This is a genomic window from Diaminobutyricimonas sp. LJ205 (genome assembly GCF_009755725.1).
GTDB lineage: Bacteria > Actinomycetota > Actinomycetes > Actinomycetales > Microbacteriaceae > Ruicaihuangia.
On the sequence record NZ_CP046619.1, the window covers coordinates 2,727,823 to 2,785,493 of the forward strand.

At 66.0% G+C, this 57,671-nt stretch carries 51 protein-coding genes, 1 pseudogene and 2 riboswitches (2 of these 54 only partly in view); of the genes and pseudogenes, 27 read left to right on the top strand and 25 right to left on the bottom strand.

The annotated features are described in order from the left end of the window. The 5 genes in view from GO591_RS13345 to GO591_RS13365 are tightly spaced (at most 12 nt apart) and all read left to right on the top strand, a layout consistent with a single transcriptional unit that may run on beyond the window. Nucleotides 1-337, top strand: the end of a protein-coding gene (locus tag GO591_RS13345) for an HAD-IIA family hydrolase (protein ID WP_157157269.1). 524 nt of this gene lie to the left of the window's left edge; the window shows 337 of its 861 coding nt (coding positions 525-861); the start codon falls outside the window, past its left edge; the stop codon is at nucleotides 335-337. 12 nt (nucleotides 338-349) lie between these two features. After that, entirely contained in the window at nucleotides 350-2,182 is a 1,833-nt protein-coding gene (locus GO591_RS13350; protein ID WP_157157270.1) for a PEP-utilizing enzyme, read from the top strand. Further along, a complete protein-coding gene (locus GO591_RS13355) occupies nucleotides 2,179-3,303 on the top strand; it encodes a PEP/pyruvate-binding domain-containing protein (protein ID WP_157157271.1) in 1,125 nt (374 codons plus the stop codon). Before GO591_RS13350 ends, GO591_RS13355 begins: the two co-directional genes overlap by 4 nt. Then, nucleotides 3,293-4,642 (top strand): phenylacetate--CoA ligase family protein, encoded by a 1,350-nt coding sequence (locus GO591_RS13360; RefSeq protein WP_157157272.1) that lies wholly within the window; start codon nucleotides 3,293-3,295, stop codon nucleotides 4,640-4,642. Before GO591_RS13355 ends, GO591_RS13360 begins: the two co-directional genes overlap by 11 nt. Then, nucleotides 4,639-5,523, top strand: coding sequence for an amidohydrolase family protein (locus GO591_RS13365; protein WP_157157273.1), 885 nt, complete (start codon nucleotides 4,639-4,641; stop codon nucleotides 5,521-5,523). Before GO591_RS13360 ends, GO591_RS13365 begins: the two co-directional genes overlap by 4 nt. 17 nt (nucleotides 5,524-5,540) lie before the next feature. On the opposite strand, the gene GO591_RS13370 is transcribed toward GO591_RS13365, so the two are convergent. Continuing rightward, nucleotides 5,541-6,005 (bottom strand): lipocalin-like domain-containing protein, encoded by a 465-nt coding sequence (locus GO591_RS13370; protein WP_198295477.1) that lies wholly within the window; start codon nucleotides 6,003-6,005, stop codon nucleotides 5,541-5,543. Between the two features lie 113 nt (nucleotides 6,006-6,118). On the opposite strand from GO591_RS13370, the gene GO591_RS13375 reads away from it, so the two are divergent. Further along, nucleotides 6,119-7,036 carry a LysR family transcriptional regulator gene (locus tag GO591_RS13375; RefSeq protein WP_157157274.1) on the top strand — a complete coding sequence of 306 codons (918 nt, stop codon included), beginning with the start codon at nucleotides 6,119-6,121 and terminating at the stop codon, nucleotides 7,034-7,036. Between the two features lie 51 nt (nucleotides 7,037-7,087). Here the strand turns inward: GO591_RS13375 and GO591_RS13380 are convergent, their stop codons facing one another. After that, nucleotides 7,088-8,260, bottom strand: a complete 1,173-nt coding sequence (locus tag GO591_RS13380; RefSeq protein ID WP_157157275.1) for a Fic family protein — start codon at nucleotides 8,258-8,260, stop codon at nucleotides 7,088-7,090. A 205-nt stretch (nucleotides 8,261-8,465) separates the two neighbouring features. Here GO591_RS13380 and GO591_RS13385 point away from each other — a divergent pair, with 205 nt between their 5' ends. Genes GO591_RS13385 through GO591_RS13395 form a run of 3 tightly spaced genes read left to right on the top strand, consistent with a single transcriptional unit; the run spans nucleotide 8,466 to nucleotide 11,403 of the window. Further along, nucleotides 8,466-8,948: a transporter substrate-binding domain-containing protein gene (locus GO591_RS13385; RefSeq protein ID WP_157157276.1), complete on the top strand. Its 483-nt coding sequence runs from the start codon at nucleotides 8,466-8,468 to the stop codon at nucleotides 8,946-8,948. Continuing rightward, a complete protein-coding gene (locus GO591_RS13390; protein WP_157157277.1) occupies nucleotides 8,945-9,943 on the top strand; it encodes a cation efflux transmembrane domain-containing protein in 999 nt (332 codons plus the stop codon). The genes GO591_RS13385 and GO591_RS13390 overlap by 4 nt, the downstream gene beginning before the upstream one ends. A gap of 41 nt (nucleotides 9,944-9,984) precedes the next feature. Continuing rightward, complete coding sequence (locus tag GO591_RS13395; protein WP_157157278.1) at nucleotides 9,985-11,403, top strand: hypothetical protein; 1,419 nt, start codon at nucleotides 9,985-9,987, stop codon at nucleotides 11,401-11,403. A gap of 106 nt (nucleotides 11,404-11,509) precedes the next feature. Here the strand turns inward: GO591_RS13395 and GO591_RS13400 are convergent, their stop codons facing one another. Beyond that, nucleotides 11,510-12,982 carry a glucose/sorbosone family PQQ-dependent dehydrogenase gene (locus tag GO591_RS13400; protein WP_157157279.1) on the bottom strand — a complete coding sequence of 491 codons (1,473 nt, stop codon included), beginning with the start codon at nucleotides 12,980-12,982 and terminating at the stop codon, nucleotides 11,510-11,512. A 306-nt stretch (nucleotides 12,983-13,288) separates the two neighbouring features. On the opposite strand from GO591_RS13400, the gene GO591_RS15810 reads away from it, so the two are divergent. From GO591_RS15810 to GO591_RS13470, 15 genes are all read left to right on the top strand, one after another. Next, nucleotides 13,289-13,849 carry a hypothetical protein gene (locus GO591_RS15810; RefSeq protein ID WP_198295478.1) on the top strand — a complete coding sequence of 187 codons (561 nt, stop codon included), beginning with the start codon at nucleotides 13,289-13,291 and terminating at the stop codon, nucleotides 13,847-13,849. 32 nt (nucleotides 13,850-13,881) lie between these two features. Continuing rightward, a complete protein-coding gene (locus GO591_RS13405) occupies nucleotides 13,882-15,921 on the top strand; it encodes a sensor histidine kinase (RefSeq protein ID WP_198295479.1) in 2,040 nt (679 codons plus the stop codon). Then, nucleotides 15,918-16,577: a response regulator gene (locus GO591_RS13410; protein WP_198295480.1), complete on the top strand. Its 660-nt coding sequence runs from the start codon at nucleotides 15,918-15,920 to the stop codon at nucleotides 16,575-16,577. Before GO591_RS13405 ends, GO591_RS13410 begins: the two co-directional genes overlap by 4 nt. 37 nt (nucleotides 16,578-16,614) lie before the next feature. Then, nucleotides 16,615-17,382 (top strand): IclR family transcriptional regulator, encoded by a 768-nt coding sequence (locus tag GO591_RS13415; protein ID WP_157157281.1) that lies wholly within the window; start codon nucleotides 16,615-16,617, stop codon nucleotides 17,380-17,382. A 94-nt stretch (nucleotides 17,383-17,476) separates the two neighbouring features. Continuing rightward, a complete protein-coding gene (locus GO591_RS13420; RefSeq protein WP_255446911.1) occupies nucleotides 17,477-18,670 on the top strand; it encodes a 4-hydroxybenzoate 3-monooxygenase in 1,194 nt (397 codons plus the stop codon). 32 nt (nucleotides 18,671-18,702) lie between these two features. Further along, the gene (locus GO591_RS13425; protein WP_157157283.1) at nucleotides 18,703-19,497 is read left to right on the top strand and encodes an IclR family transcriptional regulator; all 795 of its coding nucleotides are present in this window, start codon (nucleotides 18,703-18,705) and stop codon (nucleotides 19,495-19,497) included. A 107-nt stretch (nucleotides 19,498-19,604) separates the two neighbouring features. After that, complete coding sequence (locus tag GO591_RS13430) at nucleotides 19,605-20,885, top strand: cytochrome P450 (RefSeq protein WP_157157284.1); 1,281 nt, start codon at nucleotides 19,605-19,607, stop codon at nucleotides 20,883-20,885. Continuing rightward, on the top strand, nucleotides 20,885-21,970 hold the full coding sequence (locus tag GO591_RS13435; protein WP_157157938.1) for a PEP/pyruvate-binding domain-containing protein: 1,086 nt from the start codon (nucleotides 20,885-20,887) through the stop codon (nucleotides 21,968-21,970). The genes GO591_RS13430 and GO591_RS13435 overlap by 1 nt, the downstream gene beginning before the upstream one ends. Nucleotides 21,971-22,029: 59 nt before the next feature. Continuing rightward, on the top strand, nucleotides 22,030-23,901 hold the full coding sequence (locus GO591_RS13440) for a PEP-utilizing enzyme (protein WP_157157285.1): 1,872 nt from the start codon (nucleotides 22,030-22,032) through the stop codon (nucleotides 23,899-23,901). Further along, a complete protein-coding gene (locus GO591_RS13445; protein WP_157157286.1) occupies nucleotides 23,894-24,646 on the top strand; it encodes an SDR family NAD(P)-dependent oxidoreductase in 753 nt (250 codons plus the stop codon). Before GO591_RS13440 ends, GO591_RS13445 begins: the two co-directional genes overlap by 8 nt. A gap of 34 nt (nucleotides 24,647-24,680) precedes the next feature. Continuing rightward, nucleotides 24,681-24,998 carry a 2Fe-2S iron-sulfur cluster-binding protein gene (locus GO591_RS13450; RefSeq protein ID WP_157157287.1) on the top strand — a complete coding sequence of 106 codons (318 nt, stop codon included), beginning with the start codon at nucleotides 24,681-24,683 and terminating at the stop codon, nucleotides 24,996-24,998. A 2-nt stretch (nucleotides 24,999-25,000) separates the two neighbouring features. Further along, nucleotides 25,001-26,344: an NAD(P)/FAD-dependent oxidoreductase gene (locus GO591_RS13455; protein WP_198295481.1), complete on the top strand. Its 1,344-nt coding sequence runs from the start codon at nucleotides 25,001-25,003 to the stop codon at nucleotides 26,342-26,344. Next, complete coding sequence (locus GO591_RS13460) at nucleotides 26,344-27,081, top strand: HD domain-containing protein (protein WP_157157288.1); 738 nt, start codon at nucleotides 26,344-26,346, stop codon at nucleotides 27,079-27,081. The genes GO591_RS13455 and GO591_RS13460 overlap by 1 nt, the downstream gene beginning before the upstream one ends. Beyond that, a complete protein-coding gene (locus GO591_RS13465) occupies nucleotides 27,078-28,610 on the top strand; it encodes an aldehyde dehydrogenase family protein (protein ID WP_157157289.1) in 1,533 nt (510 codons plus the stop codon). The genes GO591_RS13460 and GO591_RS13465 overlap by 4 nt, the downstream gene beginning before the upstream one ends. 6 nt (nucleotides 28,611-28,616) lie before the next feature. Next, nucleotides 28,617-29,294, top strand: coding sequence for an HD domain-containing protein (locus tag GO591_RS13470; RefSeq protein WP_157157290.1), 678 nt, complete (start codon nucleotides 28,617-28,619; stop codon nucleotides 29,292-29,294). 3 nt (nucleotides 29,295-29,297) lie between these two features. Here GO591_RS13470 and GO591_RS13475 read toward each other — a convergent pair whose 3' ends face one another. From GO591_RS13475 to GO591_RS13540, 14 genes are all read right to left on the bottom strand, one after another. Then, entirely contained in the window at nucleotides 29,298-29,918 is a 621-nt protein-coding gene (locus GO591_RS13475; protein ID WP_157157291.1) for a class II aldolase/adducin family protein, read from the bottom strand. Further along, nucleotides 29,915-31,192 (bottom strand): 3-oxo-tetronate kinase, encoded by a 1,278-nt coding sequence (otnK, locus tag GO591_RS13480; RefSeq protein ID WP_157157292.1) that lies wholly within the window; start codon nucleotides 31,190-31,192, stop codon nucleotides 29,915-29,917. The genes GO591_RS13475 and otnK overlap by 4 nt, the downstream gene beginning before the upstream one ends. A gap of 19 nt (nucleotides 31,193-31,211) precedes the next feature. After that, a complete protein-coding gene (locus tag GO591_RS13485; protein WP_157157293.1) occupies nucleotides 31,212-31,928 on the bottom strand; it encodes a FadR/GntR family transcriptional regulator in 717 nt (238 codons plus the stop codon). After that, the gene (locus tag GO591_RS13490; RefSeq protein ID WP_157157294.1) at nucleotides 31,928-32,767 is read right to left on the bottom strand and encodes a sugar phosphate isomerase/epimerase family protein; all 840 of its coding nucleotides are present in this window, start codon (nucleotides 32,765-32,767) and stop codon (nucleotides 31,928-31,930) included. The genes GO591_RS13485 and GO591_RS13490 overlap by 1 nt, the downstream gene beginning before the upstream one ends. Then, nucleotides 32,764-33,810 (bottom strand): isocitrate/isopropylmalate dehydrogenase family protein, encoded by a 1,047-nt coding sequence (locus GO591_RS13495; protein ID WP_157157295.1) that lies wholly within the window; start codon nucleotides 33,808-33,810, stop codon nucleotides 32,764-32,766. The genes GO591_RS13490 and GO591_RS13495 overlap by 4 nt, the downstream gene beginning before the upstream one ends. Continuing rightward, nucleotides 33,807-34,445, bottom strand: a complete 639-nt coding sequence (locus tag GO591_RS13500; RefSeq protein WP_157157296.1) for an aspartate/glutamate racemase family protein — start codon at nucleotides 34,443-34,445, stop codon at nucleotides 33,807-33,809. Before GO591_RS13500 ends, GO591_RS13495 begins: the two co-directional genes overlap by 4 nt. Then, the gene (locus GO591_RS13505; protein WP_157157297.1) at nucleotides 34,442-35,515 is read right to left on the bottom strand and encodes a Gfo/Idh/MocA family protein; all 1,074 of its coding nucleotides are present in this window, start codon (nucleotides 35,513-35,515) and stop codon (nucleotides 34,442-34,444) included. Before GO591_RS13505 ends, GO591_RS13500 begins: the two co-directional genes overlap by 4 nt. Continuing rightward, entirely contained in the window at nucleotides 35,512-36,306 is a 795-nt protein-coding gene (locus tag GO591_RS13510; RefSeq protein WP_157157298.1) for a DUF6282 family protein, read from the bottom strand. The genes GO591_RS13505 and GO591_RS13510 overlap by 4 nt, the downstream gene beginning before the upstream one ends. Then, nucleotides 36,306-37,199, bottom strand: coding sequence for a carbohydrate ABC transporter permease (locus GO591_RS13515; protein ID WP_157157299.1), 894 nt, complete (start codon nucleotides 37,197-37,199; stop codon nucleotides 36,306-36,308). Before GO591_RS13515 ends, GO591_RS13510 begins: the two co-directional genes overlap by 1 nt. Then, entirely contained in the window at nucleotides 37,196-38,200 is a 1,005-nt protein-coding gene (locus GO591_RS13520; RefSeq protein WP_157157300.1) for a carbohydrate ABC transporter permease, read from the bottom strand. Before GO591_RS13520 ends, GO591_RS13515 begins: the two co-directional genes overlap by 4 nt. Further along, nucleotides 38,169-39,431, bottom strand: coding sequence for a purple acid phosphatase family protein (locus tag GO591_RS13525; RefSeq protein WP_157157301.1), 1,263 nt, complete (start codon nucleotides 39,429-39,431; stop codon nucleotides 38,169-38,171). Before GO591_RS13525 ends, GO591_RS13520 begins: the two co-directional genes overlap by 32 nt. 26 nt (nucleotides 39,432-39,457) lie before the next feature. Further along, complete coding sequence (locus GO591_RS13530; RefSeq protein ID WP_157157302.1) at nucleotides 39,458-40,525, bottom strand: glycoside hydrolase family 5 protein; 1,068 nt, start codon at nucleotides 40,523-40,525, stop codon at nucleotides 39,458-39,460. 44 nt (nucleotides 40,526-40,569) lie between these two features. Continuing rightward, complete coding sequence (locus GO591_RS13535) at nucleotides 40,570-41,874, bottom strand: ABC transporter substrate-binding protein (RefSeq protein ID WP_157157303.1); 1,305 nt, start codon at nucleotides 41,872-41,874, stop codon at nucleotides 40,570-40,572. Between the two features lie 220 nt (nucleotides 41,875-42,094). Continuing rightward, complete coding sequence (locus tag GO591_RS13540; RefSeq protein ID WP_304506158.1) at nucleotides 42,095-43,516, bottom strand: NAD-dependent succinate-semialdehyde dehydrogenase; 1,422 nt, start codon at nucleotides 43,514-43,516, stop codon at nucleotides 42,095-42,097. On the opposite strand from GO591_RS13540, the gene GO591_RS13545 reads away from it, so the two are divergent. Then, nucleotides 43,466-44,011, top strand: a complete 546-nt coding sequence (locus GO591_RS13545; RefSeq protein ID WP_157157304.1) for a PucR family transcriptional regulator — start codon at nucleotides 43,466-43,468, stop codon at nucleotides 44,009-44,011. The two genes, GO591_RS13540 and GO591_RS13545, sit on opposite strands and share 51 nt — an antisense overlap. A 37-nt stretch (nucleotides 44,012-44,048) precedes the next feature. Here GO591_RS13545 and GO591_RS13550 read toward each other — a convergent pair whose 3' ends face one another. The 5 genes and pseudogenes from GO591_RS13550 to GO591_RS13570 form a co-directional block, all read right to left on the bottom strand. Continuing rightward, nucleotides 44,049-45,413, bottom strand: a complete 1,365-nt coding sequence (locus GO591_RS13550) for an NAD-dependent succinate-semialdehyde dehydrogenase (RefSeq protein ID WP_157157305.1) — start codon at nucleotides 45,411-45,413, stop codon at nucleotides 44,049-44,051. Nucleotides 45,414-45,490: 77 nt separating this feature from the next. After that, a pseudogene (locus GO591_RS13555) lies at nucleotides 45,491-46,871 on the bottom strand (L-serine ammonia-lyase). Nucleotides 46,872-47,018: 147 nt separating this feature from the next. Then, nucleotides 47,019-47,106: riboswitch (glycine riboswitch) on the bottom strand. Between the two features lie 102 nt (nucleotides 47,107-47,208). Then, nucleotides 47,209-47,589, bottom strand: coding sequence for a DUF2255 family protein (locus tag GO591_RS13560; RefSeq protein WP_157157306.1), 381 nt, complete (start codon nucleotides 47,587-47,589; stop codon nucleotides 47,209-47,211). 281 nt (nucleotides 47,590-47,870) lie between these two features. Then, complete coding sequence (locus GO591_RS13565) at nucleotides 47,871-49,103, bottom strand: AI-2E family transporter (RefSeq protein ID WP_232466182.1); 1,233 nt, start codon at nucleotides 49,101-49,103, stop codon at nucleotides 47,871-47,873. Between the two features lie 237 nt (nucleotides 49,104-49,340). Then, the gene (locus tag GO591_RS13570; protein WP_157157308.1) at nucleotides 49,341-49,934 is read right to left on the bottom strand and encodes an NADPH-dependent FMN reductase; all 594 of its coding nucleotides are present in this window, start codon (nucleotides 49,932-49,934) and stop codon (nucleotides 49,341-49,343) included. A 236-nt stretch (nucleotides 49,935-50,170) separates the two neighbouring features. Between GO591_RS13570 and GO591_RS13575 the strand changes: the two genes are divergently transcribed. Continuing rightward, nucleotides 50,171-50,896, top strand: a complete 726-nt coding sequence (locus tag GO591_RS13575; RefSeq protein ID WP_157157309.1) for a DUF4386 domain-containing protein — start codon at nucleotides 50,171-50,173, stop codon at nucleotides 50,894-50,896. Here GO591_RS13575 and GO591_RS13580 read toward each other — a convergent pair. From GO591_RS13580 to GO591_RS13590, 3 genes are all read right to left on the bottom strand, one after another. Then, nucleotides 50,874-54,275 (bottom strand): pyruvate carboxylase, encoded by a 3,402-nt coding sequence (locus GO591_RS13580; RefSeq protein ID WP_157157310.1) that lies wholly within the window; start codon nucleotides 54,273-54,275, stop codon nucleotides 50,874-50,876. The genes GO591_RS13575 and GO591_RS13580 overlap by 23 nt on opposite strands. Nucleotides 54,276-54,313: 38 nt before the next feature. Further along, on the bottom strand, nucleotides 54,314-55,648 hold the full coding sequence (glyA, locus tag GO591_RS13585; RefSeq protein WP_157157311.1) for a serine hydroxymethyltransferase: 1,335 nt from the start codon (nucleotides 55,646-55,648) through the stop codon (nucleotides 54,314-54,316). A 144-nt stretch (nucleotides 55,649-55,792) separates the two neighbouring features. Then, nucleotides 55,793-55,880: riboswitch (glycine riboswitch) on the bottom strand. Nucleotides 55,881-55,947: 67 nt separating this feature from the next. Then, a complete protein-coding gene (locus tag GO591_RS13590; RefSeq protein ID WP_157157312.1) occupies nucleotides 55,948-56,769 on the bottom strand; it encodes a fumarylacetoacetate hydrolase family protein in 822 nt (273 codons plus the stop codon). Nucleotides 56,770-57,020: 251 nt separating this feature from the next. Here GO591_RS13590 and GO591_RS13595 point away from each other — a divergent pair, with 251 nt between their 5' ends. Next, nucleotides 57,021-57,671: the 5' portion of a FadR/GntR family transcriptional regulator gene (locus GO591_RS13595; protein WP_157157313.1), read on the top strand. It continues 78 nt past the right edge of the window; the window shows 651 of its 729 coding nt (coding positions 1-651); it begins with the start codon at nucleotides 57,021-57,023; its stop codon lies beyond the right edge, outside the window.

Sequence of the window (57,671 nt, forward strand, 5' to 3'; positions counted from 1 at the left end):
CCACGGCGGACGCGGCCGGTCGATCTGCGTCTCGGCCGCGATCGCGCACGCGATCACCTGGGTGACCGGCGTGCAGCCGACCGTGCTCGGCAAGCCGTCACCCGCCCTGGCCGAAACCCTGCGCCACCAGCTCGGCGGCCCAGACAAGACTCTCGCGGTGGTTGGAGACGCTCCGGCGGAACTCCGGCTGGCGCAGGAAATGGACGCCTTCGGGCTCCTGGTGCTGACCGGTGCCACCCGCGACAGTGACGTCGCGGGCCTCGGCCCCGAGCTGCGCCCGCACCTCGTGGCGGACAGCGTCCGCCACATCAACTCACTGCTGTCTCCCTATCTCTGAAGGAGTACCACCATGAGCACCTCCGACCACTTCCCCTTTATCCGTGAGTTCCAGCCGCCCGCCGGGGCCGAAGGCTGGGAGCGGATGTACCCGTACTTCCTGACCTCGCAGCCCGAGGGCGAACAGCTCGAAGACGAGCGCCTCTGGTTCGCCGACACCATGCACTGGTCGCGCGCGGTGTACCCGCTCGACAGCATCGGCGCCGAAGCGGTTTACCTGGGCGCCGGGCAGAACAGCGCACGCATCTTCGCGCTGCCCACCTCGCTCGGCCTGGACATGCGCGTGGTCAACGGGTACGTCTACATCTCCCCCACCGGCATCACGGACCCGGACGTGATCAACGAGCGGCTCGTGCACTTCCAGGAGCGCGCCGGCTACTACTTCGCCAACTGGGAGGAGCTGTACGAGCAGTGGAAGAACAAAATGACCTCGGTGGTCGAAGCCATGCGCGGCATCGATTTCCCGGCCCTCGCCGAGTACGAACCGATTGAGGTGGTCACCGAGGCCCGCGGCCGCTCGACCGCGTGGGACCTGATCGCCAGCTACCACAAGCTGATCGACGACTTCTTCGTTGCCTGGCAGTACCACTTCGAGTTCCTCAACCTCGGCTACGGCGGTTACATCACCTTCTTCCAGACCTGCAAGCAGTTCTTCCCCGAGATCTCGGACCAGTCGGTAGCCCGGATGGTCGCCGGTGTCGACGTGCTCGCTTTCCGTCCGGATGACGAGTTGCGCGGCCTCGCGCGTAAGGCAGTTGAACTCGGCGTCGACAGCATCGTCAGCAGCGGTGATGACCCGGCGGCGATTATCGCGAGCCTGCGTGACAGCGAGAACGGCCGGGCGTGGATCGACGCGCTCGAGACCGCGAAGGATCCGTGGTTCAACTACTTCGCCGAGTACGGCTTCCTGCATGACCAGGACACCTGGCTGTCGAACCCGTCCATCCCCTTCGCCGGCATCGCTCGGTATATCGAGATGCTGCAGGGCGGCGAGGAGATCGCCCGGGATGTCGCCAAGCTACGCACCGAGCGTGACGCCATCGTCGCCGAATACCGCGGGCTGCTCGCGGAGGACGAAGCGGCGCAGTTCGACGGCATGCTGCAGCTTGCGCGCACGGTGTTCCCGTTCATCGAGGAGCACAACATCTACGTCGAGCACTGGACCCACTCGGTGTTCTTCCAAAAGCTGCGCGAACTCTCCGCGCGGCTGGTCGAGGTCGGATTCTTCGCCGACGCCGAGGACATGTACCTGCTGAACCGGATCGAACTCGACGAGGTGCTGGCCGACGTGGTCCAGTCGCATGTGATCGGCGTTCCCGCCCGGGGCGTGCAGAAGTGGCGCGCGGAAGTCGCCGAGCGTAAGGGCATGATGACCGCCCTGCGCTCGCAGGCCGCGGCACCCGCCCTCGGCACCCCGCCTGCGGAGATCACCGACCCGTTCGCGATTATGAACTACGGGGTCACCACCGAGCGCATCCGCGACTGGCTCGGCCAGTCGAGCGGCGAAGGCGCGCTCACCGGGGCGGCAGCATCCCCCGGCGTCGTCGAGGGTATGGCCCGGGTGATCCTGACCGAGAAGGACCTGCCGCAGCTGCAGCCGGGCGAGATCCTGGTCGCCCCGATCACCGCCCCATCGTGGGGTGCGGCGTTCTCGGTGGCATCCGCAGTGGTCACCGACATCGGCGGCATGATGTGCCACGCCGCGATCGTCTGCCGCGAGTACGGGCTGAGCGCCGTCGTCGGCACCGGCTTCGCCACCAGCCGGATCAAGACCGGTCAGCGCATCCGAGTGAACGGCGACGACGGCACGGTGACCATCATCGGTGAAGCAGAGGAGGCAGCATGACAATCCTCACCGATTCCACGGCGCCGGAGGCGTCGGACCTGAGCCTGGTGGGCGGTAAGGCCCTCGGGCTGGCCAGGATGACCGCGGGCGGCATCCCGGTCGCCCCCTGGCTGACGGTGTCGACGCGGGTGCACCGCGCGTTCCTCGAGCAGACGCAGCTGAACTTGCGAATCGAACGCGTGATCAACGCGATCGACTGGAGTTCGCAAGACAGCCTGGCGGACGCCGAGCGCCAGATCGCCGCGATCTTCGCTGAGACTCCGGTCCCTTCCGACATCGCCGAGGATGTGGTCGCCGGATACCGGGGGCTCGCCGAACGACTCGGGGTGCCCGAACTCTCGGTCGCGGTCCGGTCATCGGCGACCGCGGAGGACACTGCTGACTCGAGCTTCGCCGGCGAGTACGAGACCTACGTCGGAATCACCGGCGCCGAGCAGGTCGTCGAGTACGTCAAGCTGTGCTGGGCGAGCGGTTTCACCGCCCATGCCCTGGCGTACGCGCACGACCGCGGGTTCTCTCCGCTGGCGGTGTCTATGGCGGTCGTGGTTCAGAAGACGGTCAAGGCACGTGCGGCCGGGGTCATGTTCACCCTCAGTCCCGCAACCGGCGATCGTTCGCGGATCGTGGTCGAGGCCAGCTGGGGGATCGGGCTCGCCGTCGTCGGCGGCGAGGTCACTCCAGACCGGTACGCGGTCGACAAGGTGAGTCTCACCATCCTCGACCGCATCCCCGGCGACAAGAAGATCGAGTACCTAGATGGGCAGACCTCGACACCGGTCGATGACGCCCGACAGGCGCAACTCTGCCTGTCCGACAGCGAGGTGCTCGAGTTGGCACGGCTGGGGAAGGCATTGGAGAAGCAGCAGGGCGGCCCGCAGGACATCGAGTTCGCGATTGACCGCGAACTGGCCGACGGGGCGAACATCATCCTGCTGCAGTGCCGTCCCGAGACGGTGTGGTCGACGCGCAAGCGCGCTGCTGCCGCGGCCCTGCCGCTGATGGATCAGGTTGCCGCGAGCGTGTTCGGGCTCGGCAAGCCCGGCTCGGCGGACTCCGCCGGCTCGGCCGGATCTCCCGGTAAGCGTGCCTTCGTTCTGACGGAGGTCGGCCATGCCCATTGATGCGCACTGGGATGCCGACAGCGACACCCGACCGTGGGCGGAGACGCAGCAGGCGCAGCTACGGCAGGTGCCGGAGTTCATCCGGCGCCTGTCGGCAGCGTCGGAGGCGTGGCGGGATCATCTTCAGGGGGCGGATGTCTCGGAGCAGACCTCCGTCGAGAGCCTCAGCAGCATCCCGTTCACCACCAAGGACGACCTGCGCGCCAGCCAGGCTGAGACGACGGTGGGCAATCCGCTCGGTCGGCTACAGGCCGCGCCAACCGGTGAGCTGGTACAGATCATCGCGTCGTCAGGGACGACCGGGACGCCGGTGTTCTTCGGACTGACAGAGGGCGATTGGGCGCGTTGGAAGCACAGCATCGGCAACGCCTTCTTCACCGCCGGAGTGCGGCGGCCGAGCGTGGTCGCACTGACCACGGGCATGCCCATGGTTGCCGGCGGCATCGCCTACGCCGACGCCATTCGAGAGGCTGGCGGCACGCTGGCCTGGGTCGGAGGGCAGACCGTGCCACGTACCGCGACGATCCTCGAGCGGTTGAGCGTCGATGTGTTCGTCGGCACGGCCTCGTACGCCACCTTCTTCGCCGACCGGGTCGCCGAAGAACTCGGCAAGCCAGCCACCGAACTGTCGGTGCGCACGATCATCGGTGGCGGCGAGCCGGGCCTCGGCGTGCCCGAGATCCGCGAGAAAGTCGCCGCAGCCTGGGGAGCAACCCGCGTGAGCGAGATCATGGGGCTCGGCGACGTGCTGCCTGCCATGTGGGCGGAGTGTCCCGTCGGCCAGGGCATGCACTTCACCGCAGCACCCAGCGTGTTGGTCGAACTGATCGACCCGGACAGCCGCGAGCATGTGCCCTGGGAGCCGGGCGCCACCGGAGAAGCCGTTTACACGACGCTGCTACGGGAAGCATCGCCCGTTGTTCGATTCCGGTCGCGCGACCACATGCAGGTCACCGCGGTGGACTGCGCCTGCGGGCGCACCTCCCCCACCGTGCGCTGCATCGGCCGCACCGACGACATGCTCATCTACAAGGCGATGAACGTGTTCCCGTCGGCGATCCGCGAGATCGCCTTGGGCGCCGGCGAGGGAAGGCTGACTGGTGCGATGCGTATTCGTAAAGACAGCGCCGCGCAGGTGCGCTTCGACGATCCGATCCCCGTAGAGATCGAGGTGCGGGATGACGTGTCCGTCGCCGAGCAGACCGCGCTGCTGGATGCCATCGCCGAGCAGGTGCGGCAGCAACTGCGGGTGCGGATCCGCCCCGAAGCGTTGCAGCCGGGCACGATCCCGGTCGGCGCCTACAAAAACGCACTCACCTACGTCCCCGAGCCACGATGAGCGTCGAACAGAAGGCGCTCGATTTGGACGGAATCAGCGCAATCGATGTGCATGTGCACATCGACGTCGACGATCACGGCCACGCGTCCCTTCCCGATGCGTTGATGGCGGGAGCACACGCGCACTTCCAGTCATCCGGCGGCATCCCGAAACTAACCGAGATCGCCGAGTACTACCGCGAACGCTCGATGGCCGCGGTGGTGTTCACCGTGGATTCCGAGTCGGTGACCGGCCATCGCGCGATCTCGAACGACGAGATCGCCGACGGCGCGGCCGCCAACTCAGACGTGCTCATCCCGTTCGGCAGCATCGACCCGGCGAAGGGTGATGTGGCGGTGACCGAGGCGCGGCGGCTGGTCACCGAGCGCGGCATCCGCGGTTTCAAGCTGCACCCGAACCTGCAGGCCTTCTTCCCCAATGATCGGAGCGTGTACCCGTTCTACGAGGAGATTCAGGCCCTGCAGGTGCCGATCATTTTCCACACCGGGCAGAGCGGGATCGGATCGGGGATGCGTGGCGCTGGCGGGCTGCGGCTCAAGTACTCGAACCCGATCCACCTCGATGACGTCGCGGTGGACTTCCCCGACCTGCGCATCATCATGGCGCATCCGTCCTTCCCCTGGCAGGACGAGGCACTCGCTGTGGCGACCAAGAACCCCAACGTGTACATCGACCTGTCGGGGTGGTCGCCGAAGTACTTCCCGCCCAACCTGGTGCAGTACGCGAACAGCCTGCTGAAGGAGCGGGTGCTCTTCGGATCGGACTATCCGTTGCTCACGCCCGACCGCTGGATCGCCGACTTCGACAAGCTCGAGATCAAATCCGACGTGCGGCCGATGATCATGAAGCAGAACGCGATGCGGGTGCTCGGCCTCGGGTAGAGGCCGAGCATGTGCGGCTACGCCGCGGCGCGCTCCCAAGTGAGGTAGGAGTTGACCTCGACGCCACCGGACATGATCGGCACCGCAGTCGACAGGTGCAGGTTCTTGCCGTCCGTCTCCACCACGCGCGGCTGGGTCTGGCCGATCCAGTTCGGGAACATCGACACGGTCATGCCGTGCGTCAGCGCTTCGTCCGAGACCTCGAACGGGCCGGAGTAGGCGATGTAGCTCATCGACTTCTCCATCGCTTCGCTCTCGGTGACGTTGAACCAGTCGCCGGATGCCACCGGCTTGCGCTCCGGGTTCATCAGCTGGGCCGACATGAAGCCATCGGGCGTGTACATGATGATGCCCATCGGGTCCTCTCCCAGCGGATGGCGGTCAGCGGAGCCATCGGTCGGGCACTCAACGTAAGAGACGAGATTCCACGCGCCGATCAGGGTGTTGCGGAGTTCTTCGGCGGTCATGGCGGTCTTGTTCATTTTCGTTTCTTTCGCTGTGTGTGGTTTGGACGTATCCATCGTCTTTCCGGACGTCCGTTCGCGTCCAATGGTCAAAGTCGATTGAAATGATCAGATAATGCGATCATTGCATAGTGGATTTAAAACGGCTGAAGGCATTCCTCGCGATCGTTGAAACCGGCACGTTCGCAGCGGCCGCCGATGAATTGCGCTCGGCCCAGTCCACGATCAGTGCCAGCATCGGCATTCTGGAACGCGAGCTCTCGGTCGAGTTGTTCGATCGGTCGGCCCGGACCGCGGTGCTGACCGCGGCGGGTCGGGCGCTCGTCCCGGAGGCGAAAGAACTCCTGCGCCGTGAGGCGCTGACCCGCCGACTCGTCCAGGATGCGTCAACCAGCCTCAGCGGGGAACTGCGGTTAGGGGTGATCAGTTCGGTGGCGCCGGTACCCCTGCCGCGGGTGCTGCAGCGCTTCACCGCGGCACATCCGCAGGTCAGGCTTCGGGTTTTGTCGGATGCCATCGGCACCCAAGGGCTCATCGAACGCCTCCACCGGTCGGATCTGGATTTGGCGATCGTCGCGGGACCCTTGCCGGGTGGGACCAGGGCCGACGAGCGGGTCATCGAGGAACTGGCAGCGGGTGATCTCGTGTGCATCGTTCGCCGTGACGATCCGCTTGCTGAGGGCCGCAGCGTCCGACTGGATCAGATTGCCGAGCGTCGATGGGTCGAGGCACCGCCCGGTCAGGTCAATCGGTTCACGACGGATGCGGCATTCGCGGCGGCTCGGCTTCAGCGGACGGTTGCGCTGGAGATCGGCAATTCGGCCGAGGTCCCGGACTATGTGGCCGCCGGCATCGGCGTGGCTGTGGTCTCGGATTACGTGGTCCGAACGCGGGACGACCTCGTGGCGCTGCCGATCAGCGGCGCCAAGCTTCGCTGGTCGATTGGAGTCGCCCGCCTGCGGGAACGGGACTCCGCGGTGATGCAGGCGCTGTGGAATGAGTTGGTCGAAACGGTCAGGATTCAGCCGCTGCAGCAACCTTCTGGGTAACAACACCCGAAGGATGGTCGTCGGCGTGGATCGGCTAAGCCCGGCGAGCTGTCAAGAGTTCCGCCGAATGTTTTCTGCATAGCGGTCGAGGACGCCAAGGATCCCGCTGTGTTGCCACACGCGGTTACGCCGCAAGCCGGTTCGTTCCACCAGAACGCCGCGCTCGGTGAGCAGATCCAAAGTGCGCTGAGCAGTCATGTCATTCATCCGAAGCTCGCCTTTGAGGTACCTCGCGTTCACGATTGGCTGGCCAATCAGGCGCGGCAAGACGCGCCACGCGGCCGCATGGGCACGAACTCCCGAGAGCAGTGCGCGTGAATCGCTGAGCTGCGCGGCAAGTTGATCGACGAGGTCCCGCCCGGTTACCGCCGCGAAACGGGAGGCTCCGGCGAATCGGCGGATGATCGGTCCAGCGTCACCATGCCGAAACGCCGATAGAGCCTCGAAGTAGGACCCGATGTCGGTAAGGAGACCAGCGGAGATGGGCACGGTTGCGTGCGAGACCAGTCGTTTATTGCGCAACATGGCTTGCGCGAGCGCGCGTCCCGTCCTGCCGTTGCCATCGACGAACGGGTGGATTGTCTCAAACTGGGCATGCGCAACTGCCACCTGCATCAAGATGGGGAGATCGTCTCGGCGCGCGAACTCGATGACGTCGGCGACGGCTGCGGGCGCGCGGCCGTGCTGAGGCGCGACGAAATCGGCACCTACTGGCCCCGCATTGTCCTTGCCGATCCAGACGAGTTCGTTGCGGAACCGGCCCGCATGTTCCTCGGAGCCAGGTTGGTGCCGGAGCAACTCACCGTGTATGGCGAGAATCGCGTCCTCGTCAACACGATCCGATAGACGAAGTGCCGCTTCCATCGCACGAACGTTGCCTACTACAGTCCGCGCGTTGGATGCATCGCTCTCGTCGATCTCAGCGAGCGCAATCTGTTCGGCGCTGGTCGTGAGGTTCTCAATCTGAGAACTCGAGGCGCTCTCGGTACGGAGAAGAATCGCCGACATGGGACCCACCGCGGGATTCTCAGCGCCTAGCACGCGCAGGGCGTACAGGTCGAAGTCCACGAGTGCACGTGCGGCATCTTCGACGTCAGCACTCCATGTTCCGAAAAGGCTCGGCTGCCAATCGGCGATCGCGGCCGGGACGATCGACTGGTATGCCCCGCGCTGCCTCGCCAACTCAGCGCGGGAGTAGTAACCGGTGTCTGTCGGCGTCCACATTCGCGTTTCGTAGGACGCGCGCGGGACCGCGACAGCGTCGTCGACAGGATCCGTTATCACACCACCCATGCTACTAACACTTTCGGCAGGAAGTGTTAGTACATCATCCCGTTACTCACAGTTAGCCATTCACATTCGATCATCATCCGAGAAGGCCGGGGATTTTTCCGGGCACCCGGATGGCGTGCCCGGTACGGTCAAGCTCATGAGCAGGTTGCACCACCGAATTGCGGCCGCCATCATCATGGCGGCCGTTCCCCTACTGACTGGATGCGGCACCATCCCCACCGATCCGGACGGCACGTTCGACCGCGTCAGCGGCGGCACCCTGCGCGTCGGTGTCTCGCTGAACTCACCGTGGACCGAACAGGTAACTGAGGACCAGTTCGAAGGCACAGAGGTCGCGCTCGTGGAGAGATTCGCCGACGAACTCGACGCAGAGATTCAATGGACGATGGCCGGCGAAGAAGCGCTGATCCGCCGCCTGGAACACGACCAGCTCGACCTGGTGATCGGCGGACTCACCGATCAGACACCGTGGATCGACAAGGCGGCAATCACCCGCCCGTACGCCGAGACGAGTGATGAGCACGGCACGCGCAAGCATGTGATGGCGGTGCCAATGGGTGAGAACAGGTTCCTGGTCGAACTGGAGACGTTCCTGCTCGATGGGGAGGAAGGCTCATGACCCGCCGCTTCGGACGCACCGAGCTGCCGCCCCGCCAGCTCGAAGTGCTGAACAGGGCAATCCGGATCGAGTGGCTGACGATCGCCTTCCTGGCCGTCGCCGTGACGATGATCTACCTCGTGCTCGGCAACTCGCAGGCCATGAAGGCGGCCTGGGTCGAGGACCTGCTCTCGTTCCTGCCGCCGATCGCCTTCCTGCTCGCAATCCGGATCATCAACCGGCCACCAACGGCGAAGTATCCCTACGGCTACCACCGGTCGATCGGTGTTGCCCATCTGGTGGCCGGTGTGGCGCTTGCCACGATGGGCACGTTCCTGCTCGTCGACTCTGGGATGGGCCTGCTCACTGCGGAGCATCCGCCGATCGGCACGGTCGAGTTGTTCGGGGTGACGTTCTGGCTCGGCTGGCTGATGATGGGCGCCTTGGCGCTGACCATCCCACTGCCGATCTACTTCGGCCGCGTGAAGATGAAACTCGCCGAAGAGCTGCACGACAAGGTGCTCTACGCCGACGCCGACATGAACAAGGCAGACTGGATGACCGCAGTCGGAGGCATCGTCGGCGTGGCCGGCATCGGGCTTGGCATCTGGTGGTCGGATGCCGCGGCCGCACTGTTCATCGCGTCGAGCATTCTCTGGGACGGCGTGAAGAACATGAAGGGCGCCATCACCGACCTGATGGACACGCGCGCAACCACCTTCGATGACAAGAAGCCGCACCCGGTGATCACGAAGATCGACGAACACCTGCGCGGACTGCCATGGGTGCAGGATGCCGGCTCCCGCGTGCGCGACGAAGGACACGTGCTGCACGTCGAGTCGTTCGTCATCCCCAAGCACGACACAACCCCGACGCTTGCGATGCTGGAGGAAGCGCGCGCCGGCTGCGCCGACCTCGACTGGAAGATCCAGGACATGGTGTTGGTGCCGGTCTCGGAGCTGCCGGAAGAGGTGGACGGGGCATCCGACGCCCGGCAGTCCGAGCTCAATCGATAGAGGCCATCCGTCTCAACAGGTGTCGCCCCTAGGATCGCACCATGGATCTGGTCCTCGTGCTCGTCGCCGCCGTCCTCGCGGTGCTGGCCATCGGGGTCGTTTCTCTCGTCGCGGTGATCCGGACGCGCACGAAACGTCGACGACTGCAGAGCGAGAGTCAGGCCGCTGCACAACTGACCGAGTTGGAACAGCGTGCAGGGTCGGCGCTCGTGCGAGCCGATGAGCGCATCCGCCTGGCTGACGACGAACTCGGCTTCGCGATTGCCGACTTCGGAGACGCGGCGACCACCGAGTTCCGTGCGGCGCTGCAGCGTGCGCGCCAACGGTTGAGCGAGGCATTCCAGCTGAACCAGCTCCTCAGCGATCACGTGCCCGACACAGTCGAGCAGCGGCAAGAGTGGAACGAGCGCATCGTCTCGCTCTGCCAGTCGGCGGAGTCATCGCTCACCGAACAGACCGCCGCGTTCGCCGCCCGTCGGGCCGCCGCGCACAAGGCACCGTCGGAGATCCAGCGCGTGCGCGCCGACATCGAGCGCTTCCGGCAGTCGTTGCCGCCCAGCCGCAGCGCACTGGACAGCCTGGCCGAGCGGTACTCGGAGTCCGCGCTCAAGCCGATCGCGGCGAACCCGGCCCAGGCCGAGGGCCTGCTCGAGTTCGCCGAGCGCAGCACCCAGGTCGCCGAATCCCGGCTGGCGGCGTCCCGTGACGCGGACGCGGCCGCGGCGCTGCATGCCGCGGCCGAGTCGATCCGGCGGGCCGAAGCGCTGATTGACGCCATCGACAGTTTCGAAGTCGAGGCGATCAAGGCCGAAGCGGCGCTGACCGCGATGGTCGCCGAATCGCACGCCGAACTGGCTGCGGCCAGGCAGCTGCCGGAATCGACCCGCCGCGGACGCATCGATTCCGCGATCGCCGACCTCGAGCAAACGCTCCACGCGCTGCCGGCGCCCGGCGCGCGGCCCGACCCGGTCGGTTCACTGTCGGCGGTGCGCCGGGCGAACACCGCCTTGGATGACGCGGTCGCCGAGCACACCGAGCAGGCGGATCGGAAGGAACGGATGCGCGCGCAGCTGGTCACCGCGATCGACGACGCCGAACGGCAGATCGCGGCAGCGCGTGGCCTGGTTCTGGATTACCAGATTCCGGTGGGTCCGGATGCGCGAACTCGACTGGCTGAGGCGGAGCGCGAGCTCGTCGGCATCACCGACGAGCGGGATCCCGAAGTCGCCATCGTGCGAGCCCGCCGCGCGGCCGGACTGGGCGCGGAAGCTGCAGCCATCGCGCGCGCCGATCTGGCGTACGCGCAGGGGCAGGCGCAGGGCTACGCGCCGTACGGTCCACCGCGCACCTACGGATCGACGGGATCGCAGGTCATCACCGGCGTGCTCGGCGGGCTCGCGATCGGCGGACTGCTTGACGGTCTCGGCGATCTCGGCGACTTCGGCGACTTTTTCGGCTAATGCAGTCCGCTGATCCAGTCCGCTGGTCGAGCTTGCCGAGACCGCCCCACGAGCAAGAACCCCGGGTCTCCGGGGTTCTTCCTGCTCCTTTCTCCAGGATGCTTATCTAGTCGCCGACTGTGCCGTCGTAGTGGAACACGAGGATCGAGCCGGGGTTCTCCAACTGATCCGTCGCGTCGCCGTTGGTGCCACGGGCAAGGCCGCCGATGTCAGTGGCGACGTACACCGTGGTGCCATCCGGGTGGATCGCGGTGTCACGGTACCGGTTCACGGTCCGCCATAGCGGCTCACTGTCACCGACCGACTGCCCATCAGCTGCCAGCTCGACCCGGTAGACCTGACCGTCCTTGAGCGTTGGCATCAGGAACGAGTTCTGCCAACCGGGAATCGCGTCAAGCGCGTAGAAGTCCAGGCTGGAGGGCGCGATGGTCGGGTAGCAGATGAAGAACAGGCCAGACGGTTCACAGGCTTCGCCCGAGAAGTCGTGCGTCGAGGGAACCGTGTAGTAGGTCCGCAGCGGCTGCACGAAGGCCGGGTCATTGAAGTCGGATTCGATGTACTGCGGAACGACATCGGGGATGACGAAAGCGTCATACGGCACCGTGGTGCCGCAGCCGGGTGCTGCCGACCAGTCACCGAAGACGTAACCGCTGTTGTCCTTGTATCCGGCAACGAACGGCCAGCCATAGTTGCCGCCCGCTGACAGAAGGTTCAGCTCGTCGTCACTCTTCGGCCCCTGCTCTGATGAGTACAGCAGGTCGTTCGGCGCGAAAACGATCCCCTGCGCGTTGCGATGACCGTACGTGTAGATGTGGCTGACGACCCCGTTCAGCTCGGGGTTGTCATCGGGGATCGACCCGTCGGGGTTCAGCCGCAGTGACTTGCCCTGATAGGCGGTCCAGTCCCCAGCCGCGATCTGCTCCGCCGTGGGCAACAGCTGAGCCAGGTTCGGCCGGCACGCATTCGCGTCCTGATTGTTCCCGCGGTCTCCGATCGTGTAGTAGAGCTTGTCGTCGGGTCCGTACAGCAGCCGACCGGAGTTGTGGTCGTCGCTGGCGATCAGCCCGCTGATCAACTCAGTGGGCTCGACGAGTGTCTCTGTGGCCTCGTCGTAGGTGTAGCGCACAATCCTCTGTCGGCGATCGAGCGCTTCGCCAGGGTCTCCGTCGTACGTGTAGGACAGATACACCGAGTTGTTGTCGTGCCCGCTGGCCTTTCCGCTCAACAGACCGGGATGCAGTGCCATGCCGAGCAAGCCGTCTTGCTCGCCGGGTGTCGCTACGACGTCGGGGATGGTGAGGATGGTCTTTGTGGACCCGTCGGCGGGGTTCACCTTGGTGACCTCGCCGGTGTCCCGCTCGGTCACCCACAACCAGCCGTCCGGGCCATAGATGATCTCGAATGGATTATTCAGGCCACTGACCAGGACTTCAGAGGTGAAGTCGTCGGTATCCGCGGCCGGCTCGTCGCTGCCCTGCTGCTCATTTCCTGCCGCGCTTGCGGAGATCGAGATCCCCAGCGTTAGCGGAATTGCCAGCGGGATAGACAGTGCGGCGATGCCCTTCTTATGGAACTTCATCGTTTCTCTCCCGAAGGAATGCCGATACGTGGTGCATCGTGAGATGCGGCGTCAGGCGCCGTGTGAATGGGAAATCACGGGCGGCCATGCTCAGCCCGGGTCCCTTAATACGGCAGCGACGTTACGCCTTCGTTATGGCAAGTTCAACGGAACTTCACAGTGCCTTCGGCTGAGCCAGTCGGCTGGTCGAGCTTGCCGAGACCGTGCCCGATTTCGGTGAACGCATCCCGACTACGCGGGACATCGACAACCGGATGATTGCGAAGAACCGGGCGATGAGTCGCTCGCAGACCGAAAGGATCCTTCGTGACCGTCCACTCAGCAACCCCAGTCCCGGCACCGACCGCTGTTCCGAGTTCGGCGCGGCCCCGCATCGCGCGCAGTGCCGCCTGGACGGCCGTCGCCTTCCTGCTCGCGGACTTCATCATCAGCGTCGCGGCTTTGCTCAGCGGTCTTGACACCTTCGACCATTCGACGGGCCTGGGCTTGGCGTCCGAAGCAGTCGCCGCCGTGGCCTTCATCGCCGGCGCAATGGCGCTTTCGGCGCTCGCACCCCAACGACAGCGACTCTTGTGGCTTCCCGCGGTTCTGGGCCTGCTGGCCTCAGGGATTGTCATGTTCGGGGTAATCATCACTGGCGCGGAGGCGCCAGAGCTCATCGCGACGATTGTGATCGGCCTGATGGCATTCGGTCTCCTCCTCGTCGGCATCCTGGGCTCGATTCGGCGCACGGTGTGGCCATGGTGGGTCGGGGTTGGCGTCGCACTGATCGTGCCGGTGATGTTCTTCGTCCTGCTCAATGCGATCGTGCTCGCCCTGATCTGGACAGGTGTTGCACTCACCGCGCGATCCCACCCGAGATCCTGACGGGCTCGATGCCTCGCCGCTACACTGCGGCCATGCCGACAACGGGGGGCCGCGCGCAGACGAGTGTCGCCCGTGCGGTCCCCTGGGTGCTCTGGATGATTCTGCTTGGTGGCGCCGTGGCGGTGGTCGCTTCGCTTCCTGCCGCGTGGCGCTTGCACACGACAATCTGCGATGGCAGCCACTGCCCCGCGGGCACCGCGACCTCAGCGGCGGCGTCCCGCCTGGAAAGCATTGGACTCTCCCTCCCCGGCTACGCCGCAGCAGGCCTCGCGATGCTGGTGCTCATCACGGCCGCCTGCCTGATTGTTGCGGCCCTCCTCCTGCGCAGCTCCAGCAGCAATGCCGGTGCACTCGTTGGGGCCGCCGCGCTCATCGCGATCGGGGTGGCCTTCCCACAGACGATTCCGGCGCTCGCTGTCGAAAACCCGGAACTCGCGTGGCTGCCGGCACTGGTGGACGGCTCGATTGTGCTTGTGGCGTGGTGGGTGGCGAGCTTTCCCGATGGCATCATCCGCACAAGGATCGGTTGGGCGGCGGTTGCGGCGTCCGTGGTGTTCGCCATCCTTCCCTGGCTCGGCCTGTTTCTGCGACTGCCGGGATGGCTGGCGCCGACCCTCACCCTCGTCACCGCAGGGTTGCTGCTGTCGGCGCTGATCACCAACCTCCTCACTGCGCCGCCCGAGAGGCGCCGGGTGATGGGCGGAGCCCTGTCCGCGCTCGCTGGCGCAATCCTGGTGCTGTCGCTCGCGACGATTCTGCAGAACACCGATTTCGTCGTGGTGGGCACGCTGGTCGACCTCGCACTCCAGACGCTTCTGATGCTCGCCTTCCTCGCGATGCCGATGGCGATTGCTGGCGCTGTGCTTCGCCGCGGACTATGGGGAACCGCGCCGTCGATCGTGCGCACACTGTCCGCGACGGCCGTGACCACAGTGGCGCTCGGGGTGTTCATCGCGGGTGCGCTGGTGCTCGGTACTCTCGGCGCCGAGCCCGCTGTCGCGCTCGCGGTGCCCGTCACGGTTGTCGCACTCGCGCTGCAACCGTTGGCCGCAGGAGTGCATGCGCTGGTGCGGCGGCTGCTGACCGGGAGCACCGCCGACCGGCAGCGCGCGCTCGGCGACCTCGGAGCGAGCCTCGCCATTGCCGCGGACCTCGATCGGGCACCTGAGTCGGTCGCGGATGCGGTCGCCGCGGCGCTTGGATGGCGCACGGCGCGAGTCGTCGGATCCGTCCCCGGCCAATCCGAACGCGACGCTGGCGGCGACGTCTGGCTTCCCCTGCTGCACGCTTCGAGCGTTGAAGGATGGCTCGTGCTGACACCCCGGCGCCCAGGTGCGATGCTCGAACCCTCACAGCGTGAGGCGATCGCCCCGGTTGCCGCGCACCTTGCCTCCGTCCTCCATGCGAACCGGCTCGCCGAGGACCTGCGCGACTCGCGGCGAGCGCTCGTGGTCGCACGCGAGGATGAGCGCCGCCGTGTGCGCGACGACCTGCACGACCACGTCGGTCCCACGCTCGCGGCGGCGGTGATGACGTTGGGGGCCGCCGAACACGAATCCAGCCGGAACCCGGAGGCCGCCACCGGTTACGTGCGCGACGCGCGGCAGCAAGTCAGCGACGCGGTCGCCACCATCCGGCGAATCGTCTACGGACTCCGACCGCCGGCGCTCGACGACCTCGGCCTTGTCGGGGCGGTCACCGCGTTCACTCGCGGGCTGCAGACGCCAATGACACTAACGGTCGAGTCGGGTACGAGCCTTCCACCGCTGTCCGCATCGGTTGAGTCGGCTGCCTACGCGATCACACTCGAATGCGTGTCCAACGCGCTGCGGCACTCGGGCGGCACCGAATGCTCGGTGCGCATTCACATGGACCGCGATGAGCTGGTGATCGAAATTGAGGACAACGGCCGGGGCGTGATCTCGCCGATCGACGGGGTGGGCACTGAATCGATCCGCCAGCGCGCCGCCGAACTGGGCGGATCCTTCGAACGCCTGACGAGAAATGGCGACGGGACACTCGCGCGGACGCGCCTGCCGACCGGACCGAACGCTCAGGAGGAGAGCGCATGAGCACGACCCCGATCATCACCGTCGGCATCGCCGACGACCACGCTCTGTTCCGACGCGGCGTACGTGCCATGCTCGCCACTGTCGACGGCATCGAGCTGGTCGGCGAAGCCGCCGACGGCGATGAGGCCGTGAGACTCGCCGTCACCGAGGCGCCCGATGTGCTCCTGCTCGACATCCGCATGCCCGGGCGGAGCGGGATCGAGGCGCTCCGGATGATCCGGACCCGCGCACCCGAGGTCGCCGTCGTCCTGCTCACGATGGTCGACGCGGACGAGTCAGTCGCCGAGGCCCTCCACGGCGGAGCGCTCGGTTACGTCCTCAAGGGCGCGGAGCCTGACGAACTCATCCGCGCCATCCAGGCCGCTGCGCGCGGCGAACTTCTGTTCGGCGCGAGCATCGCCCCCCACGCCGCCGCGTTGCTTCGGGGTTCATCGGGACCATGGGAGCCACCGCTGCCGGAGCTCCGCGAGCGCGAGCGTGAAGTGCTCGACCTGCTCGCAGCGGGGCTGGATGCCGACGGCATTGCCGTGCAACTCCACCTCAGCGTGAAATCGGTGCGCAATATCCTTGCCGCGATCCCGCGCCGGCTCGGCGTTGCCACACGGGCGGAGGCAGTGGAATCGGCGCGGCGCGCTGGGCTTGGGCGGCGGGCGTAACGCCAGCGGTTGGCCCGCCCCATGAGACGCTTTTGAGATGGCGAACTCCCCGTCCGGCGACTCGATGGTGCAGCGCATCGTGCGCGTTCTCGCCACATTCAACAGCAGCCGGACCACTCAAACTCCGACAGAGATCGCCCGCCGCGCGGGGCTTCCCGTCTCGAGTGCCCACCGGATCGTGGGCGAGCTGGAGGCATCCGGCCTCCTGGAACGAGACGAAGCCGGCACCGTCCGGATCGGCCTGCACCTGTGGGAACTGACCACTCGCGGATCGCGTGCGCTCGGCCTGCGGCAGCTCGCCATGCCGTTCATGACCGACGTGCAGCGACAGATCCGCGAACACACCCAACTTGCTGTGCTCGACGCGAACGAGGTGCTGTTCATCGAGCGACTGTCGGATCGCGGTTCCGGGGCGAACATCACCAAGGTGGCCGGTCGTCTGCCGATTCACGCGTCCTCATCCGGGCTGGTGCTGCTGGCGCATGCCGATCCAGCCCTGCAGGAGCTGGTGCTGGCGTCTCCCCTCCAGGCCGCATCGGCCGAAACGATCACCGACCCCCGGGTGCTTCGCGACAAACTGCACGAGGTGCGACAGCTCGGGTACGCGTTCGCACCGGGTTCCATCGAATCGGTGTCGACCGGCATCGCAGTGCCGGTGAAGGACCCATTCGGCGGCGTGATCGCAGCGCTGTCGGTGGTGCTGCCGCGTGGCAAGGAGGAGCAATCCACCACTGTGCGAGTGCTCCAACAGGCCGCGACGGGGATCACACAGGCGATCAGAGAGAGCAATTTCATTTCTCATTGAATGGGAATCGGCCACCGGTCGGCAGCTGCGGACACCGAGAATGGCCAGAACAGCACGCTCACCGTCGAGCCAACTCACCGTCGAAGGAGACATCGTGACGAATACCGTTCGCACCCAGGTCGGCATCATCGGCGCAGGTCCTGCCGGGTTGATGCTCTCGCACCTGCTGCACGGCGCGGGCATCGACTCGATCGTGATCGAGAACCGCAGCCGTGAAGAAGTCGAGCAGACCATCCGCGCCGGCATCCTCGAGAACGGCACGGTGGAGCTCCTCACCGAGACCGGCGCCTCCGACCGGGTGCTCGCCGAGGGACACCGGCATGATGGCGTCGAGTTCCGCTTCGGCGGCGAGGGGCACCGCATCGACTTCGCCGACCTGGTCGGCCGCGCGGTCTGGCTCTACCCGCAGCACGAGGTGTTGAAGGATCTGATCGCGACCCGCCTTCGTGACGGTGGCGACATCCGGTTCGGGGTCACGGCAAGCCGGGTTGCGGATGCCGATACCGACGCCCCGCGGATTATCGGCACCGACGCGGAAGGCGCGCCATTCGAGATCGTCGCCGACTTCGTGATCGGTGCTGACGGTTCACGCAGCGTCGCCCGTGAGGCGGTGACTGGGTCGTCGACCGGCGGTTACTTCCGCGAGTACCCGTTCGCCTGGTTCGGCATCCTCTGCGAGGCGCCGCCGAGCGCACCGGAGCTCATCTACAGCGCCTCTGAGCATGGCTTCGCGCTGATCAGTCAGCGCAGCGACACGGTGCAGCGGATGTACCTGCAATGCGACCCGGAACTCGATCCGAACTCGATGAGCGACGCCGAAATATGGGACTCGCTGCAGCTGCGAACCGGGGGCGGTCTCATCGAGGGGCCGATCTTCCAGCGCGACGTGCTGCGGTTCCGCAGCTTCGTCGCCCACCAGCTGCGGCACGGCCGGGTGTTCCTGGTCGGTGACGCCGCTCACACGGTGCCGCCCACGGGTGCCAAGGGGCTGAATCTCGCGGTCGCCGACGTGCGGCTGCTGAACCAGGCGCTGCAGGAGTTCTATAGCGCCGGCTCCACGACCGGGCTCGACGAGTTCCCCGAGCGGGCCTTGAAGCGGATCTGGCGGGCGCAGCACTTCTCATGGTGGATGACGAGCATGCTGCACTCGGCTCCCGACGCGTCGGACTTCGACGAACGGCGCCGTCGCGGCGAGCTCGAGTCGGTAGTCTCCTCACGGGCGGGCCGACAGTACCTCGCCGAGGCGTACACCGGGTGGCCGTTCGAGGGCGGCGGTTCCGCGAGCTGACGCCACGCTTCACGACGCAGGGAGGGACGCCGATGGCAGGCCGGAACCGCGAGCCCGGACGGACCGTGACCACGAAGGTCCTCGCCATCTTTGAAGCGTTCGAAAAATCGCGGGGTGCGCTCTCCCTCACCGAGATCGCCGAGGGTTCGAACCTGCCGTTGAGCACGGCCCATCGGCTGGTCAGCGAGTTGACCGACTGGGGTCTGCTCTACCGCGGCACGCACGGCCGCTACCAGCTCGGCATCCGCCTGTGGGAGCTCGCCCAGAATGCGTGGCGTCCGCTGCGGGAGACCGCGCGGCCATTCATCCAGGATTTGTTCTCCCTCACGGGCGAAACGGCTCACCTCGCTGTCCGCGAAGGCAACGAGGTGCTCTACATCGACCGGGTCTACGGTTCCAAGCGCGTGCCGCGCGCGTCGCGGGTCGGCGGGCGGTTGCCCATGCACGCGACCGCGGTGGGCAAGGTGATCCTCGCCTTCGAGGAGGAGTGGGTGCGCAGCGCCTACCTGGATCGCCAGTTGGAGCATCGGACCCCGCACACGCATGTCGACCCGCGTCGATTCGCCGACGAGCTCACGCAGATCAGGGAGCAGGGCTATGCGACCACCCTCGAAGAAGTCCGGCTGGGCTCCTGCTCGATTGCTGTGCCGGTGTTCCACACCGGCCGGGTCGGCGCCGGGCTTGGCCTGGTGATGCTGTCGACGCAGGCGGCGACGATGACACGGCACCTGCCGACCCTGCTCGGGGTGTCCACTCAGATCGAGGGGGCGACCGCGCATATCCCCCTCGAGGCGTTTCTCGCACGAGGGTCCGCGCTTCGCGACTAGCCTCGAAAGTCATTTCCACTGGACGGAAGCTTTGGCAGATCTTCCGTTCACCTGTGCGGTTCACTATGGGGACCGACCTCGCACGGGAAAAGAACATAGGAGTTCAGATGTCGACCTCAACGGAGACGGTGGGCCGCTGCCCAGTAGCGCACGGAGCGGAAGCGCCGGCGGGGCATCACGGCTACGAACCGTTCGAAATGAAGGACCCGTTCCCCGCCTACAGCGAGCTCCGCGCCGAGCAGCCGGTCATGTTCGACGAGCGGATCGGCCTTTACGTGGTGTCTCGCTACGACGACATCAAGACGGTCTTCGAGAACTGGGAGACCTTCTCGAGCGAGAACGCCCAGGCTCCGGTGCGTGAGCGTGGCGCCGCGGCCAAGCAGATCATGGAGGACGGCGGTTTCACCGCGTACTCCGGGCTGTCCGCCCGCCGCCCACCCGAGCACACACGCATCCGCGCGGTCGTGCAGAAGGCGTTCACGCCGCGTCGCTACAAGGCGCTGGAGCCGGCGATCCGGCAGAACGTGATCGAGCTCATCGAGAAGATGCTCGCCCGGCCCGACAACCAGGGTGATGTGTTCCGCGATGTGGCGTACGACGTGCCGACGATCACGATCCTCTCCCTCATCGGCGCGGACACTTCGCAGGTCGACACCTTCAAGCGCTGGAGCGACTCCCGCGCCGCAATGACCTGGGGCGACCTGAGCGACGAGGAGCAGATCCCGCACGCGCACAACCTGGTCGAGTACTGGCAGGAGTGCCTGCGGCTGGTGCGCGTCGCACACGAGGAGGGCGGCGACAACCTCACCGCTGACCTGGTGCGTGCTCAGGCCGAGGGCGCCGACATCTCGGACCACGAGATCGCCTCGGTGGTCTACAGCCTGCTCTTCGCCGGCCACGAGACCACCACCACGCTGATTGCCAACTCCCTGCGCGTCCTGCTCGCCCACCAGGACCAGTGGCAGCAACTGGTCGACGACCCCACGCGCATCCCCGCCGCGATCGACGAGGTGCTGCGCTACTCCGGCTCGATCGTCGGCTGGCGGCGCAAGGCACTGAAGGACGCGGAAGTCAGCGGGGTGCAGATTCCGGAAGGCGCCGGGCTGCTATTGCTGATGGGTTCCGCGAACCGCGACGCCGAGAAGTTCCACAACGGTGAGGACTTCGACATCGCCCGCCCGAACGCGCGCGAGCACCTCTCGTTCGGTTTCGGCATCCACTACTGCCTCGGCAACATGCTGGCCAAGCTGCAGGCGAAGATCGTGCTCGAGGAAGCCACCCGGCTCGCACCGCAGCTGAAGCTGCGCGCTCCCGAACAGATCAGCTTCCGCGAGAACATCTCCTTCCGGGTGCCCGAGTCGGTGCCGGTGAGCTGGGAGGCGGCGTGATGCAGAGCAACCAGTACGTCCAGTTCTTCGACGGCGGGATCGAGCCCCGGCTCGACCAGCTGGGCGGCAAGGGCGCTTCCCTGGTCACCATGACCGAGGCGGGGATGCCGGTGCCTCCCGGGTTCGTCGTGACCACTGCCCAGTTCGACGCGTTCATGCGCGCGGCCGGGATCACCGAGAAGATCCAGCAGCTGCTCGCCGACCTCGACCCGGACGACATCACCCAGGTCGACCAGGTCTCCGCGGACATCCGCGAGTCAATCTGTTCGTGCCCCGTTCCGGCCGAGTTGCGGGCCGAGACAATCGGCGCGTACGAGGCACTGCAGGCCCGCTTCGACAGCCCCGTGCCGGTCGCCGTGCGCTCCAGCGCCACCGCGGAGGACCTTCCCGACGCATCCTTCGCCGGCCAGCAGGACACCTACCTCTGGCTGACCGACATCGCCGCAGTGACCGAGCACATTCGCAAGTGCTGGGCATCGCTGTACACCTCGCGTGCCATCATCTATCGGCTGCGCAACAACATCCCCGCCGAGGGACTGTCGATGGCGGTGGTCGTGCAGAAGATGGTCAACAGCCTGGTGTCCGGCGTCGCGATGACCCTCGACCCGACCAACGGCGACCGCTCCAAGATCACCATCGACTCCTCCTACGGCGTCGGCGAGCTGGTCGTATCGGGACTGGTCACCCCCGACAACATCCTGCTCGACAAGGTCACCCTCGCCCTGGTCACCGAACACCTGGGCGACAAGCACATCGAGCTGATTCCGGATGCCGAGGCACACGCCCTGGTCGAACACGAAGTCGAGCCCGCCCGACGCGCCGTCCGCAGCCTGAGCGATGAGCAGCTGCTGGCCGTGGCCCAGATGGCCAAGCGAGCCGAGAAGCACTACGGCTGCCCGCAGGACATCGAGTGGGCACTGGACGCCGACCTGTCGGACGGCGACAACCTGCTGCTGCTGCAGTCCCGGCCAGAGACGGTGCACTCGAGCAAGCCGGTCACCCAGCCAGTGCCGACCGCACAGCCCACCACCGGCGGCTTCACCTTCAGCAGCATCACCTCGGCGCTGCTGAAACCGACCACCTGACGTTCCACCCTCCTGTTCCATTCACGGCTCACCGTCGAGCCACACCCGAAAGGATCGCCATGCCAAAGTCCTTCCCCAAACCCTCCGACCTTCCGGTGCCCCCCGGCGCCGAAGGATGGGAGCAGCTGTACCCGTACTACCTCGTCTTCCAGGACAAGCTGAAGGAGCAGGAGGACGCGAAGTTCTGGTTCTGCGACAGCCAGCACTGGCCGACCGTGTTCAAGCCGTTCGAGACCATCGGCGGCGAGTTCGCGGTCAAGTGTCTCGGGCAGTACAACTCCCGCCACCTGATGATCCCGAACGCCAACGGCATCGAGTTCCGTGTGCACCTCGGCTACCTCTACATGTCGCCGATCCCGGTTCCGGAGGACCAGATCGCCGCGCGCGTGCCGCTGTTCGAACAGCGCATCGGGCACTACTTCCAGAACTGGGAGAGCTTGCTCGACCAGTGGCGCGTCAAGGTGCGCGGCACCATCGACGAGATGGAGGGCATCTCGTTCAGGAAGCTGCCCGACCTCGTGCCCATGGAGGACATCGTGTCGGGCAAGGCCAAGGACGGCTCCGAGGTTCTGCTCGACAGCTACGACAAGCTGATCCAGCTGGCGTACCAGAACTGGCAGTACCACTTCGAGTTCCTCAACCTCGGCTACATCGCCTACCTGGACTTCTTCAACTTCTGCAAAGAGGTCTTCCCGAACATCCCGGACCAGTCGATCGCGACCATGGTGCAGGGCGTGGACATGGAGCTGTTCCGGCCGGATGACGAACTGAAGAAGCTCGCCACTCTCGCGGTAGAACTGGGACTGCAGGGTGAGTTCGGCAACACCGACGACGTCGAGGCCACCCTCGCCACCATCGCCGCCGCCCCCGGCGGCGACCGCTGGATCGCCCAGTACGACGCGGCGCAGGACCCCTGGTTCAACTTCACCGTCGGCAACGGCTTCTACGGCCACGACAAGTACTGGAACGAACACCAGGAGATCCCGCTCGGCTACATCGCCGACTACATCCGTCGCCTCGAGGCGGGCCAGTCGATCATGCGACCGGTCGCCGAACTCATCGCCGAGCGTGACCGGATCATCCAGGAGTATCGCGAGCTGCTCGACGGCGAGGCCCAGGCCACGTTCGACGCCAAGCGCGGGCTCGCTGCCATGGCCTACCCGTACGTGGAGAATCACAACTTCTACATCGAGCACTGGACGATGGGGGTCTTCTGGCGCAAGATCCGCGAGCTGTCGCGGATGCTGCACGCCGAAGGCTTCTGGAACGAACCAGACGACCTGCTCTACCTCGGCCGCAATGAGGTGCGCGATGCGCTCTTCGACCTGGTCACCGGCTGGGGCGTCGGTGCCGAGCCGATCGGCCCGACCTACTGGCCCGACGAGATCGAGCGTCGCCGCAAGATCGTGGACGCGTTGAAGACGGCCCGACCGGCCCCCGCGCTGAACACCCCGCCGGCGTCGATCACCGAACCCTTCACCCGGATGCTCTGGGGCATCACCACCGAGCAGGTGCAGTCCTGGCTCGGCGAGGGCGAAGCGGTCGAGGGCGGCGGCCTGCGCGGCATGGCGGCATCCCCCGGTGTCGTCGAAGGCCTCGCTCGCGTCATCCACGACGCCGACCAGCTGTCCGAGGTGCAGGAGGGCGAGATCCTCGTCGCCACCGTGACAGCTCCGTCGTGGGGTCCGATCTTCGGCAAGATCAAGGCCACCGTCACCGACATCGGCGGCATGATGAGCCACGCCGCGATCGTCTGCCGCGAGTACGGCCTGCCGGCCGTGACCGGCACCGGATCGGCATCCACCACCATCAAGACCGGCCAGCGCCTGCGCGTGGACGGCACGAAGGGCACGGTGCAGATTCTGGACGACGCGGATGCCGGCGAACTACTCGTTTCCGGACCTGGAGCACATAGCCACAGCCATGGCTGATTCCGCTCCCCGCACCATCCTGATCACCGGCGCGGCCGGCGGGCTTGGTCGAGCGTTCGCGCTCGGCTTCGCCGGCCGCGGTTACCGGGTGGCGGTCGCCGACGTGAACCTCGCCGGCGCCGAAGAAACTGCTCGGCTGGTCCGCGAGACGGGCGCGGATGCCGCGGCCTTCCGCGCCGACGTCACCAGTGTCGAATCCACTGAGTCACTCGCGGCGAACGTGGCCGAGTTCGGGGGCGGTCGCATCGACGTCGTCCTCAACAACGCCGCCGTGTACGCCACCGTCACCCGCAGCCCGTTCGAGGACATCGATCCCACCGAGTGGGATCTGGTGATGAACGTGAACCTCAAGGGGCCCTGGCTCGTCACGCGAGCGGCGAGCCCGTTCCTGCCGGAGGGCGGTCGGGTGATCAATATCTCGAGCGCCACGGTCTACAGCGGTTCGGAGCAGTGGTTGCATTACGTGGCCTCCAAGGGTGGCGTGGTCGCGCTCACCCGGGTGCTGGCCAAGGAGCTCGGCAAGCGCGGGATCACGGTCAACGCGATCGCCCCCGGGTTCACCCTCACCGAGGCCAGCTACGGACTCATCGACAACGCCGAGGAGTACGGCGTCGACCGCGGCGCGATCAAGCGGGCGAGTCAGCCCGAGGACATCGTGGGAGCCGCCGTGTTCCTCGCCGGACCGGACAGTGCGTACTTCACCGGTCAAACCATGGTCGTCGACGGCGGCCGCCAGTTCATCTAGCACCACCAGCACCCGCACCACCAAAGGAGTAGTCATGCCAACGGTTCACTTCACCGACGCGGACGGCACCGTACGCGAGATCGACGGCAACGTCGGCGACTCGGTCATGGAAACCGCGGTTCGCAACGGCGTTCCCGGGATCGTCGCCGAATGCGGAGGGTCACTGTCCTGCGCCACCTGCCACGTCTTCGTTCGGGAGGACTGCTTCGAGCAACTGCCCCCGATGAGCGACATGGAAGACGAAATGCTGTACGGCACGGCCATAGACCGGCAGGACAACTCCCGGCTGTCGTGCCAGCTGAAACTCGACGGCGACGATGTCTTCGTCACCACCCCGAGCACGCAGGTCTGATCATGAGCACCGCCGAAACCCTGCAGCCCACACCTCAGCCGATGACGGGCACCAGAGCGGCCACCCGCACCGGGCTGCTGATCATCGGCGCCAGCCAGGCGGGCGTGCAGCTCGCCGTCTCGCTGCGCGCGCTCGGTTTCGATGAGCACATCACGCTGCTCGGCGATGAAGACCACCGCCCGTACCAGCGGCCAGCCCTGTCGAAGGAGTTCCTGCAGGGAACCATCGAAAGCGAGTCACTGATCTTCCGCTCGGCCGACTACTGGGTGGAACACAACATCAGCGTGGTCAAGGGTGAGCGGATCGTTCGCGTCGACAAGGATGCCGACGGCTCGGGTGTCGCGCACGCGGCATCCGGGGCATCCTTCCCCTTCTCCCGCCTGGCGCTCACCGTCGGCGCCCGCGCCCGCCGCATGGAGGTGGAGGGCGCCGACCTCGACCGGGTGCTGTACCTGCGCAACGCCGATGACGCGCTGGAACTGAAGGCGCGAATCGGCGAAGCGCAGGATGTCGTACTCATCGGCGGTGGTTTCATCGGTCTTGAAGCCGCCTCCAGCCTGCAGAAGCTGGGCAAGAACGTCACCCTGCTCGAGCTGGGCCCGCGCCTCGTCGGCCGTGCGGTCGGCGAGGAGACCGCGGAGTACTTCCTGCAGGCACACCGTGCCCGAGGACTGGACATCCGGCTGAATACCAACGTCAGTCGGTTCGCTGCGGATGACTCGGGGCGCGCAGTCGCAGGTGTCGAACTCAGCGACGGCACCGTGCTTCCCGCACAGATCGTGCTGATCGGCATCGGCGTGATCCCGAACACCGACCTCGCCGAACAACTGGGACTCGAGGTGGGCAACGGAATCGTGGTCGACCGCTACTCGATCGCGTCGGATGGCACGACCGTGGCCGTCGGCGACTGCGCGAACATGCCGAACCCGGTTCCCGGGTCCGCGCCCGGCGAACGGATCCGGCTGGAGAGCGTGAACAACGCGGTCGAGCAGGCGAAGGTCGCCGCCTACTCCCTCACCGGTCGGCGCGAGGAGTACGCGGGGATCCCGTGGTTCTGGTCGAATCAGGCGGATCTGAAGCTGCAGATCGCCGGCCTCTGCACCGGCCACGACCAGACCGTGATCCGTCGCGACGACGAGCGCGGAAAGTTCAGCGTCCTCTACTACCGCGGCGGGCAGATCATCGCCGCCGACTGTGTCAACGCACCCCTCGACTTCATGGCGGTCAAGAACGCGCTCGCGAGCGGGCGGAACATCCCCGCCGCCGCGGCGGCTGACCCGGCCACGGCTCTCAAGACCATCACCACCGATTCTCCGACGGCCAACCAGCCCCCAGAAGGAGCATGATGACCACCGCGAACGCCCCGGGCGGCTCGACCGCCCCTCCCGTCACCGATGACTCGCTCGCCGCCGCTTTCGCCGCCGACTACCCTGTACGCCCGGTTCCGGCCGGCGGGCCGGTGGACACGTCGCCCATCGCGACGACGCCGTCCGTCCTCGAGGATCTCGACGACCTCTGGCGAGCCGTCGTCCCCGAGACGCGCGCGCGGGGAAACGACATCCACCTGCCGATCTCACTGGCCTTCGCGGAACGGCTCTGCCGCGCGTATCCCTCGGCGGATGTCGAGCTGGTGCGGGTGGCCACCCTTCTGCACGACACCGGCTGGGCGCATGTCGATGAGTCGCGCATCATCTCCGAGGGCTTCACCGGCGACTGGCGCAGCTCCGACATCCGCTTCGAACACGAGCGGGAGGGCTGCGAGGTCGCCCGCCGCGTTCTGCCAGGCCTGGGCTATTCCGACGAGTTCATCGAGCGGGTCTGCCTGATCATCGACGGGCACGACACCCGCCAGACCGCGTATTCGCTCGAGGACGCGCTGATGCGCGACGCCGACCGACTCTGGCGATTCGACCATGCCGGAATCGCGTTGGCAAGCTCCTGGTTCCGGCTGGATCCCGCCAGCTACACCGATCGGCTGATCACCGAAATCCTTCCGGAGCTGATCACGCAGGCCGCACTGGATATGGCGACCGCGGACATCGCCCGATCGCGGGCGCTGCTGAAGACGGCGGTGCTGCGATGACCTCGCGCACCGAGCCGAGTACAACGTCGAGCACCGGCGCCGTCGTCGCGGACGCAGTCGCCGCCCGATCCGCCTTGTCACTGCCGTACACCCACGTCGACGATCTGTTCATCGACGGCGCCTGGACGGCGACCGCCAGCAGCGCGCGCAATCCGGTCACCGATCCGGCAACCGGCGAAGTGTGGGGATCGGTGCCGGACGGATCGGTCGAGGATGTCGACGCCGCCGTCGCCTCAGCCCGCCGCGCCTTCGCCGGCGAGTGGCCACGGCTGACGCCCAGCGAGCGCGCCGCCTACTTGATCCGCATCGCCGACGAGGTCGAGAAGCGGGCCACCGAGCTGTCGCTGACCAACACCCGTGAGAACGGCTCCCCGGTGGCGGAGTCGGGCGGCGCGGCGGCGAACGCGGCCGGCATCCTGCGGTATTTCGCGGGCCTCGCCGACTACCTCGAACGCGACGATGTGCGTCCGTTCCCGCGTGGCGGCGGCGAGTCCGTGGTCAGGCGAGACCCGGTCGGGGTGTGCGCCCTGATCGCGCCGTGGAACTTTCCGATCAACCTGGTCGTCATCAAGCTGGCTCCGGCGCTGCTCGCCGGCTGCACCGTGGTGATCAAGCCCGCCTCACCGACCCCGCTGTCGATCCGGTTCATCATCGACGCCGTTGCCGCAGCCGGCGTGCCTGCCGGCGTGGTGAACCTGGTCACCGGCTCCGGCCGGCTCGGTGATTCGCTCGTGCGTCATCCCGGTGTCGACAAGGTCGCCTTCACCGGTTCAACCCCGGTCGGCAGGCGCATCGCCGCCGCCAGCGGCGAACTGCTGCGCCCGGTCACCCTGGAACTGGGCGGCAAGTCCAGCGCGATCGTGCTGCCCGACGCCGACCTGGACGCGATGTCGTCGGTGCTGGTCCGGTCGTGCATGCGCAACACCGGGCAGACCTGCTACATCTCGACGCGGATTCTCGCGCCGGCCAGCCGGTATGACGAGGTCGTCGACATGGTGACGGCGACCATCGCGGGCGGAGCGCAGGGCGATCCGCTAGATGAAGCAACCGTCTTCGGCCCAGTGGCGACCGAGGCTCAGTTCAACACCGTGCTGGAGTACCTGGAATCGGGCCGGGCCGAGGGTGCCCGCGCGACAACGGGCGGGCGGGCAGCGCAGCTGTCGGGGGGCCTCGAGGGCGGGTACTTCATCCAGCCCACCGTGTTCGCCGACGTGGAACCCTGGATGCGGATCTCACGCGAGGAGATCTTCGGGCCTGTGCTGTCGGTGCTCAAGTACACGGACGTCGATCAGGCCGTCGAACTCGCCAACAACACCGAGTTCGGGCTCGGCGGCATTGTGTTCGGTGCGGATGAGACCGCCGCGCTGGCGGTCGCCGACCGGATGGACACCGGTTCGGTGGGTATCAACTTCTTCGCCTCCAACCACGCGGCACCGTTCGGCGGCCGCCACGACTCGGGCCTCGGCACCGAGTACGGCATCGAAGGGCTGAACGCCTACCTGATCTACAAGTCGATCCACCGGCGGTAATCAGACATGACCTCGCCGACCAGCACGCGCTACGGGCGCGACGTTCGCCGCCACATCCCCGAGGGCGTCACGATCGACGGCTATCTCACGCTGAGCGATCGGGACGCGGCCATCTGGGAACGGGCAGCCGTTCACTTGAACGTTCGCAACAACGACAGCCACACCCTGTACGCGTATGGCATCGCCAGGGCCCTGCTCGCGGTGACCCCCGACGCCGACGAGGCGGTGGTGCTGCCCGCGATCCTGCTGCATGACACCGGCTGGTCGACCGTCGCCGAGCACGAGATCCTCGAGGCGATCGCGCCCGGCGGAGGACGGCCCGACCTGGTCCGCAAGCACGAGATCGAGGGGGCGCGCATCGCCCGCGACATCCTGTCCGATCTCGGCTACGGCCCCGATCTGATCGAACGCATCGTGGCGATCATCGACGGCCACGACTCACGGCTGACCGCCCTGTCGATCGAGGACGCCATCGTGAAGGATGCCGACAAGCTGTGGCGGGTGACCCCTCACGGGATCGCCACCGTGTGCGGCTGGTTCGACCTGACGCAGGATGAATCGCTGCGGATCACCGCCGCGCGGGTGCAGGGCAGCCTGTTCACCGACGCCGCGCGCACGATGGGCCGCACCCTGACCGCGATCGCGTCGATCGACCTCGCTCCGCAGCGCCACGGCCTCAGCTGAGGATCAGAGCGCCGCGGCCTGCTCCGGGGTGAGCGGTCGAATGTCGCGACCGTGCAGCAGCAGGAAGAGCCGGGCTGCCTGCTCGAGTTCTTCGATGGCATCCATCGCGGCCGTCAGGGTCGGAGCCGACACCAGCGGACCGTGGTTGCTCAGCAGCATCGCCGAGTACGTCCGGGCCCACAATTCGGCGAGCGGACCAAGCGCGCTGTCGCCGGGCGCGTGATACGGCAGCAGGGCGAGTCGCCCGACCCGCATGACGAAGTACGCGGTCAGCGGCGGGATGGCGTCGTGCGGGTCGAGCCCGTCGAGGCAGGAGACCGCGGTGCTGTAGGTCGAGTGGGTGTGGACCACGGCCGAATCGCCGGGTCGAGCCCGCAGCACCGCGGCATGCAGGAATGCTTCCTTTGACGGCCGCGGGCCGTCGAGATGCGCGCCTGTCTCATCGATGACGGACAGATCGCCCGTTTCAACGGTGCCGAGGCTGCTTCCGGTGGGCGTCACGTAGATACGCGCACCCACCCGCATGCTGATGTTCCCTGTGCTGCCGTGGGTGAACCCGCGGCTATGCAGGGACCTCGCTGCGGCAATGATCTGCTCGCGGGCGTCCGCTTCGGTCAAGGTCATACGAGGGTTCCTTCGAGCGGTTCGATCTCGACCGCGCGCAGCAGCAGCTCGGGGTCACCGAAGTTTCCCGACTTGAGCAGCAGGGCACGCTGCGGCTCACTTGCCGTGTAGATCCACGGCACACCGGGCGCGGCTTCACGACCGACGACGCCACCGCCGACACCGAGGGCTGATACGACCGCCCCGGAGGTCTCCCCTCCGGCGACCACGATGCGCCGGATGTCGCGCTCAACCAGCTCCTGGGCGATCAGTGCCATCGCCGTTTCTAGGATGGTTGACGCGCGTTCCACACCGAGCGCCTCCTGCGTCGCCCGCAGCTCGGCCGGGGGCAGCGACGAGTAGATCAGTGCGGCTTGCCCGGCCGGTTGAGCGTCGAACCAGGCGAGCGCCGCCTCGGCCAGCGCCTGCGGATCGGGTGTGGCGAGGGCGTCCAACCGATAGGACGGATGCCGGCGTTGCCACTGGTCGATCTGCTCGAGAGTCCTGGCTGAGCAACTCCCGGCGAGCACCACCGAACGGGTGGCACCGACCGGGTCGACATCCTCGCCGGGCGTGCCGATGATGCCGCCTCGCTGTGCCTTCGCAGCGCCAAGTCCGCGGGCGATCCCGGCAGCGCCGGTGATCAGCGGGGCATCGACGATGGCTGCGCCGATGGCTGTCAGGTCCGCTTCGGTCACGGCGTCGACCACCAGGTACTGCTGTCCGTCGAGTGCGGAGGCTGCGAGTCGTTCGGAGATCGCCTCGGCGCCCTGCAGCACGGTGCGGTGGTCGAGCAGAGCGACCGGCCGAGCGGTCTGTGCTTCGAGAACGCGCGGGATGTATGCGTCGGTCATCGGCGTGAGCGGGTGGTTGCGCATCGGCGACTCGCTGAGCAACTGCTGTCCCACGAAAAGCTGTCCCATGTACTGACGACGGTCGTGACCGGGTGAGCTCGGGATCACCGTGGTGACCGGCGACGCCATGAGATCGGCGAGCGCGTCGGCGACGGGGCCGATGTTTCCTCGAGACGTCGAATCGAACGTCGAGCAGTACTTGAAGAAGAGCTGGCTCATGCCGCGCGCCTGAAGCCAGGCCGCTGCTTCGAGCGTCTGTCGAACGGCCTCATCAGGTGCGATCGTGCGCGACTTGAGCGCGACGACGATCGCGTCGGCGGCCGTCAATTCCGGGTCGTCGGCGGGGATTCCGAAGAAGATCAGCACCCGCAGCCCGGCGCGACGAAACGCGACCGCGACATCCGTTGCTCCCGTGAAATCGTCGGCGATCACGCCGATCATGACTGGGGCTCCGGCAGCATCAGAATCCCTTGACGCCGAGCGCGCGCGAGACGTCCTCGAGGTGCTCGCGCATGTGTGCGACCGCGGCGTCAGCGTCACGGCGACGGATCGCGTCGAGAATCTCGCCGTGGTATTCGAAGCCGCGGTGCGCCCGGCCGGGGACGTGCAGCGCGGATTGGCGGACCTTGAACAATACGTCGCGGAGCGAATCGAGAATGATCTCGTACAGCGGATTGTGGGTGGCCTTGGCGATCATTCCGTGAAACTCGACGTCGGCTGCGGCAGCGTCGTCGGTGGTCGGGTCAGCCGCCATCCGCGCGTGGATGGCCTCTAATTTCTTGATGTCGTCATCGGTGGCGTTCTCGCAGGCGATCCTGGCGATCTGAAGTTCAAGCATCAGCCGCACCTCGTGCACGTGCGAGTACTCGAGTTCCTCGGATCCACGCAGGAACGACCGGAACGCGTCGGTCACGAGCGAGGCATCCGCGGATGCCACGCTGGCACCCACTCCGGAGCGCACGCTGACCATGCCTCGCGCCGCGAGACCGCGAAGCGCCTCACGGACGACGGGCCGGGATACTCCGAACCCTTCGGAAAGCTCGCGCTCGGACGGCAGCTTGTCGCCCGCGACCATGTTGTTGTCGATGATCGACTTGGCGATCTGCTCGCTGACCTGCTCAGCGAGCGTGTGTGTTTTGAGTCCGTCACCGAAGGCGGTGGCGGGGGTTGTGGTCATCAAGCGCGCTCCTTCAATGCGGGAGCCATCTTCGCAAGCTCTGCGAGGGACAGCTCGGGGGTTCGGACCCCTGCGGACTGGAGATGCTCCATTGTGATCCACCCGGCGTATCCCCGGTCGAGAAGATCAGTGAGGAAGTTTCCGAGAGGCTCATCACGATAGTCGATGGCGGCGCGAGACGTGGTTTCGGCGATCTGCACCAGCTGAGGGAGGACCTCCGAACCAGCGAGCTCTTCCGCGGCCACCCGGTCGGATTCGACCACGTGATAGGTGTCGAAAATCAGCCCGACTGAGGTCAGCCCGTGCTCGGCAAGGTAGTCCGACGCGGCGCGCTGCTCGGTGATGAGAGTCACCAGCTTGGGGTTCTGCGGTTCGATCAGCACTCGAGTGCCAACCGTTTCGGCGTGAGCGGAGATCTGCGCGAGCGAGTCCGCGAGCAACTCATAGTGTCGGGCGGGGTCGGTGATGGCATCCGGTTCCATGATCCGGCCGAACGAGACCGCGGCGCCCAACTCGGCCGCGTGCTCAACCAAACGCTTCGAGTCAGCGACGGTCAGCGCCCGCAGTTCTTCGTCGGCTGAGCTGAGGCTCAGTCCACGCTTCTGGCACATCGGGCCGGTCGCCAGCGAGCTGACCCCGAATCCGGCTTGATCCAGCCGAGCACGCACAGCCGCCACCGGAAACTCCAGCGGCGACTCGACCTGCAACTCCACTCCGTCGTAGCCGGCCTCCTGCAGCGCGGTGACCGCGTCGTCGAACGAGCCCTCGAAGGCGGTGTTCATCAGGATGGTCGACTCCGGCGACATCACCGTGTACGCGACCGGGATGGGCAGGCTCATCTAAGGACCTCCAGGAGTTCTGCCGTGTACTGCGTGGTGGACGCAGATCCGCCGACGTCCACGGTCACCGTGTTCCCGCGCTCGAGCACGGTCCGGACCGCCTGACGCACGCGACCTGCTTCCTCGGCAAGGCCGACGTAGTCGAGCATCAGGGCGCCCGAGAGCACCATTCCGGTCGGGTTGGCGATGCCCTGGCCGGCGATGTCGGGAGCGGCGCCGTGGCAAGCCTCGAACATCGCTGCCTTGGTGCCGAGGTTCGCTCCCGGGCCGAGGCCGAGGCTTCCTGCGGCGGCGGCGGCGACGTCAGAAAGGATGTCACCGTACTGGTTGTCGAGCAGCACGACCGAGTTCTCGATCTGTCCGCGCACGATGTACATGCCGAGCGCATCCACCATGACGTCGACGAACTCCACGTCGGGGTTCGCTGCTGCGACCTCGCGGGTGATCGACAGCTGCATGCCGTCGACGACGTTCAGCACGTTGGCCTTGTGGCCGAGGACGACCTTGTTGTAGCCGGTGGTGCGGGCCAGGTCGAAGGCGTGCTCGGCGATGCGGCGCCATCCGCCTTCGGTCACGGTCTTCAGCGCGAAGCCCGCGTCGCCGATTCGGTGCTCGATGCCGCTGTAGATGCCCTCGGACACCTCGCGGACGATCGTGAACTCGGGGCGGTGCGGCTGGTCACCGATACGGAAGGACGGGATCGGACGGTCGTTGGCGTACAGGTCGAACGCGCGACGCAGCCCGTTGTTGACGCTGGGCCAGACCTGCAGCTTGTCGTCGACGACCTTCACGACCCGGCCGGTGCCCTTCGGAGCGCTCAGCGGTCCCTTGAGGATGGTGCCGATGCCGAGCAGTTTCTCGAGCTTGTCATCGGGAAGCGGATCGCCGGCGTGGCCTTCCTCGGTGAGGTGGCCGACGGGGTGGAACTCATAGGACAGGTCCGGTGCAACAGCCTGCAGCACATCGATGGTGGCCGCGATGATCTCGGGACCGATGCCATCGCCCTCGATCACGCCGATGGTGGTGGTGGCGCTCTGCGTCATTTCGTCTCGTTTCTTTCTGGGGCCTGTCGAAGGAAGTCAATGGCGTACGGCAGACCCCAGTCGATGGGGAGTCCGTAGGTGTTCTGGAGTGGCTCGGCAAGGACCGCGAGCGAGTACTGGGCAAGCACGATTCGCTGGCTGCCGCCTGCGACGCTCGCCTCGAGCGCCTCGGCCTCTGCCCGGTCACCGAGACCGGATGCCGGGTCGCCCTGGCAGCGCACCCAGTCGATTCGGGCAGCCTGGGCGAGACCGGTTCGCTTGAGGTGGTACTCGACCGCCGGCCGCGCGGCGTCGGCGCTGTACACGATGGTGAGGTGGGTGACCTCCGCTTCGGCGAGGGCATCGAACATGAGTTCGTCCGGTCCGGTGACCGGAACGCCAACGACCTGCCTGATCTCCTCGACCGTCTCCGGGAAGCTGGAGCAGGTCAGCCAGATGGCGTCGACCCCGCCGGAGGACAGTGTCAGCGCCATGTCCTTGAGCCGGGCACCCGAGTCCACACCCTGCGCGAGGTCGGGCAGCAGCCGGTCATCCAGCAAGGCCCACGGGGCTGCCGCCGGCAGGTCATCGCGGAGGTGTTGTTTGGCCAGCGCGAGCGCGCTGTCCGCGGCGTTGATGATGCCGATCCTGGTCATTGTTCCTCCCACCCGTGACGGGCCGCGAAATCTGCGATCCGCACGGTCTCGTCGCTTGTCATTGAGTCGTACGCCGCGAAGACGACGGCAAGCGTGCCGAGCGCGTCGTTGATCGTGGATTCCAGCGGGACTAGGCCGCTGCGCGCGTCGATAAAGTGCTGGAAGGCCGTGGCATAGCTCTGCTCGTAGGCGCGGGGCTCGGCCGGATAGGTCTCCACCTGGCGACCACCTGGCGCATCACGCACGACCGTCAGGGTGCCGTTCTGGTCGATCGTCGCCGTTCCCTCGGTGCCTTCGATGCGAACGTGCTCGCTGAGCACCGGTGCGGATTCGATCGAGTGCGACGCGTAGCTGCGGTCGATCACGGCGGTGGCCCGGTCGTAGCCGAGCATCAGCGTGACCACGTCTTCCCCGGCAATCCCTGGCGCGATCGAGTGGCCGCGTGCGTGCACGGTGGTCGGCGTTCCGAGCACGCTGCGGAGGGCGTCGATCTGGTGGATCGCGGACTCCAGCAGCAGGAAGCGGTCAAGCTCGGCGAAGTACGGCTGGCGGGCCAGGCTGAACGGGACATCCGGGTGCGCGGACGAGCGGATCGTCCCGGCGAACCGGGCGGACGAGGAAACGTGGAAGATGGTGCCGAGTCCGCCGCCGTCGACGAGGTCCTTGAGCTGGCGGTACCAGGACCGGTACCGCCAGTTGTCGTTCACCATGACGAGGGATGTCGCTTCCCGCGCGCGGCGGGCCACCGCGACGGCCCCGTCGAAGTCGGCGCAGAGCGGCTTCTGGCAGATGGCGTCCAGGTGTCGGTCGAACGCGTGCTGCAACAGGTCGGCGTGCGTCGACGGCGGGGTCGCGATGTCCAGCACGTCGACGGCTACGTTCTCGAGCGCCTCATCGATCGTGGCGAACGCGGATCCGACACCGAACTCGCGGGCCCGGGACGTGGCACGGTCCCGGTCGGGATCGATCACGGCGACGACCTGCGTTCCCGGCAGGTCTGCCCAGGCACCCAGGTGGTATTGGCTGACGTGGCCGGCACCGACGAGCGCTATCCGGGTTGGCTCAGTCATTCGCCATCACCCCACCCGAGCAGCGCGGCGGCGTTCAGCTCAGCGACAGTCGCCAGGTCATCATCCGAGATGCCCGCGGCGGTCAGGTCGCCGAGGAACTGCATGTATCCGTCTGCCGGGTCAACCGAATCCGGCTGGCCGAGGTCGCTGCCGAGCACGTTCCGCTCGGTGCCGACCGCGCGCATCTGCGCGACCAGTCCCGCCAGATCGAGCGGAGTGTTCCGGCTGCGCGGCACCACACGCTCCAAGTACGCCCCGTGCCTGGCCAGTTCCGTCTGCTCCTCGACGGTCATGCCGACCTCGAAATGATCCGGATGCGTCACCACTCGGCGTTGCACGCCGATCCGCTCGGCGGCCTGGAAGACATCCATCGTCACGGCCGGGGGGAGATGCCCGCTGCAGAGGACCAGGTCGTATTGCGCGCAGAGTTCCAGGATCGGCCAAACCTGTGCGAGGAACCCATCGGAGCCGTCCCGCGTGGTGGAGTCGAGAATCGACGCCGCATCCTGGGTCGGCAGCCAGACCAGGCGACCGCCGCTCTTCGCGGCCGCTTCGACAGCCGCCGGGTTCAGCCCGCCGACACCTGAGTTCAGGGCGACGCCGCCCGCGACCCGCACCCGGTCCTGAGCGGAGTCGAGGATCGCCGCGCCCACCGAGGTGGGCAGCTGGTGGCTCTTGTAGACCACTCCTCGGGCGCCGACGCGGGCGTAATCCTCGATCACTCGAGCGCCGTCGTACTTGCGCGGCCGGTCATCCGGCGCGAAATGCAGGTGGAAATCGATCGGGCGCACTATCCCTTCAGCGCCCCTCCGGAAAGACCCGCCGCCATGTACTTCTGGACGAACAGGAACAGCACGAAGGCGGGAATCAGGGTCATCACGCACGCGGCCATGAACGGTCCCATGAAATCGATGACCCCACCGGCGCTGAGGAAGGACCGCAGTCCGACCTGCAGCATGGTCACTTCGCCCTTGAACAGGATGGCGCTGGCCCAGATGAAGTCGTTCCAGATCTGCAGGAAGACCATGCAGGACACTGCCACCAGCCCGGTGCGGGAGACCGGCAGGAACACCCGGAAGAACGACCCGATCCGCGAGCATCCGTCCATGTACGCCGCCTCTTCCAACTCGACCGGGCAACTGGTCTGGAAGTACCCGTGCAGCACGAGTGCGGCGAACGGGGTGGCGAATCCGGTGTACGTGAGGATCATGCCGATGTACGTGTTGATCAGGCCGAAGTCCTCGAGCATGAAGTACACGGGCAGCAGCCGGGTGATCTCCGGCAGCAGCTGGTTCAGCACCAGAATCGCCAGCACGACTCCGACGATTCGCAGCTTCGAGCGGGCGGTGATGTACGCCGCCATGCTCGAGATGAGCGTGGTCAGCACCGCCGCCGAGATCCCGACCAGAAGCGAGTTCCCCAGTTGCTGCAGGAACGGCATCATGGCGAGCGCGTCGCGGAAGTTGTCGATGGTCGGCGACATCGGCAGCCAGATCGGCGGCGCCGAGGTGATCTCGGATGCCGGCTGGAACGCGCTCTTCAACATCCAGAAGAACGGCAGCAGCAGGTAGATCGCCAGCCCGATCGAGATGACGGCGCCGATGACCGAGCTGAACACCCGGATCGGGTCGACGCGCTTCTTGTGCTTGACCGCGCGTGGTGCGGTTGCGGATGCGGTTGTCACGAGTTGTTCTCCCGGTTCCGGCGGTCGATGACCATGTAGACCGCGCCGATGATCCCGCTGATGACGAGGATGATCGTGCTTGCCGCCGCGGCGATGCCGTACTGCCCGTCGACGAACGCCCCTTCGTAGGAGTACACCGCAAGCACGTTGGTGAGGTTCGCCGGCCCGCCACCGGTCATCAGGTACACCAGTTCGAAGTGCCCAACGGTACCGATGAGGAGCAAAGCGGTGAGGATGAGCAGCGTCGGACGAAGCATCGGCAGGGTGATGTTGAAGAAGGTCTGCCGACGGTTCGCGCCATCCATCTTCGAGGCGTCGTAGACAGCGCTGTCGATGGACTGCAGGCCGGCGAGGATCAGTGTGACTGCGAGCGGCAGGCCGCCCCAGATTCGGGCGACCGCGATAGAGAGCAGCGGCACACTGAACGGACCCCAGGTGGCCGTCTCGCCCAGGAAGCGGATCGGGGCGTCGACCCAGCCGAGCTCCATGAGGATCTGGTTGATCGGGCTCTGTCCAGGCGAGAACATCCACAGCCAGATGGCTGAGGCGACGATTCCGGGCACGAACCAGGGCATCAGCGCCACGCCGCGCAGCAGCCCGGTGCCGAACACCTTCCGGTTCAATGCCGGGGCAACGGCGAGACCGAGCACGATGATCGCGACCGTCACGACGACACCGAACGTTGCGGTGTTCAGTGCGGTCTGAAGGAACTCCGGCTCCGTGAGGATCTTGGCGTAGTTGTCGAACCAGACGAACGGGGTGCCGGCGAAGTTGACCCGGAAGATGTCGTAGTCGAGGAAGCTCAGCCGGATGGTGTCGAACATCGGGTAGAGCCCGAAGACCGCGACCATCAGCAGTGCTGGCAGGACCATGAAGAGGTCGAACAGGTGCCGGGAACGGCGACCGCCGCGCGTGCGAGGGGCGCGCCGTCGTCCTGCGGTCGGGGTGTCGACCTTAGCCGTCGGCTTGTCAGGCGCGAGCTGAAGTGAACCGGAGCTCATCGAGGACCACCTCCTCCTCGGACGGGTCAGCGGGGACGCCCGCGACGCGGATGGTGAGGCTGCCGTCTTCGGCGAACTCGAGCTGCGCCCAGCAGTGGTGGGTGCGGCTGCGCACCGCCGTCCACTCGGGCGCCGTCTCGTGGGCGAAGGTCGAGAACGACTTGTTGATGTTGCTCATCTTGCCGCCGGGGCTCACCTTGACCCAGACGGTTCCCTCGCCGGGTTCGTAGTCGGTGAGGGCGAGCGAGGTCGGCGTGTTCGTCGCGGGGACGTCGCGCAGCGGGAAGGTGCGCTCGTACGCCTGGTCGTGGGTGGTCATCGCCACCCGGATGCCGAGTTTCTCGAAGACCGGGCCGAGCTGGGCACGCAGTTCCAGGTTGGACGGGTGGTTCGTGCCGTCGGCGAAGGGGGCGACGTGCATGTACGGGATGACCCACTCGAAACCACGACGCTGCGCGTCCTCGATGTCGGCGATCATCCAGTCGATGCGTTCCTGGGGGATCTCCCCCCACATCTCCCACGCGTTCAGTGCAACGAAGTGCACGTGCCCCACGTCGAAGGAGTAGCAGTGCAGGCCCTCAGGGCCTGCGGGAACTGCGAACCGGTCCAGCCAGGGTTCGATCTTCTCCTGAAGGACGTACATGAACTCGTGGTTTCCCCAAGTGGGCTGCACCGGGGCGACCGAGAAGGCGGGTTCCATCTGGTTGAAGAAGTAGTCGATCGCGTCTTCGAGGTACTCAAAGCGGCGGTCGGTGTCGAAGTAAGCGAAGTCACCGCCCTCGAGGGTGAGCAACGGCCGGTACTTCGCGATGCCGTCGATCACGCGCGCGGTGCCGTTGGTCAGCCCGTCGCGGCGACCAAGCAGTCCGGTGTCGGCGACGAAGGCGGCGTTGAAGGCGAAGCGTTCCAGCGCAGGAGCGGCGGTGGCGAACTCGCGCGGCTCGGTCCAGTCGTCCGCAGCGATCTCAACCGCGTACTCGTAGCGCTCCTGCGGCCGGAGGCCGAGGAACGCGGCCTCACGCACGGCGCCGGTTTCGACGGTGGCTCGCACAGTCGTGTCGACGTTGTTCCAGTCGGCGGTTCCCGCTTCGCGGATGCGAGCACGGAGTGCCGAGGAGACATCCGGGGTCTTCCACACCACGTTCATGGTCGTCGCGGTGTCCCCTACCCAGGAGAGGTGAACCTCATTTCGGCCGGGGAAGTCGTCGCGGAAGTCTGTCCTGCTCGTCACTCGAGTCTCCTTCGTCTCGTCGCTGGTCATGCTCGTCCTCTCACCGCTCCGGTCATCCGCCCCAGTTCATAGAAGAAGGAGCGCTTGCGTGGGGTCGTGAGACCCCACTGGACGGGCGGGCACTGATACCCGTCGTTGTAGTCGTTGGCATCGCCCGGATCGAAGAACCCCCATGAGGCGTAGTTCTCGGTCGCGGCGAGGAAGTTGTTGGTGGGCTTGAAGAAGTCGAAGTGATTGTCTTCGTTGAAGACGATCGGCTTGGCACCGCCCGTCTGGTTCGCCTTCATCCGCACGTCGCGCACCATCTCGGCGATGATGCCCGGGTCGTCGAGTCCATTGGCGTGCAGCAGCACGAAGTCCATGGCTGCAACGAGTTCCTCCGACGGCAGGTAGTCGTCGGGGAGCGCCCCGTAGCTTGCGGACACCGGCCGGTCGGTCAGTTCGCGCACCCGGGCGATCAGCTCAGGGAGCCGCGCCGGCATCAGGATGTCGTGGTTGTAGCGAGGGATGTTGCATTCGTTCGCGACCTCGATGATGACGTTGGTCACGTCGTTCTCATCGAGCCAGCGGATGACGTTCTCGACTGCTCGGATGACGGCGGCCTCGTCGGCGAGACGCTGGTCCTGGCCGAAGTAGAACAGGCCGAGGATCACCACCATGCCGTTCCGGTCCGCGGCATCCAGCACCCGCTTCAGCCGCGCCATCCACTCCGGCTTCAGCGAGCCGTCTGCCTCGTAGGCGGACACCAGCCAGGGCTGCTGCTTCGGCACGACACCGTCGATGCCACGGCCGCGACCCCGGACCGGGTTACCGCACTGCAGGTTGAGAGTCATGCCGAGCAGGCCGAAGGCCCGCCAGGTCGGCAGTTGGGCAAGGAACTCGGTCAGGTTCCGTTCCGCGTCCCATTCCCCGGTGTCGGGGTAGGCCCACTTCGATCGGGTGTCCGGGTTCTCGTCGTCGAAAATGGCTTGCACCATTCGCGAGTTGAAGAGAAGCCCTTCGATGACCTTGTCCTCGTACGCTTGGCCACGGTAGGTGGGTTCCCCGTTGATGAGGAACTTCTCTCCCGCGATCGAGACTGTTGTCTTGCCCAACTGCCCGCCCTTTCGGCTGGTGTTACTTAGCTATCCCGCCCGACCTACTGCTTTGCGCGGTCGAGGATTTCCTGCATCTTCTTTTCTGCGGTGGCGATCGCCGTGTCGGCGTTCTCACCAGAGATCAGAACGGCCGAGAAGAGGTCCCACAGCACGCCGCCGGGCTTCTCTTCACGGATGATCGGCCAGAACGGTGACGGGTACTGCGAGGTGTGGGCGTCCTCAGCGAGGATCTCGGTGAACACCGACTGGTAGTCCTCAGAGGTCCAGAAGTCGGACGCCATGACTGCCTTGTTGGTGCTCATCCAGCCGCTGACCTCGGAGATCGTCTGCATGTTCTCGTCGTTCGAAAGGAACGCGATGAACTCGACGGCCTCGTCGGGGTGCTCGGTACCGTGCAGCACGCCCCAGTAGCCGGAGCCTGTGTACGACGCGGAGTTCTCCGGGCCGGCGGGGATCCGCGCAGCGGCCCACTTGCCCTCGAGTTCCGGGTTGTCACGGATCAGCGACTGGAACGATGTCGAGCCTGCGGCGCCGATCATGGCGACTCGGCCCGCCTTGAAGTCGACCATCGGGTCGTAGTTCGGGTCCATGAAGTCCGGCGGAACCGAACCGTCATCGACGAGCGACTTCATGTAGTCGAGTGCCTTGCGCATCTCCGGGGTGTCAAGCGTGGCGGTGGTGCCGTCCTCGGACATGTACTCCTCGCCCGCCTGCCAGAGCGCAGGGACCAGGCCCTGCACAACCTCGGCGCTGCTGAAGGTGTAGCCGTACTGGCCATCCTTCGTGAGCGCCTTGGCGACCTTGCGAACCTCTTCCCAGGTCGACGGCGGCTCGCTGAAGCCGGCCGCTTCGAGCAGGTCGGTGCGGTAGAGCATCGCACGCGGGTCGGTGCGCCACGGGATGCCGTAGAACTCGCCGTTCCACTGGGCGTCAACCAGGAGCGGTTCGGCGAAGCGCTCTTCCAGGTCGGGCCAGTACTCGTCCTTGTAGTCGGTGATCGCCATCGGGCCGACCTTGCCGCCGCCGAGGGCCGCGTTGCTGTGCAGCTGGGTCATGTCACCGACGTCGGGGGCATCCGCACCCTGGGCGACGAGCATCCACCGGTCACGGGACTGTGCGAAGTCGATGAACTCGACCTCGACCGCGGTGCCGGTCTGCTCTTCGAAGTCCGCAGCGATTCCCTCGATGGCAGTGCGCCATTCGGCGGGGTCGCCGTAGATCTGGGTCCAGAACTCGAGCTTGACGTCCTCGCCGTTGCTCGATTGGTCACCAGCTGACGAGCAGCCTGCCAGTGCCAGAAGACCTGCGGCCGCGATTGCTGCCGTGATCCTGATTGATTTCACCATTGACCTCAATTCAGTTGAATGAATGTGTGTGGAGCCTCTGGTATGACAGGATGACAGCCAGACCGCAACAAGTCAACACCTTGCTTTACGGAATGTATTGCGAGTTGCCTGCGGGCTTGGCGCGCTCGTCTGGTCAGCGGACAGGAACTGATCACAAAAAGGGGCCCGCGCCGTGCTGGCGCGGGTCCCTCCTGTGATTTCCGCTGGTGACGCGGTATGTCTAGGACGGGTTCGGGATCAGGGTGTACTTCGTCTCGAGGTACTCGTGGATTCCCTCGGTGCCGCCTTCGCGCCCAACGCCCGACTGCTTGACACCGCCGAACGGTGCCGCCGCGTTGGAGACCACGCCGATGTTCAGGCCCATCATCCCGGTGTCGATCGCCTCGATCATGCGCTGGCCGCGCTGGAAGTCCTGCGTGAACACGTAGCCGACCAGTCCGTACTCGGAGTCGTTCGCGATGCGCACTGCCTCGTCCTCGTCCGAGAACCGGATGATGGCGACGACCGGGGCGAAGATCTCCTCGGCCTTGATCGCCATCCCGTCCGTCACCTGGTCGAGCACGGTCGGTTCGAAGAAGCTCCCGTCGCCCTCGATCGCGGAGCCACCGGCGAGCAGGACCGCTCCCTTGGCCACGGCGTCGTCAACCAGTCGTTGGGTGTTCGCCACCGCCTTGTGATCGATCAGCGGGCCGATGTTCACGCCGTCGTCGATGCCGCGTCCCACCTTCATCGAGCGAACGCGCTCCGCAAGGCGGGCCGCGAACTCGTCGGCGATGCCCTCCTGCACGATGAACCGGTTGGCCGCGGTGCAGGCCTGTCCGATGTTGCGGAACTTCGCGGCCAGCGCGCCCTCGACCGCCGCGTCGAGATCGGCGTCGTCGAAGACGACGAACGGGGCGTTGCCGCCCAGCTCCATGGACGTGCGTAGCACGTTCGGTGCCGCCTGCTTCAGCAGGGCGACGCCTACCGGCGTGGAGCCGGTGAAGCTGACCTTGCGAAGCCGCGGGTCGCTGAGGAGCGCCTCGGACAGCTTGCCGGTGGAGGTCGTCGTGATCACGTTCACGACGCCCTTCGGCAGGCCGGCTTCCTTGAGGAGTGCGACGAGGGCGAGGGTCGTCAGCGGCGTGAGGGTCGCCGGCTTGATGACCACGGTGCAGCCGGCCGCCAACGCCGGACCCAGCTTGCGCGTCGCCATCGCGAGGGGAAAGTTCCACGGCGTGATCAGGTAGCACGGGCCCACCGGGCGTTGTGTGACGATCATGGTCCCGGTGCCTTCCGGGTTCGTGCCGTAGCGGCCCTGGATCCGCACCGCTTCCTCGGCGAACCAGCGCAGGAATTCGCCACCGTAGGCGACCTCGCCGCGCGCTTCGGACAGCGGCTTGCCCATCTCTAGGGTCATCAGCAACGCGAACTGCTCCTTGCGCTCCTGCAGCAGGTCGAACGCACGGCGCAGGATCTCGCCGCGCACTCGGGCGGGAGTGCGTGCCCAGTCCGCCTGGGCTGCGGCCGCGGCATCCAGTGCTCGGATACCGTCGGCGACCGAAGCATCCGCCACTGTCGCGATCCGACGTCCGGTGGACGGATCGAGCACGTGGAAGTGCGATCTGCGGCCCGCCCCGACAGTGTGTTCTACGCCGAGCAGGGTGACGACTTCGTGCTCTGTATGGGTCGCGCCGGCGGAGATCTCGCAGCCGAACTCGCGGAACGATTCAGCCTGTCGGTCGGCGTCTCAGAGGCCGCAGAGTGGGATCAGCTGCCGACCGCTCTCGCGCAGGCGCGGCAGGCACGGGATCGCGCCGAGGAATCGGGTGCGGGCGTCGCGTCGTTCGATGCCATCGCGCGCGAGGGAGTCGTTGCGTATCTGGCTGGCACGGATGCCACCGCCATCGCCGGCGCGATGCTGGCCCCGCTCGATGCCCACGATGCAACGAACGGCACCGAACTGCGTCACACCTTGCGGGTTTGGCTCGCGCACGATGGCCGGTTCGACCCCGCAGCCGAGGAGCTGGGGGTGCACCGGCACACCGTGCGCAACCGAGTCGCCTTGATTGAACGGTTGCTCGAACGCGATCTGCGCTCGTTCGCGGTTCGCGCCGACCTGTGGGTGGCGCTCCTCGCGACGGACACCGGTGATTGAGGAGCGCCGCGAGCGAAGCGAGTGACGCGTCTCGAAATCACCCGATCCGGATCAGCTTCTTGTTGACGAACTCGTCGGCGCCGAAGCGGCCAAGCTCACGACCCGAGCCCGACCGTTTGATGCCACCGAAGGGCAGTTCCGCGCCGTCGGCGAGCACGACATTGACGAACACCATGCCGGCCTCGATCTGGTCGGCGACCCGCATGGCCTGGTCCTTGTCGGTCGTGTAGACGTACGAGCCGAGGCCGAAAGGCGTGTCGTTGGCGATCCGCACGGCGTCAGCCTCGTCCTTCGCACGGAACACCTGTGCGACCGGGCCGAAGAACTCTTCCCGCGAGGCCGGGTTCTCCGGGGTGACGTCGGTCAGCACGGTCGTCTCGAAGAACGCGCCGTCGCGACCGCCGCCATGCACCAGGGTGGCGCCATGCTCGACCGCACGCTTGACCTGCTCGGCCAGATTGTCGGCGGCGCGGAGCGAGGAAAGCGGGCCGAGCGCAGAGTCCGCCGAGGTCGGATCGGTCGCCTCGATTTCGGCGAGCTTGGCGGTGAACTTCTCCAGGAACGACTCGTACAGCTCGTCCGCGACCACGAAACGCTTGGCGGCGTTGCAGGACTGCCCGTTGTTGTCGAGGCGCGCGTCCACGGCGTGCTGCACCGCCGTGTCGAGGTCATCGGTGGAGAGCAGGATGAATGGGTCGGACCCGCCGAGCTCGAGCACGACCTTCTTCAGGTGGCGTCCCGCGACCTGGGCAACCTGTGCGCCGGCCCGCTCGGAGCCGGTGAGCGAGACCCCGTGAACCCGCGGGTCGGCGATGACCGTCTCGATCTGATCGTGCGACGCATAGATGTTGACATAGGCACCCTCTGGGAAGCCCGCGTCGCGGAAGATCTGCTCGATGGCCGCGGATGATTCGGGGCACTGCTCGGCGTGCTTCAGCAGGATGGTGTTGCCGATGATCAGGTTTGGCCCGGCGAAGCGAGCGACCTGATAGTAGGGGAAGTTCCACGGCATGATGCCGAGCAGCGGTCCCAGAGCGGAGCGGCGAACGAGCGCCGACCCTTCACCATCCAGAAGCTGGATCGGCTCATCCTCGAGGAACTTGGCCGCATTGTCGGCGTAGTACTCGTAGATCGCCGCAGCGAAGTCCACCTCGCTGAGGGCCTGCTCGATGGGCTTTCCCATCTCGCGGACGATAATCTCGCCCAACTGCTGGCGGCGTTCCACGTGAAGTTCGGCCACGCGGCGGATCAGGGCGGCACGTTCCTGGACGTCAGTCGATCTGGACCATTCGCGGAAGGCCTTGTCCGCGGATGCGATCGCCTTTTCCAGATCGGCCTCGCTGATCGTCTCGAACGTCTTGACGATCTCTCCGGTGGCAGGGTTTGTCACGGCGTAGCTCACTGCGATCCTCTTCTCCGTTGAATGGATACGTGTACCCGTAAGGATAGGAGCAACACGCTGAGTTCGGGTGGGCCCGACTAGCACTCAACGACGTTGACGGCGAGGCCGCCCATCGCGGTCTCCTTGTACTTGGCGCTCATGTCGCGGCCGGTCTCGCGCATCGTGATGATCACTTCGTCGAGCGAGACGCGGTGCTCGCCATCTCCCCACATCGCCATTTTCGCGGCGTTGACGGCCTTCGCTGCGCCGATCGCGTTGCGTTCGATGCACGGAACCTGAACCAGACCGCCGATCGGGTCGCAGGTGAGCCCGAGGTTGTGCTCCATCGCGATCTCGGCGGCGTTCTCGACCTGCTGCGGCGTTCCGCCAAGCACCTCGGCCAGTCCGGCGGCAGCCATCGACGACGCCGAACCGACCTCGCCCTGGCAGCCGACCTCGGCGCCGGAGATCGACGCCTGCGTCTTGTAGAGCACACCGACCGCGGCCGCGGCGAGGAAGAACCGGACGACGGCGTCCTCCTTCTCCTCCTCCGAGCCATTGGCGACCGCCGGGACGAAGTTCAGCACGTAGTGCAGCACCGCCGGAATGATCCCGGCAGCCCCATTGGTCGGTGCCGTGACGACGCGACCGCCGGAGGCGTTCTCTTCGTTCACGGCGAGCGCGATGAAGTTCACCCACTCCTGCCAGAAGGCGGGGTTGTTCTCGGCGCCCTCGGCTTGCAGCCGGCGATACCAGTCGGGGGCGCGCCGGCGCACCTGCAGTCCACCCGGCAGCAGTCCCTCGCGGGACAGGCTGCTGGTGACGCAATCCGCCATCACGTCGCGGATGCGAAGGATTCCGGCGCGGACCTCGTCGGCGCTTCGGGTAGCGAGCTCATTGCGAAGCATCACTCCGCTGAAGGCGAGGTCGTGCTCGGCGCAGTGCCGGAGGAGCTCTGCCGCAGTGCCGAACGGCAGGGGCTCCGTGACATCCGCCTCCTGCATCGCCTCGGAATCGCCGTCGCGCACGATGAATCCGCCACCCACCGAGTAATAGGTGGGCCGAGTCGATGGTGCCGCCGTGATCGTCGCGCACCTCGAACCGCATGGCGTTGCTGTGCCGCTTGAGCACAGTCAGGGGGTGCAGAACAATGTCCGACTCGCGGAATGGCAACTCGCGGGTGCCGGCGATGCGCACGGTGCCGTCTGCCGTGATCCGCGCCAGGTGCTCGTCGACCTCGGTCGGCAGGATCTCGTCGGGCCGGTTGCCTTCGAGGCCGAGCAGCACAGCTGGGAAGGTGCCGTGCCCGCGCCCGGTGGCGGCGAGCGAACCGTACAGATCCACTCGGAGTTCGTGCACGTCGAGCGCCCGGGTTCCGAGCGCTGCGACGAACTCGGCGGCGGCGCGCATCGGCCCGACGGTGTGCGAACTCGAGGGTCCGATGCCGACCTTGAACAGGTCGAAGACGCTGATGGCCATCTGGGAACTCCTTGGTCGGATGCTCGGTGCGGGCGCACCGAACGTGACAATGGGTTCCTCCCGCTCTGTCTCGAACCTGAGAGTTTCCGCGGATGTCGATCCGCTTGCACCGTCGGTGGACGCCTGAGCGCCGCTTTTCAGAGTTGCCTCGCCTCTGCGGTCCTGGGGCCTGAGAGATTCCCGGGAGGGGTTGCTCCTACGGCACCTGCTGGGCAGGTTCTCCCGCAGTGGGTCGTCGACGTGTTCGGTTGTGGAGCTCAGCTAATCATGAATGCCCGGATGCCGACACCTGCCACTTGCCATCCCTCGTAGTTGATGGCGACGGTTGCTCCGACGCCTACGCGTCTCGCGGGACCAGGCGAATGGTCAGCGGTGCAGCGTCCGGACCGGTGACGGTTCCGACGATCCGTGGACCGTAGCGGTCGTATTTGGCGTGGTAGGCCGCGTCGACCGCGGCGTAAGAGGCGGCATCCGCCTCGGCGAAGTGGACATCGCGCTCGATCCCACCCGCGCGGATGCGGCCAGCGCCGCTGGCCTTGGCGCGCACGTACCAGGGATTGTCCGGACCGTACGCCGAGCGCACGTAGAGGTCGTCGCCGGCACGAACCACCCACATCGTGATGTACGGGCGCAGAGTCCCGTCCGGTCGCACGGAGGCTAGCTTCAACTTCTCGGCGCTGCCCACCTTGCTCAACTCGTCGGCGGTCCATTCAGCCATCTCGGCCCCTCTTCCGTCACTTCTGCGCCCCCGAGCACACTATGCCGAACACCAGTAGAACGCTTCGGTGTACCCCGAATCAGCAGGACTCCCCCCGAAAGTGGGGATGGGGAGGCCCGCCGATGTACCCCTATGCTTGCCGAGTTCGCCTCACTCCCAAGGTCCCCCAAACCCTTGAGCGGTGTCGGGTTGCGAACCGGTAAGTCAGCTTCGCCCCGCGTCCGCAGCGACATTCGGGTTGTCCGCCGACGCGGGGCGGAGCTACCACCCGTCTGCCCGGGTTACTGCTCTGGGGCGGGTGCGGCCTTGTCTGGGGCGGGTGCGGCCTTGTCTGGGGCGGCATTCACCTTGTCTGCTTTGCGCGCCTTGCGCTGGGCTTTTGCCAGGGCATCGAACTGGGCCATGGCCACTTTTGTCTCATCGTGCTCGCCGAGTATCGGCCGGATCCAGGTCATCGCCGGGTTGGAGTCCACGAGGACCAAACGAACGAGGAGCGTCAATGGGATCGCCAGGATCGCCCCGATCGGTCCGAGGAGGACGGCCCAGAACAGCACGGAGAAGAAGGTGATCGTCTGGCTCAGGCTCACGGCCCGGCCGATGATCCGGGGCTGAATCACCGATTGGATGACTCCGTTGATGACGCCATAGACGACGATGACGGCGGTCACGGTCTGCCACCCGCCGACGAGAGCCCCGAAGATGATCGGCGGGACAAGGGCGATGAAGTACCCGATGTTCGGGATGAAGGAGCAGACGAACGCGAGCAGACCCCAGATGAACGCGCCGGGGACTCCGATGATGAGCAGCGCGATCCAATCGGCGATGCCCTGCGCCGCGCCCAGCCCGGCAGTCGCCACCATGTACCGCCGCACGTTCGAGCCGTAGGTGGCCAGGGCGGCTGCGACGAGCGGCCGTGCGGGGTACAGCTGCCTGAGCAGGGTCGGGACGAATGCGGCATCCATGCCCATCAGCAGCAGCATCGTGAAGACGATGACGAGTAGTGAGACCCAGCCGGTGAGCCCGCCGATCAGGTCACCGACGAATCCGACCAGCGCCGCCGGATCAAAACTCGCGAACATGTCGTGGATCTGGTCGGTGACGATGCCGGTCGAGGCCAGTGCCGCCGCGACATCCTGCCCGAACGCCGCGATCTCGTCGCTGAACTGCTCCAGCAAGTCCCCGAACTGGCCGAAGGCGACCATGATGGCGTAGCCCAGCCCCACGAGCACGAGCAGCACGGCGACAATCACCGCCGTTGTAGTGATGCCACGCGGCACTCCTCGCTTTTCAAGCCACACCCGCAGCGGGTGCACACAGATGGTGAGCACGATCCCGAGGAAGAAGGGGGCGAAGATTCCCGAGATCGCCGCAAGCCCGAAGGCGACGACGGTCGCCCCTCCGAGTCCCATCAGGATGAAGGCGTTGCGGTGCGGGTTCGACGGCTCCGCTGCGGAGAGGAGACCCGTCGCGCCTACCGGTGACTCCTTCTTGGGTTGCTTCCTGTTCCACCACAAGAAGCCCCTCGACGATCCGTCTTTGGATCGCTTCCTGTTCCACCACACGATGTCTCCGATCTCAGTCCGAACGTATCGAGCGGTGGAGCGGCGCGAATCATTCGATCTGAGTGATGCGGCGAGTCGAGCATTACGGGTGCTGGCCGGGCGAGACCCGGTCGACAAGCCACAAAACCCCCTCCAGAAGGAGAGGGTTTTGGGAACTGACGCGTCTGAACTGACGCTGTCTGGACTGACTCAGTTGGCCGCGGCCGTGAGAATCCGCTCCCGCAGGGGCGACATCGCTTCTGTCAGGTCACTCAGCTGGTCGAGAAGCTGAACGGCCGAGTCCTCGATGATCGGGGTCGGCGCGAAGCCGCCCTCTGGGGTACGGAGCGTGCCAATCATCGGGATGATCACCGTGTCAGGCATGGTCACCATCTTCAGCGCCGTGCCGATCTGCTTCAGGATCTGGGCCGCCCGCAGCCCTCCGGAGATTCCGCCGTAGCTGACGATGCCCAGTGGCTTGTGTGCCCATTCGTGGAACAGGTAGTCGATGGCGTTCTTGGTGGCCGCGTTGATGGCGTAGTTGTACTCGGGGATGACGAAGACGAACGCGTCGGCGCGGTCGATGATCGCGCTCCAGGCCTTGGTGTGCTCGTGCTGGTAGTCGCGCAGCCGCGGATGGTTCGGCTCATTGAGCAGTGGCAGCCCAACCTCTGCCAGGTCGATGATTTCAACGTCGAACCGGTCATCCACGCGAGCTTGAGCGGCGAACCAGTCGGCGACCGGGCCTCCGGCTCGTCCGGGGCGGGTGCTGCCGATGATGACCTGCAGTAGGGGCTTCGTCAAAGTTTTCTCTCCTTCTTGCTTGTCCCTTCTTTCTACCTGCTTGCGGGGCGCGGCGGGCGCCACTGCTGGGTTGTCGGCGGCTGCTACGGTGGCGGGCGTGGTCGGCACGTTGTCGGCGAACGGCTGACCCAAGGCGTTTACCGTCACAGCTTGGTCTGGCGCGCGACGCGACCGGCTCGGAGAATGTCCGTAGCGGACTGAGAAATCTGTCGGCCCCCGTGCGGAAGGACTTCGCCGTGACCGCAACCAGACGATTGGCGCTCGCTGCGGGCGTCTTCTACCTCCTCACGTTCGCCTTCTCGATTCCGGCATACTTCCTCTATGAGCCGGTGCTGACCGACCCCGGGTACATCGTCAGCGACGGCGGCGCCGACACGCGGATCACCCTCGGCGCACTCCTTGAGTTTCTTACCGCCCTCGCGGGCATCGGGACCGCCGTCGCGGTATACCCCGTGATCAAACGGCAGAGCCAGGCCGCTTCACTCGGCTTCGTCACGACACGGAGCTTCGAAGCGGCCGTGATGATGATCGGCGTCATTGCGCTGATGTCGATCGTGGGCCTGCGTCAGGCCGGGGCATCCGCTGGCACCGATGACGCGGCGATGGTCGCCGTCGGCCAGGCGCTGATTGAGATCCGTGACCAAACGGCCCTCTTCGGACCCGGCTTCGTGCCTGCCCTCAACGCACTGTGCTTCGGCTACGTGCTGCGGTCGCGGCTGGTGCCGCGCCTCATTCCGGCGCTGGGTCTCATCGGGGCTCCCCTGCTCATGGCATCGGCGATCGGAACGATGTTCGGGCTCCACGGCGATGGGTCGGTGTTCGCGGCCATTGCGCTCGCCCCGATCTTTGTTTGGGAGCTATCGATCGGGTTGTGGATGACGTCCAAGGGGTTCAGGCCTGCGGGGTTGGCGGCGCTTGGAATCGACGCCAGCGAGCACATCAGTCCATCACCACGGCGATGAGATCACCTGCTTCGACTTGCTGCACGGGGTTGGTTGCCACGCGCTGAATTGTGCCCGCGACAGGACTCGTTATCGCAGCTTCCATTTTCATGGCCTCGATCGTCGCAATGGTGTCACCGACCGCGACGGTGTCGCCCTCGGTGGCCTGGACGGTCACGACTCCCATGAATGGTGCGCCGACATGTCCAGGCAGGCTCGGATCGGCTTTCTCCACCTGAACGGTGTCGACCGTGATTGAGCGGTCCCGAACGGTGACGGGGCGCATCTGGCCATTGAGCGTCGCCATGACGCTGCGCATACCTTTGCCGTCCGGCTCGCCAATTGCCTCGAGCTCGACATAGACGTCAACCCCTTGTTCCAGCTCGATGACATGCTCGACTCCCGGCTTCAGTCCATACAGGTAGTCGGAAGTCCGCAGCACTGAAAGGTCACCGTAGTGTTCGCGCGCTCGGAGGAAGTCCTGGGTGGGCTGGGGGAAGAGCAATTGGTTGAGCATCAGGCGACGTTCGTCGCTGGTACCGCGCAGCTTGGCTTGTTGGGCTTCTGTGATGGGTGACGTGCCGCCCTTCACCGTGCGCCCCTCGAGCACCTTCGTCCGGAAAGGCTCCGGCCACCCACCGGGGAGGTCGCCGAGTTCGCCAGCCATGAAGCCGATCACGGACTCCGGAATGTCGTAATTGCCGGGCTCGCTCTCGAATTCGGCCGGGTCTACTCCCGCGGCGGCCATCTGCAGGGCGAGGTCGCCGACGACCTTGGAGGACGGCGTGACCTTGGTCGGGCGTCCGAGGATGCGGTTTGCCTCGGCGTACCAGTCCTCGATCACTTCAAACCGGTCGCCGAGACCGAGAGCGATCGCCTGTTGACGGAGGTTGGACAACTGACCACCAGGGATTTCGTGCTTGTAAATCCGTCCTGTCGGGCCCGCCAGCCCGGATTCGAAGGGTGCGTACACTCGGCGGACCGATTCCCAGTACGGCTCCAGGTCACTCACCGCCTGCAGGCTGATCCCGGTGTCACGCTCGGTGTGTGCGAGGGCAGCGACGAGGGCGGACAGCGAGGGCTGGGACGTGGTGCCGGCCATGGGCGCACTTGCCGCATCCACCGCGTCGGCCCCCGCCCGGGCGGCGGCGAGGAGGGTGGCGAGTTGTCCCCCAGCGGTGTCGTGCGTGTGCACGTGCACCGGGAGGTCAAAGCGGTCGCGGAGGGCGGTCACCAGCACTTCGGCGGCACCCGCCCGCAAGAGTCCGGCCATATCCTTCACGGCGAGAATGTGCGCACCAGCGTCCACGATCTGTTCCGCCAGGCGAAGGTAGTAATCAAGCGTGTAGAGGTTCTCGGACGGGTCGAGCAGGTTCCCGGAGTAACACAGGGCAACTTCGGCGACGGTCGATCCGGTGTCAAGAACGGAGTCGATCGCGGGGCGCATCTGGTCAACGTCGTTGAGCGCGTCAAAGATGCGGAAGATGTCAACACCAGTCGCCGCCGCCTCGCGCACGAAAGCGTCGGTGACCTCGGTTGGATACGGCGTGTAACCAACGGTGTTGCGGCCGCGCAAGAGCATCTGGATCGCCACGTTGGGCAGCGCTTCCCGCATCGCGGCCAGCCGCTGCCAGGGGTCTTCCCCAAGGAAACGCAGGGCGACATCAAACGTCGCGCCGCCCCACGCCTCCACGCTGAACAGGTCTGGCGTCATCCGCGCGATATGCGGCATCACGGCCACCAGATCCTTCGTCCGGACACGAGTGGCCAGCAACGACTGGTGCGCGTCACGGAAAGTGGTGTCGGTCACTGCAAGCGCCTCCTGCCCGCGCAACGCGTGAGCAAAGCCGGCTGGGCCCAGCTCCAGCAACCGCTGGCGTGACCCGGACGGCGGCGCCGTGTTCCGATCGATTGGGGGGAGCTTCACCGCCGGGTCGATGAGACCGGCACCTGCTCCGTTGGGTTGATTGACCGTTACATCGGCGAGCCAATGGAGCACCTTCGTGCCCCGGTCCTTCGAGCCATGGGTGTGCACGAGTTCGGGGCGCTCGTCAATGAAAGAGGTACTCAGATCCCCCGCCTGGAACTGCGGATCGGCAAGCACCGCTTGAAGGAACGCGAGGTTAGTGGTCACCCCTCGGATCCGGAACTCGGCGAGCCCGCGGCGGGCGCGAGTGACGGCGGTGTCGAAATCACGGCCACGACAGGTCATTTTCGCCAGCATCGAATCGAAATGCGGACTGACTTGGGCACCGGCGGCGACCGTTCCGCCGTCCAGGCGCACACCCGCGCCGCCCGGCGAACGGTAGGTGGTGATCTTTCCGGTATCCGGTCGGAAGTCGCTCGCCGGATCCTCGGTAGTGATCCGGCACTGCAACGCGGCACCGCGAAGCTGGATCTGATCCTGCGTCAACCCCAGCTCGGCAAGGGTCAGCCCTGCCGCGATTCGCATCTGCGCCTGCACGAGGTCGACGTCGGTGACCTCTTCAGTGACCGTGTGTTCCACCTGGATGCGCGGGTTCATCTCGATGAACACATGCTCCCCCGCGCGATCGCCCGCCGTGTCCAGCAAGAACTCGACGGTGCCTGCATTCACGTAGCCGATCGACTTCGCGAACGCGACCGCATCCCGGTACATCGCCTGACGCACGTCCTCATCGAGGTTCGGCGCTGGCGCGATCTCCACGACCTTCTGGTGGCGGCGCTGCACCGAGCAATCCCGCTCGAACAGGTGCACGATCTCCCCCGCGGTGTCGGCGAGGATCTGCACCTCGATGTGGCGAGGTCGAATCACCGCCTGCTCCAGGAACATAGTCGGATCCCCGAACGCACTGTCGGCCTCACGCATGGCTGCCTCCAGCGCCGGCCGCAGTTCCTCGCGAGTATTGACCCGACGCATCCCTCGGCCGCCACCCCCGGCGACCGCCTTGGCAAACACCGGGTAACCAATCTCCTCGGCTGCCGTAACCAACACGTCAATGTCGGTGGTCGCGGGGCTGGACTTCAAAACCGGGACCCCCGCGGCGATCGCCATTTCCTTGGCCGTGACCTTGTTGCCCGCCATCTCGAGCACCGACCGGGGAGGACCGATGAAGGCAATACCCGCGTCGGCGGCGGCCTGCGCAAGGTCGGGGTTCTCGCTGAGGAACCCGTATCCCGGATAGATCGCATCCGCGCCCGACAGCTTGGCGACCCGGATGATCTCCCCCACATCCAGGTAGGCACGCACCGGATGACCGGGCTCACCGATCTGGTACGCCTCGTCGGCCTTCAGCCGATGCAGCGAGTTGCGGTCCTCGTAGGGGAACACCGCCACAGTCTTCGCACCGAGTTCATACGCCGCCCGGAACGCGCGAATCGCGATCTCACCGCGGTTCGCGACCAGGATTTTGCGGTACATGAGTTGTTACCCCTTCGTAGTGCTCTTGTGAGTGGGTGCTATCCCTGGCCGTTCTGGCGAGCCGCGCGCGTCGCTTGGGTGAGATCGGCGAGCTCGGGGTACAGCGGATGAGCGTCCGCGAGTTGCAGGACACGTTCGGCGAGCGCGGGGAGCGCGGAGTCGTCACCGCTGAGCGTCTCGGCAATGATGTCCGCAACTGCTGTGAATGAGGCGTTGTCGAACCCGCGAGCGGCGAGGGCTGCCGTGCCGATCCGGAGGCCGGATGTGACCATCGGGGGCCGTGGATCGTTGGGCACGGCATTTCGGTTGACAGTGATACCGATCGACGCAAGACGGTCTTCGGCTTGCTGCCCATCCATGCGGCACTCGCGGAGGTCGACCAGGACGAGGTGGACATCGGTTCCGCCACTCACGACGCTGATGCCTGCGGTTCGCACATCCGCACCATCGAGGCGGTCGGCGAGAATCCTCGCGCCGGAAACGATGCGGCGCTGCCGTTCCCGAAATGCCTCGGTTGCAGCCAGTCTGAAAGCGACCGCTTTCGCCGCAATGACATGCTCAAGCGGACCGCCCTGCTGGCCCGGGAATACCGCTGAGTTGACCTTCTTTGCAATCGCGGGGTCATTGGTGAGGATCAAGCCCCCGCGCGGTCCTGCCAGCGTCTTGTGCGTCGTCGACGTCGTCACATGCGCGTGCGGTACCGGGGAGGGATAGAGGCCCGCAGCGACGAGACCGGCGAAGTGCGCCATGTCCACCATGAGGTATGCCCCGACCTCATCGGCGATGCGGCGGAACTCTTCAAAGTCGAGTTCGCGCGAGTAGGCAGACCAGCCTGCGATGATGAGTTGCGGCCGGTGCTCGTGCGCGAGCCGACGCACATCGTCCAGGTCGACACGGTGATCGGCCTCGGCAACTCGATAGGGAACCACATTGTAGAGGCGACCCGAAAAATTCAGCCGCATGCCATGGGTGAGATGGCCGCCGTGCGCGAGGTCGAGGCCCATGATGGTGTCGCCAGGATTGATCAACGCATGCATGGCCGCCGCGTTGGCCTGAGCACCCGAGTGCGGCTGGACGTTCGCGTACTCCGCGCCGAAGAGCGCTCTGGCGCGGTCAATGGCGAGCTGCTCGACGGTGTCGACATGTTCGCAGCCGCCGTAATAGCGACGGCCGGGGTAGCCTTCCGCATATTTGTTCGTTAGTACCGAGCCTTGCGCCTGCATCACGGCGATCGCGGTGTGGTTCTCAGACGCGATCATCTCCAGCCCAATGCGCTGGCGGACGAGTTCGCGATCGATGGCAGTCGCGATCTCCGGATCGACCACGCCGAGATGATCGAACATCGTCTGGGACTCGTAAGCGGTGACGGGCATTGGAACTCCTTTGTCGAGTGCTCGGTGCTGAGCACCGGCACGGTAGATGGGTTCCTCCCGCTCTGTCTCGAACCTGAGAGTTTCCGCGGATGTCGATCCGCTTGCACCGTCGGTGGACGCGTGAGCGCCGCTTTTCAGAGTTGCCTCGCCTCTGCGGTCCTGGGGCCTGAGAGATTCCCGGGAGGGGTTGCTCCTACGGCACCTGCTGGGCAGGTTCTCCCGCAGTGGGTCGTCGACGTGTATTCAGTACTCGCCGCTCGGTTACGCCGCATCCGATCAGATCAACTGGTCGGAGCCATTCATCCGATGGGAGTCCGCACCTTCCCGACCCGCTCGACCTCGATCTCGACAACGTCGCCGGCTTTCAGGAACTGCGGCGGCTTCATCCCCGCACCCACGCCGCCCGGCGTGCCGGTGGCGATGATGTCCCCCGGCAACAGCGTGAGCGTTTCTGAAACGTGGGCAATGATCGTTGGGATGTCGTGAATGAGGTCGCGTGTGTTCCCGTCCTGCTTGACAACCCCATTGACAAGGGTCCTCACGCGCAGTCCGGCGGAAATGTCACCGACTTCCTCGGCAGTCACCACGGCGCTGATCGGCCCGGAGCGGTCGGCGTTCTTCCCCAGGGTGAACTGAGGCGTCTCAAGCTGCTTGCGGCGAGCGCTGAGATCATTGAACGCCGCGTAGCCGAACACCGCGTCCTCGGGGCGAATGGTCGCGCCGTGCTTGAAGCGCCGACCGACGACCGCAGCCAGTTCAACCTCCCAGTCAAGGCCCTCCTCTCCATGTGGAACAGGAGCGGATTCGCCGTCAGTAATGAGGGTCTGCTCCCAGCGCCCGAAGACCATGGGCACCTTCGGAAGATCGATCCCAGCGAGGTCCTTTGATTCGCCCGCGTGGCTCACGTAATTGATGCCAACACAAAACACCCTTGAGGTGATCGGAACGGCAGGCGCGAATTTCACCTCGTCAGCGCGGAATTCTCGTATCGCCGAAGACTTGCTATTCAGGAAGGGATCCTCATAGAAGGAGTCGGCGGCTCCGAGGTCCTCGATGACCTCGCCAACCAGACGTCCTATGTGCCGGCCGCTGCCATTTGAGGTGAATCCAACTAGGTGCATTGCGTCGCTCCCGTTCTCGGCGCCATCAGTTTGTGTGATGCCTTGCTCGAACTTGTGTCTGCGGTATACCCGGTAACACGTCCAGCGCGTTTGTGTAATCCGCTATATCGAATATACGGGTTATGTAAGCTCTGTGTCAAAGGAGTACCTGTACCAGACCTGAAATGATCTCGACACGGTGCGGCGCCGCTATGGCGCGGCATTCCGCGTGGATAGGATCACTTGCGCTTGACTGAGAGGAGACTTACCTCGTGACGTATGGAGACTCGCGGCCGGAAGTTGTCGCGCGCCGCATCGCTGAAATGGTGCGGTCGCTTCCAAGCGGCGCTCGTCTTGGCAGCAAAAAGGAAATCCAGGCGATCGTTGGTGTGTCAGAAGGCACTCTCAACACGACCCTGCGCCTGCTACAGACGCGCGGCCTCATTCGGGTGCGGTCTGGGCCCGGCGGCGGTGTCTTCGCGGTCGAGCAATCGCCGATTGCCCGCCTGGGAAACGCAGTCCTCGAGTTGGACTCGGACGACATTGACATCCCGGCGAGTGCTCAGGTTCGAAATGGACTTGAGTACGAAGTCATCAACGATGCCTGCGAGTATCGAACCAATCGTGACCTGAAGGACATCGATGTCCTCCTCGCCGACATGCGTGACGCGGTCGGCAAGAGCGACGATGACCGGTTCATCCATGCCAACTGGATGCTCCACAGGCGGATCGCGCAAGTAACTCCCAATCTCACGCTCAGCTCGCTCTACGTCGGACTTCTTGACACAATCGAGGCCCACACGTTGCGGATCGCCGCTGCCAGCGGACAGGATCTGCAGTTGTTTCATGCTGAACGCCTGCAGATTCATGAAGCGCTTGTGGATACCATCCGAACAGGCGATCCAGACGCCGCGGTGAGTGTC

Bases quoted from the DNA above. Each gene is read 5' to 3' on its own strand.
- GO591_RS13350 (WP_157157270.1), top strand. From the start codon at position 350: ATGAGCACCTCCGACCACTTCCCCTTTATCCGTGAGTTCCAGCCGCCC.
- GO591_RS13355 (WP_157157271.1), top strand. From the start codon at position 2,179: ATGACAATCCTCACCGATTCCACGGCGCCGGAGGCGTCGGACCTGAGC.
- GO591_RS13360 (WP_157157272.1), top strand. From the start codon at position 3,293: ATGCCCATTGATGCGCACTGGGATGCCGACAGCGACACCCGACCGTGG.
- GO591_RS13365 (WP_157157273.1), top strand. From the start codon at position 4,639: ATGAGCGTCGAACAGAAGGCGCTCGATTTGGACGGAATCAGCGCAATC.
- GO591_RS13370 (WP_198295477.1), bottom strand. From the start codon at position 6,005: ATGAACAAGACCGCCATGACCGCCGAAGAACTCCGCAACACCCTGATC.
- GO591_RS13380 (WP_157157275.1), bottom strand. From the start codon at position 8,260: ATGTGGACGCCGACAGACACCGGTTACTACTCCCGCGCTGAGTTGGCG.
- GO591_RS13385 (WP_157157276.1), top strand. From the start codon at position 8,466: ATGAGCAGGTTGCACCACCGAATTGCGGCCGCCATCATCATGGCGGCC.
- GO591_RS13390 (WP_157157277.1), top strand. From the start codon at position 8,945: ATGACCCGCCGCTTCGGACGCACCGAGCTGCCGCCCCGCCAGCTCGAA.
- GO591_RS13395 (WP_157157278.1), top strand. From the start codon at position 9,985: ATGGATCTGGTCCTCGTGCTCGTCGCCGCCGTCCTCGCGGTGCTGGCC.
- GO591_RS13400 (WP_157157279.1), bottom strand. From the start codon at position 12,982: ATGAAGTTCCATAAGAAGGGCATCGCCGCACTGTCTATCCCGCTGGCA.
- GO591_RS13405 (WP_198295479.1), top strand. From the start codon at position 13,882: ATGCCGACAACGGGGGGCCGCGCGCAGACGAGTGTCGCCCGTGCGGTC.
- GO591_RS13410 (WP_198295480.1), top strand. From the start codon at position 15,918: ATGAGCACGACCCCGATCATCACCGTCGGCATCGCCGACGACCACGCT.
- GO591_RS13415 (WP_157157281.1), top strand. From the start codon at position 16,615: ATGGCGAACTCCCCGTCCGGCGACTCGATGGTGCAGCGCATCGTGCGC.
- GO591_RS13425 (WP_157157283.1), top strand. From the start codon at position 18,703: ATGGCAGGCCGGAACCGCGAGCCCGGACGGACCGTGACCACGAAGGTC.
- GO591_RS13430 (WP_157157284.1), top strand. From the start codon at position 19,605: ATGTCGACCTCAACGGAGACGGTGGGCCGCTGCCCAGTAGCGCACGGA.
- GO591_RS13435 (WP_157157938.1), top strand. From the start codon at position 20,885: ATGCAGAGCAACCAGTACGTCCAGTTCTTCGACGGCGGGATCGAGCCC.
- GO591_RS13440 (WP_157157285.1), top strand. From the start codon at position 22,030: ATGCCAAAGTCCTTCCCCAAACCCTCCGACCTTCCGGTGCCCCCCGGC.
- GO591_RS13445 (WP_157157286.1), top strand. From the start codon at position 23,894: ATGGCTGATTCCGCTCCCCGCACCATCCTGATCACCGGCGCGGCCGGC.
- GO591_RS13450 (WP_157157287.1), top strand. From the start codon at position 24,681: ATGCCAACGGTTCACTTCACCGACGCGGACGGCACCGTACGCGAGATC.
- GO591_RS13455 (WP_198295481.1), top strand. From the start codon at position 25,001: ATGAGCACCGCCGAAACCCTGCAGCCCACACCTCAGCCGATGACGGGC.
- GO591_RS13460 (WP_157157288.1), top strand. From the start codon at position 26,344: ATGACCACCGCGAACGCCCCGGGCGGCTCGACCGCCCCTCCCGTCACC.
- GO591_RS13465 (WP_157157289.1), top strand. From the start codon at position 27,078: ATGACCTCGCGCACCGAGCCGAGTACAACGTCGAGCACCGGCGCCGTC.
- GO591_RS13470 (WP_157157290.1), top strand. From the start codon at position 28,617: ATGACCTCGCCGACCAGCACGCGCTACGGGCGCGACGTTCGCCGCCAC.
- GO591_RS13475 (WP_157157291.1), bottom strand. From the start codon at position 29,918: ATGACCTTGACCGAAGCGGACGCCCGCGAGCAGATCATTGCCGCAGCG.
- otnK (WP_157157292.1), bottom strand. From the start codon at position 31,192: ATGATCGGCGTGATCGCCGACGATTTCACGGGAGCAACGGATGTCGCG.
- GO591_RS13485 (WP_157157293.1), bottom strand. From the start codon at position 31,928: ATGACCACAACCCCCGCCACCGCCTTCGGTGACGGACTCAAAACACAC.
- GO591_RS13490 (WP_157157294.1), bottom strand. From the start codon at position 32,767: ATGAGCCTGCCCATCCCGGTCGCGTACACGGTGATGTCGCCGGAGTCG.
- GO591_RS13495 (WP_157157295.1), bottom strand. From the start codon at position 33,810: ATGACGCAGAGCGCCACCACCACCATCGGCGTGATCGAGGGCGATGGC.
- GO591_RS13500 (WP_157157296.1), bottom strand. From the start codon at position 34,445: ATGACCAGGATCGGCATCATCAACGCCGCGGACAGCGCGCTCGCGCTG.
- GO591_RS13505 (WP_157157297.1), bottom strand. From the start codon at position 35,515: ATGACTGAGCCAACCCGGATAGCGCTCGTCGGTGCCGGCCACGTCAGC.
- GO591_RS13520 (WP_157157300.1), bottom strand. From the start codon at position 38,200: ATGAGCTCCGGTTCACTTCAGCTCGCGCCTGACAAGCCGACGGCTAAG.
- GO591_RS13535 (WP_157157303.1), bottom strand. From the start codon at position 41,874: ATGGTGAAATCAATCAGGATCACGGCAGCAATCGCGGCCGCAGGTCTT.
- GO591_RS13560 (WP_157157306.1), bottom strand. From the start codon at position 47,589: ATGGCTGAATGGACCGCCGACGAGTTGAGCAAGGTGGGCAGCGCCGAG.
- GO591_RS13580 (WP_157157310.1), bottom strand. From the start codon at position 54,275: ATGTACCGCAAAATCCTGGTCGCGAACCGCGGTGAGATCGCGATTCGC.
- glyA (WP_157157311.1), bottom strand. From the start codon at position 55,648: ATGCCCGTCACCGCTTACGAGTCCCAGACGATGTTCGATCATCTCGGC.
- GO591_RS13590 (WP_157157312.1), bottom strand. From the start codon at position 56,769: ATGCACCTAGTTGGATTCACCTCAAATGGCAGCGGCCGGCACATAGGA.